Genomic DNA, 55406 nt, shown 5'->3' with positions numbered 1-55406 from the left:
AGCGCATCGGCCACCACCCGCCGCCCGACGGTGACCCGCTCGTCCCCGACCGGCAGCGTCATCGGCCGCGCGCGGGGGCGAGGCACGCGGACCCGCGCCACACCCTTGCGCCGCGCGACACCGGGAGGATCCTCCCGATCCGGCAGCCCGGCGAGCTCCCGCCGGGCCACCAGCTGGACACCGTGCTCGCCCAGCGCCGGCAGCACCCGCGAGATGTACTCGAGAAAGCGCCGATCCGGCCCGACGACCAGCACATTGCGCGCCGCGGCGGGAAACGCGAAGAGAACGTACGCCGCCCGGTGCAGCGCCACGACGGTCTTCCCGGTCCCGGGCCCGCCCTGCACGACCACCGTGCCCCGGTGCGGCGACCGGACGACGGCGTCCTGCTCGGCCTGCAACGTCGTCACGGCGGCGCCCATCCGCCCGGTGCGCGGCGCGCTCAGCACCTCCGCCAGCGGACCGTCGCCCGGCACATCACCCGGCCCGGCCGGGGACCCGTCGAGAATCTCGTCCGCCACGCCCACGACCACCCGGCCGTCCATGGCAACATGTCGCCGCCGCTGCAGCCCCATCGGATGCCCCGCCGTCGCCGCGTAGAACGGCCGGGCCGCCTCCGCCCGCCAGTCCACGATCAGCGGCTCACCATCCGCCCGGACCCCGCGCCGCCCGACATGAATCGTGCTCCCGTCCACCCGATCCAGCCGCCCGAAACACAGCCCCGCCGGCGCGTCCTCGAGCCCGAGCCGCTCGTACGCCGCCGTCACGTGCGCCTGCTCGGCGCGTACCTCGTCCGCTCTGCCCACTCCCCCCATTGTGGGCACGCCCGGCGGCAACGAAAGTCTTGACTTGCCCGCCCGGCTCAGCCGGACCGGAACGCCCGATCGAGCAGCAGGTCGGCGGCCGCCAGGAGGCGCACGCTCGCGGAGCCGAGCCCCGGCAGACCGTCGCGGGCCCGGGCGTCCCCGGCGGCGTGCGCCCCGGTCATGATCCCGGCCAGCTCCGTGGTCAGCCGGTCGAGACCGGCGGTCGACAGCGGCTCCCGGTGCGACGGCTCGCCGGCGATCGGCTCAGCCGGCCTGGGAGAGGGCGAAGGCGACGAGGAAGCCGGCGACCGTGATCAGGCCGATGAGCAGGTGGGCGTCCTCGAAGGCCTCCGGGATCATCGTGTCGGCGACCATGGCGAGGATTGCGCCGCCGGCCAGGGCGGTGATGGCGGCCAGCACGGCGGCGGGTGCGTCGCCGAGCACGGTGTAGCCGGCCACCGCGGCCAGGCCGCTGATCAGGGCGATGCCCGCCCACAGCGTGAAGACGTAGCGGCGGGAGCGGCCGGCGTGGCGCATGCCGGCCGCGCTGGACAGGCCCTCGGGGACGTTGCTGATGAAGACGGCCGCGACGGTCACCACGCTGATCGCGCCGCCGCCGAGCAGGCTCGTGCCGATGACGATCGATTCCGGTACGCCGTCGAGCAGCGCGCCCAGCGCCAGGGCCGTGCCCGAGCCGCCCTGCTCCGCCTCGGAGGGCTGCTGGCCGCCGGACCGCTTGCGGTGCCGGGCGCCGCGCCGGGCTAGCAGCACGTTGCAGCCGGTGTAGACGACGGCGCCGCCGACCGCGCCCAGCGCCGTGGGCAGCAGGCCGGCCTGCTCGTCGGCCTCGGCGAAGAGCTCGAAGGCGACCGCCGACAGCAGGACGCCGGCGCCGAAGGCCATGATCGAGGCGATGATCCGCTGCGGGATCCGGGCGAGGTAGCCGAGCGCGGCACCGACAAGCAGGGCGGAGCCGGCGAGGAGTCCCCAGCCGCCGGCTTGCAACCATCCAGGCATGCCGCCGCTTTGCCCCGCAGCGGCTGCATCAAACAGCTATCCGGCTCAGGCGGGGTCGCGCAGCGGGCCGTACGCCTCCCGGTACGAGCGGGGCCCCAGCGCCGGCAGCACGAAGTCGCGCAGCCATGTCGGGACCCGGGCCGCCTTGGCGAAGCGGTCGGTCGCGGCCTGGACGTGGTCCACCCGGGCGCGGCGCCGCTGCTCGAAGCGGGCGCCCACGGTGTCCCAGTCGCCGCCCGCCAGCAGCTCGGCCAGGACGACGGCGTCCTCGGCCGCCAGCGCGCACCCCTCGGCCCAGACCGGCGCGGTGGCGTGGGCGGCGTCGCCGACCAGCACGCACCGGCCCCGGCTCCACGCGGGCACGCGCACCTCCTCGACCGGCGAGTGGTAGAGCGACTCCACCGTGCCGAGCACCTTGCGCACCGGCTCGGGGAAGGCGCCGAACGTCTCGCTCAGCCAGGAGGCGTCGGCGCCGATCGGGCCGCCGCGGGTGGCGGACGCGTACCCGTACACCTGGTGGTCGCCGACCGGGATCAGCAGGATCGTGCCGGCGGCGCCCGACCACACGATCCAGCAGTCGACGCCCGGGTTGGGGGCCATGAACCGCCAGCTGGCCGCGCTGAGCAGGGCCTCGCGCACCCCCGAGCCGCCGAAGAGGGCCGTGCGGACGGCCGACCGTACGCCGTCCGCACCGGCCACGAAGCCGTAACCGGCCGTCTCTCCGGTGTGGAAGGTCACCTCGGCGCCCCCGGCGGTCGTGCGCACCGAGGTGACCTCCGCGGTCCGCGGCGTGACGTCGAGCCCGTCGCTGAGCAGGTCGTGCAGGTCCGAGCGGAGCACGCACCGCGGCTGCGCACCGGCGCCCCAGAAGGCGTCCTCGTCGACCAGGAAGAGCAGCCGCCCGCTCGCCGCCCTGTACTCCCGGCGGCCGGTGGGCCGGCCGATGCTGGCCAGCCCCTCCCCCACCCCGAGCGCCGCGAGCGCCGTCACCGCGTTGCCGGGCAGATTGATCGCCAGCCCGCCGCCCGCCCCCGGGTTCCGCTCAACCAGATCCACGGCGACGTCCCGCTGCCGCAGCGCCCGCGCGAGCGCCAGTCCCGCGATGCCGCCGCCGGCCACGAGCACCCTGTCGTTCGTCATGGCGCCCAGCATGCCCGAGCGGGCTCCCCGGCCGGAAGGCGACTGTCGTGGAACAGCCCGGGAACGGCGCCGGGACGGTGGTGGTCGCCGGCCTGGCGGAACGGCTGCATCAAACAGCTACCGGTCCCACGGGTGGTCGCGAAGGCGTCCGGGATCAGTTCTTGCAGTGCCTCCCGCCGTCGTTGTAGAAGCCGACGATGACCGGCAGGCGCGACGGGGTGAAGGCCGGCTTGGTGTACCTGATCCGCAGGCAGCCGTTGCCGTTGCGGGCCGACCGGGTGGCGTTGACGAACGCCGTGCCGTAGACGGCGGCGCCGCCGACGCAGGCCACGCCGGCCGCCCAGTGCATCTTGGCCACCGTGGCGCAGCCCTTGGCGACCGCCGCGGCTCCGCCGGCCCCGGCACCCGCCCCGATCGCACCGCCGTCGATCTCCCGGGCCACCCAGCGGGTTTCGCCGCGGGAGAGGTAGACGCTGCTCGTGACGATCCCGGAGTCCACCACGACGGCCTGCGCCGGCGTGGCGGAGACGGCGACGACACCCGCCGCGAGCAGTCCGGCGGACAGAATTCGTGTGAAACGCATGGTCGGGTGCTCTTCTCTGACGGCGACGGGAACCGCCACAGCATGGGCACCGGGCGCCGCCGGCCGCTACGGCCGGGCGGCGCCCCTCAGTCCTGGGAGTGATTTCGCAGGTGGTCCGGGGTCGGCCGGTCAGCCCTTCAATTCCGGCACGGGTGTCCCGCGGAAGAGGCGCAGCGGGACGGCGTCGGCCATGGCGCGCATGCCGGCGTCGTTGGGGTGCAGGTGGTCGCCGCTGTCGTAGGCGGGGAGCATGCGCACCGGCTGGGCCGGGTCGCGGACGGCGCGGTCGAAGTCGACGACGGCGTCGTACTCGCCGCTGGTGCGGATCCAGTGGTTGAGCGCCTGGCGTACGCTCTCGCGCTCGGCCGTGTAGTAGCCCGGGATCGTGGTGTCGCCGAACGGGGTCAGCGTGCCGCCGTAGATGCGCAGGCCGTGGTCGTGGGCGCGGGCGATCAGCTGCCGGTGGGCGAAGATCAGCTGGTCGAGGGTCACCGCCTCGGACGCCGGGGAGGTGGAGCCGGGCTGGCCGATGTCGTTGATGCCGAGCAGGACGATGACGTGGCGGACGCCGGCCGGGGCGAGGACGTCGCGGTCGAAGCGCCGCAGCGCGCTGTCGCCGAAGAGCGGGCCGATGCCGGAGAAGTCCGTGCCGGGCAGGGTGTTGCCGTCGTGCAGCAGGCGGTTGCCGCCGATGCCCTTGTTGAGCACGCCGAGGCCGGGCGCGCGGGCCGCCAGATAGTCGGGCCAGCGGTGGTTGGTGTCGGTCGTGGTGCTCGACCCGTCGGTGATGGAGTCGCCGAACGCCACGACCGCCCCGGTCCCGGCCGTCGTGGTGACGCTGACGTCGGACAGGAAGTACCAGGACGTCGTGGTGGCGGCGCCGGGCAGGTCGGCCGCCCGGGTGCGGTCGCCCGCGGCTACATAGCTGGTCTGGAAGGCCGAGTTGTGCAGGGTCGAGGCGACGGTCCGGCGCGGTAGGTGGAGGCTGATGGCGAGGTCGGTGCGGGCGGGCACGGCCAGCGGCACAGGGTCGCTGACGACGGGCGACCCGGGCGGCACGGTCACGGAGGTCCGGCCGCCGAAGGTGAGCGGGCGGTCCGTGCCGGCGACGATCCGGGCCGCGGTGTCCCGCCGGGCGACGCGGGCCGCGCCGATCTCGAGGGGTGCGCTGCCGTGCTCGTTGGACAGCCGCACGCGCAGGGTCCGGCCCGCGACGCTGGTGTGCACGATCTGGCGCAGCGTCTGGTCGGTGAAGACGGTCTCGGGGACCGGCGCGGTGGCGGCGCCGGTCACGCCGGTGGCCCAGGTGCCGGTCCAGGCCGCGGAGGTACGGCCACCGGCGCCGGCCGACCCGGTGAGCGTGAGCGCCGCGAGGACCCCGGCGGCGACGACTCCGGTGAGGTGACGCTTGACATGGGTAGACATGTCTTTCACCCCAGCCGCGCCGCGCCGCCACGTCAATACATCGACAAGCTCAAATCTTTACACGACGGTGATCAGCGCGCGGCCGGTCAGCCCGAGTCCCACGACGACGATCAACGCCGCGGTGACCGGCGGCGCCAGCGCGCTCCAGCGCACGAGCCGGCCCGAGAGCCTGTCCCGCACCCGGACCAGGAGGAGCCCGGCGGCGGTCAGGGTGGCGGCCATGCCCAGCCCGTACGCCAGGACGAGCAGCACCCCGAAGACGGTCCGCCCGAGCGCCACCGCCCCGAGCAGCACGACCAGCGCGGACGGGCTGGGCACGAGCCCCCCGGCGACGCCGAGCCCGGCCAGCCCCCACTTCCCCGGCCCGTGCTCGTGGTGCTCGTGATGCTCGTGGTGGTGATGCTGCCGGCGGTGCCGGACCGCCGCGTGCAGCGCCCCCACGCCGACCGCCGCGACCAGCACGCCGCTGACCAGGCCCAGCCACCCGAGCACCAGCTCACCGGCCACCCCGGCCGCGACCGTCAGCACGAGACCGAGCACCAGGACCGCGGCGGTGTGCGTGGCGGTGACCGTGACGCCGACCAGCACCGCGTCCCGGGGCCGGCCCCGGCTCCCGGCCAGATAGGCCGCCATCACCGTCTTGCCGTGCCCGGGCAGCGCCGCGTGCGCCGCACCCAGCGCCAGGGACAGCAGCACGGCGAGCAGCCCGACCAGCGGGGTGAGCCGGTCGCCGCCCACGAGCTCGTCCAGCCGGTGCGCCGCCGCGGCCAGCGGGCCGGGGGCCGCGGAGCCGGCGGGCGCGGCAGCCGGAGCCGTGCCGGAGCCGGGCGCCGCGGTGAAGCTCGCCGAGCGGACGTCGGCCGGGCCGGCCAGCGGGTCCTCCGGATAGCGGCGCAGCTCGTCGCTCACGCTGACGGCCGGCAGCGACGACCCGGTGAGACGCACCCCGGAGCCCGCCGCGACCAGCTCCCGCCAGCCGATCCGGTCGTCCCGGAACCGGAAGTCCACGGTGACGGGCACGGCCGACCGGATCACGGCCGGCGCCGACAGCCGGCAGTCCAGGCGGCTGGTCCGCAGCCCGCCCGCCCCCGCCGCGGAGGTCAGCGACTCGTCAGCCACCGTCCACGCCAGCCGCCTGCCGTCCACGGTGACGGTCAGCGCGGCGACAACCTCGGCGCAGGAGGCGGCCGGGTCCTGCAGGGTCGGCAGCTCGGCGAGGTCCACCGCCGCCACGGCCTCGACGCGGTCCTGGTGCAGGGTCAGCCCGGCGTAGCGGTTGACGGAGAAGTTCCCGAGCGGATGGGCCGCGGCCGGCCCGGCGGGTGACAGCACGCAGGCGACCAGGACGAGCGCCGCGACGACGAGGAGCCGCCGCACGGGCCGGCCGGTCGCGGCGTGCCACCGGATGACGTCGAGATGACTCATGATCGAGCCTCCAGGGCGGCCAGGGCGCGGGCCGCGGTCGGGCCCTCGACGGGCGAGAAGAACGGGTTCAGGTCGCGCACCCGGGACAGCTGGGCGCGGGCGGTGCCGCGGTCGCCGAGGGCCAGGGCGACCAGGGCGAGGTGGTAGGCGTACCCGGCGTTGCGGGGGCCGAGGGCGACGGCCTTGCGCGCGTGCGGGAGGGCCTCCCGGTCGCGTCCCGCGGCGTGCAGGGCCTGGGCCAGCACGTCGGCGACCTCGGCGAACGGCCGGCGGCGCCACTCGGCGGCGGCGGCTGCCACGGCCGCCCGGGCGTCACCCCGGGCGAGGGCCAGCTGCGCGGCGGTGAGGTCGTCGCGGCCGCCGTTGGCCACGAAGACGCGGTGCGCGGCGTCCGCCAGGGCGAGCTGCCGGTCGGCTTCGGCGGTACGCCCGGCCACGCGCAGCAGGCCGGCGTACTCCATCAGGGTGTCGGGGGTCGGAGTGCGGGCGGCGACCGCGGCGGCATCGGTCAACGCGGCGCCGAGGTTGCCCCGCGCCGCGGCGACGCGGGCCCGGCCACGCTGCAGCGGCTGGTACGACGGGTCGGCCGCCAGCCCCGCCGCGTACTCGGCCGCGGCGGTGGTCAGATCCCCGCCGAAGCGCGCGAGGTCGCCGAGCTGGGTGCGGCAGAACGCGATGTCGGCCGGATCCACCGCGGCGGCCAGGGCGCGGCGCATGAGGTCGGTGGCCTCGGCGAGGCGGCCGCGCTGTTCGAGGTCGTAGGAGGCCCGGGCGTACGCGGCGAGCCCCGGCCGCAGATCGAGCATGCGCTGGACGGCGGCGGTGGCGGCGGCCGCGTTGCCGAGCTGGGTCTCGGCGTCGGCCAGCACCGCGTACGCGTCGGCGTCATAGGGGTTGACCCGCACCGCGTCCCGGGCGAAGGCGCGCGCGGCGGCGAAGTCGTGGCGGGCGTTGGCCAGGGCGCCGAGTCCCACCGAGGCGTCCGGGTTGTCGGCGGGCCGGACCTTCAGGGAGCGGCGCAGGGCGGCCTCGGCGAGCGGATAGCGGCTGGGATCGCCGGTGACGCGGGCCTGCTCGACGTACGCGACGCCCAGCTCGGCCCACGTCCGGTAGTCGCCGGGCAGCTGCCGCAGCCGGTCCCGGGCCCGCGCGACGGTCGCGGCGAAGGGGTCGGCCGAGGCCGGGACCATGACGGTCCCGGCCCGCTCCGGCGTCGCCGCGTCGCGCAGTCCCACCACACCACCGACGGCGAGCATCGTGCCGGCCGCGACAGTGACCGTCACGACCATCCGGAGAGATCGACGCATGGTGTCAGCCCGCCGAGGTCCAGCGCCGGCGGAGCAGCCACCACCACGTCGTGACGATCAGCAGCAGCCCCGCGGCACCCACGCCACCGGCGATCAGCGCCGCGTCGAGATCGCTGAGCCCGGACCGGTCCGCGGCCGGCACGAGCTCCACCGGACCACCGAGCGGGGCCGAGCCGGCCCGCAGGTTGCCGGCGGTCGCGCCGGTGGACGAGTCGCCGCCCTGGTTCGGCAGGGCCACGTACGGGAAGGTGTCGCCGAAGTCGTTGTCGTTGACGTCCACCTTGTCGCCGGCCGCCAGCGCGTCGACCAGCTTGCCGCTCTGCGCGGCGCCCTCGACGGCCTGGATCGAGATGTCGACCGCGTCGTCGGACAGGCGCCGGCCGTTCGGGAAGCCCTGCAGGTCGCCCTTGAGCACGCCCAGCCGGTCGGGCTGATCGGTGACCGGCACGCCCAGGTTGAGCCGCAGCATCTCCGACGGGCGGAACCTGCCCGCGTCGACGTCCTGGTTGTTGAGCTGCGAGTTGAGGTCCACCTTGATCGGGCCCTTGGCCTTGGTCGTGATCCCGGTCAGGAAGATCTCGACGAGGTCGTTGCGCGGCGTCCTCGGCGCCTTGATCTTGTAGAACTTCTCGATCAGCCGGGCCAGCTCCGGATCGGTGACCCGCTGGACGACCTGCGGGATGCCCGCGTCCTTGTCGGGCGAGATCGAGTTGAAGGCGTCCTTCAGCCCGGCCGGCACGACCACCTCGTTGACCAGCGGGTTCCCGAGGCGCGACACCTGCACCCCGCTGCTCCTGCCGGGGGCGCCGTCGTTCTGCCCGGTCATGCGTACCCGGTTGCGCTCGGTCGTGGTCCACACCCCGATCACCGGGTTGCGCTTCGCGTCGCCCTTGAGCGCGACGTCGCCGAAGGGCACCTGCACGGCGAGCGTGTTGACGTTGTAGCCCGCGAGCGTGTCCCGGCCGGTCTCGCTCAGGTCGCCGCCGTAGAGCAGGTCGAAGACGCGCAGGTCCAGGAAGAACGGGTCGTCGGCCTGCCCGGCGAACAGCTTCCAGCCGCCGTCGAGGTCCACGGTCGCCTGGTCGCGCAGCTTCTGGTAGTCCGGGAACGACGCCGCCCCGACCCGCGACGGCGCGACCGGCGCGTCACTGATCCGGGTCCGCCACGGCCCGTCGCCGAACTTCGTCTCGAGCTTGTACGTCTGCTTGAACAGCAGGTTCTTGTCGTCGAACGATGTGACCGGGCCGTCGTTGTAGAGGAACGTCTTGGTCCCGCGCTTGTCGACGTTGGTGAACGTCCAGCGGAACACCGAGTCGGCCTTGGCGTCGCCGTCGCTGTCGACATTGATCAGGTACGCCGCATCGGTCGCGAACGGATAGAAGTTCGGCCCGCCGTCCGGATCCTCGAACGGGATCCAGTTGGCGAGCAGCGTCACGTAGCCCGGCCGGTCCGGGCTGACGAACGCGTACAGGTCGGTGTTGTCCACGGCGGGGTCGCTCGCGATGAGCGGCGCCTCCCGGTGACTCGAGGCCACCGACGTCGCGGGGCCGAGCCCGGCGACCGCCACGACGAGGGCGACCGCCCCCGCCGCGGCGAGTCTGGCTTTGTGCTCCATGGGAATCCTCCCCCTTCTTGTGGGAAGGACTTCGCTCCGGCGCCCCGGCCGGATGGTGGTCACCTCGGCTTTGGCACATCATGGGCCCGGCCGGGGCAGGTCGAGATCGCCCCCGATGCGGCGCGGGTCAGTCCGGCAGGTAGACCGGCGCCCTGTCGGGGTAGGGGAAATCGCCGGCGAGAACCGGCACCACCAGCTCGCGACTCAGCACGGCGGCCAGGAATGCGCTCAGGCAGCCGTCGAACACGAACCATTCGTCGAAGTCGCGGGCCGCGTTGACCGCGATGCGCCATTGGTCCGGGTCTTCCCGTGGGTCGCGCACCCAGTAGAGCGTGTCGCCGTTGTCGGTGAGGCCCACCGCCAGCAGCCGGTCGGCCGGTGCGGGCAGCGTCTCGCCGCTCGATTCGTACGCCTCCAGCAGCTCGGCGGTCTCCGTGACGGCGTTGAGCAGGTCCAGCCGGGGCACCTCATGGTGGGGCTGGAAGATCGCCAGGAAGTCGTCGAACCTGCCCGGGCCGTAGCGGTCGACGAGTTCCATGTAGTCAGCGGGCAACCCGAAGCCCAGGGCGCTTCTCACCTCGTCCCAGTCGGGCCGGACCTCCTGCCGTGGCGGAGGCCGAACCGCCCGGGTCAGCCGCTCGACGTGACCGTTCATCAGATGCCACCGGGGTTGATGATGCTGAGACTGAGGCTGTAGCCCTTGTTCCCGTACGCCGCGACCTCGAGCCCGAGCGGGGCTGTCTTGCCCGGCCCGTAGATGGCGGTGACGGTGTACTGGACGATCTCGTTGTTGTCGTTGACGTGGTCGTAGATCATCTTCTCGATCTTGTCGCGCATGTACGGGCTGTTCATCGGCTTCTGCTGGATCGTAGCGATGTTGTGGTACTTCGTGTGACCGTCGCCGAGGCCACCGAGCTTGTTGCCCAGCAGGTGACCGCGGGCCTCGTTGTACTTCGTGCCGTTGCCCGACCAGCCCGGCGGCTCCCAGTCCCGCGACGCCGCGGTTCCCCTCGGAATGGCGCCGGGCCGGAGCACGGTCGATGCGAAGGTTGCCCGGCCCTGATCGTCGAGGGCGCCGTACCGGGTCGATCCGTCGTGGTCGTAGAGGTCCTCGTTGCAGTTGTGGACGAGGACCGGGGTGCCGCCGGCGAGGACGTAATAGGTGTGCAGGTCGTCGACGGTGAGGTTGTAGGCGTACGCGTGGCGGGCCAGGGCACGGATGCCGGCGACCTTGACCAACCGGCCGTCGGCGGACTTCAGCCAGTCGCCGCGACGCAGGTCCTTGGCGTCGACCCAGCGCCCGCCCGGCGTCCCGGCATCGCCGTCGTCGTCGGCCCAGAACGGGTGGCCGTCGGTCGCGGTGACCGAGCCGCCGTCCGCCGTGGTGACGGTGACCAGGTCCTTGTCGCCGTGGCCGGTGATCGTCGCCGACACCCTCCGTGGCGTCCGGTCGCCGGTGATGGTGCCGGAGGACGCGTCGGCCGCGCCCGGGTCGGCGGCCATCACCGTGTCGCCGGGCTCGATCTTGTCGATGGCCTTGCTGCTGCCGTCAGCCATCAGGACCTGGGTGCCGGCCGTGAAGCTGTTGCAGCCCTCGGGGTTGAGGCCCATCGGGTCGGTCAGCGCCGTCGGCTGGTTCAGCACGTACGTGTACGGGTCGGTGCTGCCCCCGGCCAGCCCGAGCGGGTCCTTGCTGATGAACCGCTGCTGCGCCGTCGAGTAGTACCGGCTCCGGTAGTAGTACAGGCCGCTGCCGTCGTTCTCCCGCCCGGTGAACTGCGTCGGGTTCCCGCCGTCGTCACCGGTCACCGTCGAGGCGCCGAACGGGTCGTAGGTGTACTCGGCGCCCACCGACGAGGCGTCCGACAGCCCGATCGTGGACCCGAGGCCGTCGGTCAGCAGGGACTTCGATCCGGCGGGCGTCGTCCGGGAGAACACCTCGTCCCGCCCGCCGGACAGCAGCGTCGCCGCCACCGAGGAGCCGTTCTTCTCCTGGACGGCGTTCAGGCCGTCGTAGAGATATCCGGTGGTCGTCGAGCCCGAGGTCTTGGAGGAACGCCGTCCCAGGCCGTCGTAGCCGTAGCTCACCGACAGCCCGGCCCTCGACCAGCCCGTCAGCTGGTTACGGGCGTTCCACGCGTACGTCGTGATGCCGTCCGAGGCCAGGTTGCCGTCGTCGTCGTAGGTGAGCCCGGTGAGCTGGTCCGCCGCGTCATGGCCGACCGGCCCGTACTCGGCGGGCAGGTTCATCCGGCCGTAGGAGCCGTCCTGGTGGATCGGGCGGCCCAGCTCGTCCAGCGTGTACATCAGCGCGCCCAGCGTGCTCGTACCCCGGGCGTACGCGATGCTCGTCAGCCGGGAGGCGTCGTCGTACCCGTACGTCTGGGAGACGCCCGCGGGCAGCGTGACCGAGGCTCGCCGGCCCGCCGCGTCGTAACCGATGGCCGCCGTCTCCGAGCCCCGTGCGACGCCGGTGAGCTGATCGGCGTTGTTGTACGTGTAGACGGTGTCGGCCTGCCCCGCCACGGCCATCGTCGTGCGCCGGTCGGCTGCGTCGTACGTGTAGCCGACCGTGCCCGACGGGTCCGCGACCGAGACGGTGCGGTCGAAGATGTCCGGCGTGATCGTCGTCGTGCCCGCCGCCGAGTCGGCCACCGTGCGGATGCGGTTGCCCGCGTCGTACGTGAAGGTGACGGTGCTCTCCTGCGCCGTGTCGCTCGTGACGCCGTAGCGGATCACGTCGACCCGGCCGAGGTCGTCGTAGCGGTACGTGGTCTGTTTCCCGCGCGCGCTGGTGGCCGTGGCGAGGTTGCCGCCGGCGTCGTACCCGAACGATGTGATCCGGTTGAGCGGATCGGTGATCTTCGACAGCCGGTTGCTGGTGTCGTAGTCGTACGTCGTCGTGTGCTGTTTCGCGTCGGTGACCGTGTGCAGTTCGTCGCTGGCGTCGTAGGTGAACCCGGTGGTCCGGCCGATCGCGTCCCTGACGCTGCTGACCAGCCCCGTCGGGCCGTACTCGACGGTGGTGACGTTGCCCTGGGCGTCGGTCTGGCGACGCACGGCGCCCGCGGCGTCGGCGAAGCTCGCCGTGACGTTGCCGAGCGGGTCGGTCACGCTGACCGCGTCGCCCAGCACGTACCCGATCCTGGTGAACTTCGCCGCGGAGTCGGTGATCCGGGTGGGCCGGCCGCTCTCGTCGGTGTCGAGCGTCGTCACCCGGTTCAGCGGGTCGGTGACCGTGTGCAGCGCGCCGTCGGCCTGGTATCCGAGCAGCGTGGCATGCTGCAGCGGGTCGATGACCTTGGTGATCTGGTCGTACGGGCCGTTGCGCTCGATGGTGGTGGTGCGGGCGTCTGCCGTGCCGGCCAGCTCGGTGACCGTCCTGACGTTGCCGTAGTCGTCGTAGCCGAGCTCGGTGCGCCGGTTCAGCGCGTCCGTCACGGCGGTGACCCGGTTGTACGTCGTGTCCCGGGTGATCGTCGTGACCTGCGCCGACGACGTACCGTACGCGGAGGTGTCGCTGATGCTGTAACCGGCCGCGTTGAACACGACCCGGCGCACCTTGCCACGCGGATCGGTCAGGGTGGTGACCCTGTTCGCACCGTCGGTCGCGTAGTCGATCGTGTAGACCGCGTTGCCGGGCAGGGTCTGCTTGTGCACGCGTCCGGCGGTGTCGTACTCGTTGGACAGCAGCACGTTGTTGCGGGCGTTCGTGATCGTCTTCAGCCGGCCCGACTCGTACGCGTACGTCTTCGTGTGGTTGTTGAGGTCCGTGACCGTGGTCAGGTAGTCGCCGGTGTAGCCGTAGGTGATCGCGTTGCCGAGCGCGTCCTCCGCCTTGACCACGTGCCGGTGCTGCCAGGTGATGCCGGCGTCGGTGTCGCTGTTGTAGGTCAGCCGGATCCACCGGCCGTTCGGCGAGGTGATCTGGCGGATCGGGCCGTTGGCGTGCACGATGCCGTCACCGGTCGCGGGTGGTGCGACGTCCCGGGTGATCGTGATCGTGTTGCCGAAGTTGTCGCGGATCGCCTGCAGCGGCGCCTCGTCGCCGAAGACGTAGGTCAGCCCGCTGCGCAGCTTGAGGTCCCAGCCGTCGCCGTTCCACGCGAGCACGGAGCCGTTGAACGCCGTCGGCGTCGCGTCGGCGACGAGCACGGAGTTGAGGTAGCCGTTCGGTGGTGCACCTCCCGCGCTGATCCGGTGGAACCTGATCCGGCCGCCGTCCGGCAGGATCAGCCAGCAGTCGTAGAACCGGTTGGTGGAGTAGAGGTCCAGGCCGTAGGTGAAGTTCGTGCCGATGCCGAACGCCCGGTTGCCGGTGTCGCTCTGCTGATAGGTGCGGGTCAGGTCGATCGGCAGCACGTCGGCGGCGGCCAGGTCCGTCTCCTCGTCGACCAGCAGGCCGGAGGCCAGGTCGACGGGGTCCGCGCCGCGCTCGCCGCTGCCCTGCGGGTAGCTGGCGGGCGGCGCGAAGGTGTCCGGCGTGATCAGCATGGCGCCGGTGAACTGGTAGACCTCCGTGCCCTTGTCCGGCTCGACGCGCTTGCCGTCGCGGGTCACCTTGCCCGTGCCGTACACGAACCAGCCCTTGCCGGCCGGGTCGTAGTGCCAGAAGTTCATCCGTGCGCCGGGCGCGTCGTGGGTGAAGTTCGGGTAGATCACCCGCGCGCCTTCGGGGAAGACGTACGAGCTACCCGGCTGCACCGTGAAGTACGACGGGACCTGCGAGCGCGGCAGCGGGAACGGCGTGCGGTCCACCGGGATCGCCGTGATGCCCAGCTCCGTGACGACCTTCCCGTTCACGTCACGCACGACCGTGCCGGCCGGCAGCTTCACCTCGAGCCCCGGGATGTCCGGGGTGGCGATCGTGACTTCCTTCGCCGTCGGCGAGGCGAATCTCACGGTGTGCGCGGTGTCCAGCTTGGAAAGCCAGATGGTGTACGGGAGCACGGTCGTCCGCCCGGCTTCCACGTCCACGCCGATGTCGTGCAGGCCGAAAGTACGCCCGGCGGAGCTCGCCGTCGCGCCGTCCACCCGCAGCACCCGGTGTCCCGGCTTGAGGCCCTGCAGGAGGAACTGGCCGTTGGCGTCCGAGCGCCCGGTCACGCCCTCGACCGTGACGGTCACGTTCGCGAGCGGCTTGTCGTCGAGGGTCAGGATCCGGCCGCTCAGCGCGGTCACCCCGGCCGGTGCCCTCGGCGCGGCGGGTGCGTTCTCCGGGAAGGCGCGGCCGGTGTCCCAGCCCTGGCCGTCGAGGTTGCGCCGGGTCGGCGTCCAGGTCTCCGCGGAGGAGGCGGCGGGGGATTCGGCGTACGCGACCGGTGACTGCGGGGCCTTGCGCGGCGCGGGCCTGGTCAGCGTGCGGTGCCTGGTCGCCGGGATGATCTGCTTGATCGCGAGGGGAGCGGAGTCGGGCCTCGGCGGTGCCGCCGTCCCCCCGGTGGTGGCCGCGAGCGCGGTCCGGGTCCTCAGGGTGCCGGTGGCCGAACCGGATGCCGAATACGGCCCGACGACGAACTCGTAGGTGCCCGTGCTGGGCAGTGCCGGAATGGTCACCGTGGCCGCGGAGCCCGCGACGAACGCGACCTCCGTGCCGTTCAGGAAGATGTCGATGTACGGGTAGTACGTCATCGTCACCGACGACCAGGTCATGCTGAGCAGCTGACCCGCGGTGCCCGTGTAGGTGACGTAGGTGCTCTGCCCGATCCGGTCGGCGCTGAACACCTTGGCCGTGTTCAGCGTGAGCGTGCCGCCGTTCTTCTGGTTCGACAGCGTCAGCGTGACGGCTCCGGCGCCCCGGTCGCTCGCCAAGACGGTCAGCCGGTAGGTGCCGGTCGTCGCCAGGGGCCTGGTGTCGAGGCTGCCGGTCTTGCTCACCGTGGTGTAGATGACCCGGTTGCCGGACGGGTCGGTGAGCCGCACGATCAGCGTGCCGCTGGTGAACGTCCAGCCGCCGAAGCCCAGCGACAGCCGCTGGTTGGCGGTGGTCACCGTGATGGTCGTGTCGATGTAGCGCCCGGCGCTCGGTGCGGTCAGCGTCTTGTTCGCGCCGTCGATCGCGGTGGCTCCGCCGTCGACGCCCTCGAGGGGGTAGAACGCGAACGTCCCGGTCTCCGCCTGCGGCTCGATCGTCAGCGTGTAGGTGCCGGCGACGGGCAGCGGGGAGAAGGCCAGCCAGGTCCCGGTCACCCAGCCGCTGAACAGGGTGGTCCCGTCGGGCTTGGTGAGGGTCGCCCACACCACATAGGAGTACGTGTACGACGTCACGTACAGACTGAGCCGCTGGTTGGCGGTGCCGGTGAACGTCGTCGTGGTGGCCTGGCCCGGCCGCGTCGACGTGGTGGTCTTGAGCGTGTTGATCGCCAGCGCGCCCCCGCTCTGGACCGTCGACAGCGTCACGAGCACGGAGCCCGTGCTGGTGCCGGACGGCGCGAGCGAGACCCGGTAGGTGCCCGTCGTGGCGGGGGTGAACGTGAACGTGTCGAGGCTGGAGACCGGCCCGTCGATCTTCAGCGTGCCGGCGGGGTCACTGATCCGGACCCGCAGGGACGCGGTGGAGGGCAGGGTCCAGCTGCTGAACGCGAAGATCAGGGGCTGCGCGGCCGTGCCGGCGAAGCTCAGGTCGAGGGCGCGCACCGAGCTGGAGAACGTGGCCGTGGTGCCCGCGCCCGTGGTGCTGAGCGTGCCCCCGCCGGCCCGGGGGAGCACGGTGAGCGTGAACGAGCCGGTGCTGGAATACGGACTGATCGTCAGCGTGTAGGTGCCGGTGGCAGGCAGCGCCGGGAGGTCGACCCAGTTGTCGCTGATCACGCCCGAGCTGAGCACCGTGCCGTCGGGGCTGGTGACCATGAGATACGGCGCATACTGCGGGGTGTAGCTGTCGAAGGTCAGGCTGAGGGCCTGCCCCTGGGTGCCGGCGAACGTGGCGATCGCGTCCTGGCCCGGCCGGGCGATGGTGACGGCCTTACCGGTGCCGAGGGTCAGGGCGCCCACCGCGACCGGAGCCGACACAGTCACCGTGATCGAGCCGGTGGCCAGGTCGGCGGTGCCGAGGATCAGCGTGTACGCGCCGGCGAAGCTGGTGGTGAAGTCCAGGTTGCCCCCGGGAAGGCCGACCGCCGTGCGCGCGGATCCGCTGCCCCACAGGACCGGGGTGCCGTTGGGCTCGAAGACCGCGGCCGTGAGCCGGGACGACGTCATGGTGGCGGCGGTGAAACCGAGGCTGACGCGCTGATCGGCCGCCGCGGTGAAGGTCAGCTCGGCCTGCTTGCCGGCTCGGTCGAGCGCGACGGTCGTGCCCGTGCCCGTGAGGCTGAGCACGCCGGTCGCGCGGGTGGAAAGGGTCGCCGTGAACGAGCCGGTGACCGTCTTGGAAACGGGCTGCACCACGATCTGGTAGGTGCCGCTGGTCGGCAGCGGTGGCAGTGGGAGCCCTCCGGCGAGGCTGGAGGCGGCCCACGGCGAGTCGTACTCGTTGTGGGCGATGGAGCCGCCGTACGGCGTGTACCCGTAGATGTTGACATCGCCGAGCGTGGAGCCGGTGACGCCGAAACTGAGCCGCTGGCCCTTGGTGCCGGCGAAGCGCAGCACGGCCACCTTGCCGGCGGTGGCGACGTTGACGCTCGACGCCGTGCCGTCGAGGGCGAGTGCCGCCGCGGGGCCGATGTCGCCGGGTCCGAACGGGTTGGTGATCGCCACGAAGTCGCCGGAGCTGACGGCCGTCCCGCCCGGGGTGTTCACGGTGATCTTCCCGGAGACGGCCGCGTAGGGCACCTTGACGGTCAGCGAGGTGGCCGTCGCCGCGGAGACCTTCGCGCGGGTGCGCCCGAACGAGACGTTGTTCTCCGCGGGCACGGCCGAGAACCCGGTGCCCGTGACGGTCACCGTCGTGTCGGCCGCTCCGGCGGCCGGCGTGAACCCGGTGACGGCCGGAGCGGGCACCGACGCCAGCACCGTGAAGGTCTGCGAGCTGGTCGCCGTGCCCGAAGCGGTGGCGACGGTGACCGTGCCGGTCGTGGCACCGGACGGGACGGTCACCGTCAGCCGGGTCGCCGTGGCGGCGGTGACGGTCGCCGCGGTGCCGTTGAACTTGACCGTGTTGGCACCGGCCGTGGTCGCGAAGCCGGTGCCGCCGATCGTCACCTTCGCACCGGTCGCGGCCCGGCTCGGGTTCAGCGCGGCGACGGTCAGCGCGCCGGCCGCCGAGCGATTGACGTCGGTGATGTTGCCGGCGTCGTCATACGTGTATCTCGCGCCGGCGCCGCTGGGCACCTGGGCGATGCCACGCAACTGGCCGGCACCGTCGTAGGAGAGGTCGACGGGCTGCGCGGTGGCAGCCGCGGTCGGGACCGGCCCTTGCCGGACGCCCGCCGGCGCCGCCCGGGGAACGCGTGGCGGGACCTGCTCCGGCACGTCGGCGTGGGCCGGGGCGGAGAGCGTGAACTGGGCCGCGACCAGGATCGCGGCCGCGGCGGTGGTGAGGAAGGAACGCCGAGCGGGCATGACACACCTCCGGGAGGCCCCCGCCCCCGCGGGTGACCCATGCCCGTCGATTGTGGAGGATCCCACTGATGTTTTTCGATACCTTCCGCACACAGCGGGACAGACGTGGGACACGGGGCGAGTGGCTGCCCTAGGCTCGACCCGGGCAGTCTTCTCGCGGGGGTGAAGTCATGTCGACCGATGAAAGCCGTCCACCACAACTGGTTCTGGCAGCGGCGTTGCGGCTCGCCCGGGAACGATCCGGCCGCACGCTGCGCGAACTCCAAACCGTCACCTACGCCAGCGACTCCGCGTTGTCCCGCTACCTGTCGGGGCGCTCCGTGCCTCCGTGGATCGTGGTGTCCGCGCTGTGCGAAGCCGCCGGAACAGACCCGGGGCACCTGTTGCCGTTGTGGCAGCGAGCCAAGGCCGAGGCGAGTGCCCGCAAGCGATCGGGCAACGAGCAGGCGACACTGGCCCGCCGCGTCTCGGCCCTCGCGGCCGACGCCGCGGCGGTCATCCAGACCATCCGCGAGCGGGGCGAGGCCGTCCCGGAAAACCTGCTCACCGCGGCCCTGCGGCTGAGCGACGCGCAACGGCTGATCAGCCAGGAATGACCGTGGCCAGCGCCGTGACCGCCGGGGGCACGAACCAGTAACCACCGCCGAACGGCAGCACGTAATGATCCAGGGCCTCCCCCGCCAACCGGCGCTGGGCCGCCGCGAAGCCCAGCTCCGGATCGCGCTGGAAACAGACGAAGATCAGGCCCTGGTCCGCCTCGCTCCGGCGGTAGGAGTAGCTGCGGCGCAGAATGCGATGCTGCTCGCTCCCGGGGGTGCGAGGATTCGCCCGGCGGATGTGCGCGTCCACGGACGTGAGCGCACCGTCCGGGTCGGCGGCGTAGTCGAACTGGGCGTCTTCGCCTCCCCCCGCGAGCGGGGCGCCGTCCGCGCGGTGCCGTCCGATGATCTCCTCCTGGCGGGCCGGTGAATCCCTGTTCCACAGGCCGACCGCGAACCGGATCAGCCGCACGACCGCATAGGTGCCACCGGCGGCCCAGGACGGCTCGCCGTCCCCGGCCCACACCAGCCGCTCCATCAGGCCGGCGTCGGCCGGATCGGGATTTCCGGCCCCCTCCCGGAAGCCGAACAGATTGCGCGTGCTCGGCCGGCCCGCCGCGGTCGTGGTGTTCTCCTTGCGGAAGCCGGCCGAGTCCCAGCGCCGCCGCAGCCCCTTCCCGAGGTCGGCGAGCACGGCCGCCGCCGTCTCCGCCCGCGTCGCACCGATCTGCAGCAGCAGGTCGCCGTGGCACCGATCCGCCGAGAGCACGTCGTTGGGGAACACCGGCATGGCCGTCAGCAGCCGGGGCCTGGCATCCGCGAGCCCGAACCGCCCGTCGAAGAGGGACGCCCCAACCGCCACGGTGACCGTCGCCGTCCCCGCGCGGTGCACCGCCGTGATCCGCTCGTCGAGGCGCCTCAGCACTCCGGCCGGGTCCGTGTCGAGGTCGAAGGCCGCGAAGACCGCGAACTCCTCGGGCGCGGAGACCACACCCGGCTGATGCACATGCACCACGGGCGGCTCGTCAGACGCCTGGGAGGGCGCCGAGCACCCTGCGAGGGCGGCCACCGCCGTGCCGGCGAGCACCGTGCGTCTGCGAACTACCACTCCGCGAGCCTAGGGGCGGTGACGACCAGGCAGAAGCATCGACGGCGAACGCGGGACAAGAACGGGACCGCGCGCTGACGCAAGCCTATGACCTGCGAAGACGTTCCCCAAGGCGGGCGGACGGCGGCCCCTCGACCCCAGGCAGGTCGCCGGTGGGCACCGTCCGGGCCGCGCCCACCGGCAGCACTTCACTGTGTCAGTGCGCGCCCAGTCGCTGGAGGCGGGTGGTGACGGACGCTTCGGTGCGGGCCACCGCGGCCGGGACGGGCGCCGTCGCCGGCGTCACGGTCCAGTCGGGATGACCGGGCATGGCGGGCGTCTTGGTGCCGTAGAGCCAGTCGTTGAGGAAGGCTCGCAGGTCACGGTGGGCGACCTGCGAGGCGAGCGCCACGAACTGCGCGGTCGACGCCGACTTGCCCTCGTACCTCGCGACCCAGGCCCGCTCGATGCGCTCGAACGTCGCCGCCCCGACCTGCTGGCGCAGGGCGTAGAGGACCAGGGCGCCGCCGTCGTACACGTTGGGGTTGAAGACGTCCCAGATGGAGCCGGAGCGCAGCGGTGCGGCCACCGGGCCGTAGCGCGCCCGGTAGCGGTCGCCGGAGGCGTAGGCACCCTTGAAGTACGCGTCCAGGTCGGCTGCGCCCGCGTACTGCTGCAGGTAGCCCTTCTCCGCGGCGTAGACGAGCTCGTACCAGGTGGCGTGGCCCTCGTTCTGCCAGACGTCGCTCCACTGCCAGGGCGCGACGCTGTCGCCGAACCACTGGTGGGCCAGCTCGTGCGTCATGATCGGATCGAGGACGTACGCCGGCCGGGCGAACAGCCCCGTGTCGTACAGCGACAGGGTCTGGGTCTCGAGCGCGAAGCCGAGGTTCGCGTCGATGACCAGCGACCCGTAGTTCTCGAACGGGTACTTGCCGACCTTGCCCTGCATCCAGGTGACCTGCGACCGCTCGACGTCGGCCCTGGGCAGCAGCGTGCTCGCGAACCGGCGCGGCACGACGTCACGGATCGGCACCCCGCCCGCGGCCGGCCGCCGCTGCACGACGTAGTCCCCGGCCACGACCTGCACCAGCTCACTGGCCATCGGCGCCGATTCCCGGTACGTCGACGTGACGTACCCGTTCCTCGTGGTGGTCCGGGTGTTGCGGCCGCTCGCGACGGCCGTCCAGCCCTCCGGCACGGTCAGGGAGATGGTGTACGTCGCCTTGTCCCGCGGATGGTCGTTGCTCGGGAACAGCAGGTGCGACGTGTTCGGCTGACCGGCGAGCACCGTCCCGTCCGGGGTGGTCACGAACCCGACCGGCGAGTCGGCATCGGCCTGCACCGGCGTGGCGGTGAACCGGCTGACGGTGACCGTGAACCGCTCCCCCTTCCGCAGCGCCCGCCGGGGAGTGATCACCAGCTCGTCGCCGTCGCGGGCGAAGCGGGCGCTCCGGCCGTCGACGGTCACCGCCCCGACCGATCCGCCCCCGAAGTCCAGATCGAACCGCGACAGCGCCTGCGTCGCGACCGCCGACACCGTCACCGACCCGGTGATCGCCTGCGCCGGATCCTTCGCCGGGTACCGCAGGTCCAGCGCATAGTCCCGCACGTCGTACCCGCCGTTGCCCAGCAGCGGATAGAGCCGGTCCCCGAGCCCGGGCGCGCCGGGCGTCCCGTACCCCGCCGAGGCCGGCGCCGCCCCCGTGACCGTGACCAGCGCCGCCGCCCCCGCCGCCAGGACCGCGGATAGACGTTTGTTTCTCCATACAGTCATGCCGCGGACGCTACGCCCGCCCCGCACCGATCGACACCCACTTACGTCCCCTGTGGTCCATCCGAGCTGCCGGCCCGCCGTCCGGGCGACCGACCGTGACAGCCCCGCTGCCGGTGCACCACGACGGCTCAGGGGCGCGGAATATTGTCGTACCCGCAGTCTCATCTGCCGAGATGAGTGCGCATCTCTGCGCTTGAAGGGGTTATGACTTACTCGGTCGACGTGCTCCTTCAGTCGCGGTTTCGCGAAGGCTCGCGGCCAGAAATTCCGTGGCGATGCCGGGCGCGCTCTCATGCCGCGAGCCGAACACGGACGTCCCATGCTGTCGTGAGGTCGTTCTTGTGGTGGGCAGTCGGGGTCGTGGCCCGACTCGAACGGTGCCGCCATCGTTTGTTGCAGTGACGGGCGCTTTCTCAGCATCGCGCCTTGGGGCAGGCCTCGTCGTCAAGTACGGCTTGCGGCCACCTCGTCGAACGGCCGGAGACCCATCTGTTCGACGAGGTGGTCCATGGCGGGGTCCGGAGCCCAGGGTTCGTCAAGCTGGACCAGTACTGCGACCTTCGACGGCGCGTTGCTGACGACACCGATCCCTGTCCAGCTGGATGTGCGCGCCATGTACTTGCGCGCACGGCACAATGTGAGCAGTTTGGTTCGCAAGACCTCTATGTCGTCCCGAGGCGTGACTGACATTCCCGTGACGCCGAACGCTCCGGGCTGAGACTGGCCGAATAGGCGCATCTCGTCGTGCGGGAGCCCGTCGAGGCGACTTCTCCGGGCGAGACGGCGCATCATGGTGGCGATCTGGTTTCGGGCGCCCCGATCGCCTTCGTGCATGTTGAGGCAAGCGGTTGCCCATCCATCCGGCCGGTGTTGTTCCAAATGCTTGACGAGCTCCCGGAACGCCTTTGGCGACCAGACTTGGCTGGGCTTCTCGGCCACAGCCTTTCGCTGGCCCGTCTTGTGGAGATAGTAGGCGTCGAGGGTGTCCGTCATGGACAGGGTAAAGAACCCAATGGTCGGATTTCCGTCCGCGTCGAGGTAGTCACCGAAGTAGAGGCCTTGGTTGAGGTAGGTCATGAACAAGTCGAGTTCCTCGGATGCCGTCACCAGGCCGAGAGTGACGGTCTCCTCGTGCTGGCGCAGGTAGTGCATCAGCTGCGCCGGCCCCTCGACGATCTCGCAGATGACCCAGAGGTCCTGCAGGTTGACGATCCAGGGCAACCCCCGCCGTGACGGCAAAATACCGGCGTCCACGAATCCGGCGGCGCTGCCGGTGACGCTGGTGACGTCTTCGAGGGTCACTGCGATAGGGAACACCCGCCGCACGTCGGACAGGTCGATGTTGGCCTGGTCCTGTCCCCGCACTCTCAGGTGCCCGTCGCTGGTGATGGCATGACGGAGCCGATCTGCCTGGTGAACGGTGTCTGCCACGATGCGGCTCATGTCTCGTCGTACCCGTGCTCGGTCACCGGACCGGGCTCGTGGGCTTAAAGCGACGGCCTTAGCCTCGACGGCTATGGCGACCCGGTCACAGATCAGGAGCGCATCTGACTCGACGGCCTTGCCGTCGTCTGCCACGAACTCGATGTTCCGGTAGATCTGTTCCGGGCGGATCACTTCTTGCAGGGCGTCGGAGGCAGCGCGTTCCACCCAGTCGCCGCGGTGCTTCGCATACGAGTTGAACGCAGGGTGCGTCTTCAGTGCGTCTTCGATCATCTCGCGTAGGCCGAACAGCAAATTGCCGATGCTGACCGGGAAATATCCGTGGTCCGGGTCGTGCAGGACCGCTTGGAGGCGCAGGGCGTTGTCGCCGTGGAGGTACCGCTCGACAAGGTGGGCCGCCGCTGTGCCGCCGATGGGCCGAGACATGAGTTTCAGTACGGCCTCCACGGCGGTGTTCTCGACTCCGGTCGCTGAGGACAGCTCGTTGGCGGTCACGGCGATGCGTTGTCCTAGCCGGTCGGATACGATCGCGGCCGCGTCAGCCAGGTTCTGCGACTGTGCGCGGCGGTTGGCGGCCGTATTAGCTTTCCGTCTTCTAGTTGTCGCGTCCGCGACTGACTTGGGGTGGTCGTGTGAGGCCCTGAGGTGTTTATGGCCAGCAAGGATGCCGTTCCAATAGGCATTCTCGATCCTCTGCTGAAGCCCGGCGACGACCGCCAACGCGTCATCGATGGTGAAGCCCAGAGTGGCGGAGAGCGCGGAGACGATATCTGGAGCGCCGAACAGCCCACGAAGGAGCCGTTCCTGCATGTGTGGATAGCCGAGGTTGCGGAGTAGCATCTCACGCTCTGCTAGGTGGTAGCGCAGCTCCCAGCCGATGTCATCGCTCACGTGTCGGGCAAGGTTCAGCAATTGCCCGGCGGCGAGGATTTGTCTGAGCCCACTGTCGAGGCGGTGGCACAGCTCCGCTACCTCGACCGCGTCGATCCGTTCATCCGTTCCCGAAGGCGCGGCAGTCGGCTCGGCAGACGAGCGCTCCATCAGAATCAGGCCAGCGAGTTCTACGAGGGCTGAGAGGCCCTCATGAGTGCTTTCCTGATAGGTCTCTGCTGGGGCTGCGTTCGCCCGCTGCAACCACGCCAACACGTCGAATGCGTGCCACGGTGCCATCGCGTCGGTCAGCTCTGAAACGACCCGGCGGATGACGTCACCGGCCTTCGCGGCCGCGTCCTCCCACGACTCCGACGAGCCCACCAGCCCAGACACGGCCTCTGCCGTTCGAGTGGCACGCCGCTCGAACGATTCCAGCTGCGCCGCTACCGAAGGCGTCGACCCGGCGTCCTGCTGGCGCCTACTACTCCTACGTCTCTGACGGGGCGGCTGCTTCTTCATGCTCACGACGGAGAACTTAGCGACCGGGTACGACAGAAGCTCGCGCGTTTCACCCCTTTGGTAAACTTGCGCGAATGTCGATGTTGCTGGAAGCAATGTCAGTTGCAGGGTCTGAGTCCCCGGCTCGGAGGCGTCCAGCCCTGTCCAGGCGAGCCACCAGCATTGCTTGCGAATGGCACAGTAGAAGGTGCCACCATTAACTTTACTCGGTCAGACGCTTGATCCGTTCAGGTTTGAAATACTCAATATATAGGCGGCCGAGGTTCTTCCAGTCCTTGATGTCCGCCCGGTCGTCGGCATGGAGTTTGAGGCAGTCGTCGATCGTCCAACCATCTAGCATTACGTAGGGCTCGGCCCAACGGCCGTAGTTCCAGGCGGCGCGGGCTGCTCGCCGCCTTTCCGACTTGCCCACCCCGATCCAGAAAAGATTCCCGGGATCTGCGCCTCGGAAACTCGGAAAGTTCGATGCCTTCGCCCATCTCCTCCAGGCATGGTTGAACGCGAACTCGAATTCCATTTTCGCGCTGGTGACGGCTTTCACGCTCTGCGCGAGGACACCAATTGCTAGCCCTTCAACGACGTGCGCAATCTGCTGATCCTTCGTTGCCACGCAACGATTCTAGATGCACTCGGTACAGGAACGGCCCCGACCCAGGTTGCGACATCATGCTTCAGCGGCTGTAGCCGCAGGCAGCTGGCCGCCGCCACACTGATCTGCCGCGGTGAGAGCGCTGTCGTTGAAGGGTTTCGGCGCAGCGGGTGCTGAGGTGGGATTGTACTTCCTCTGGGAGCGTGTGGTCGCCAGGATGTACGGATGCCGCTGTTCGAGATGACCACCGATGAGTTAGTTCCAGTTCCGTCGACCACGTTCGCCGCCGAGCAGGTGTTGGAGCGCACCGACTTGCAGCGGCTGTTGCGAGCACGGCTGGACATGATTGTCGAGGACGTACTGGTGGTGTCGGAGGAGTTCGGGGCGTTCGCTGACGCGCGCCGCCGGATCGATCTGCTTGGCGTCGACCGCACCGGGCATCTCGTGGTCATCGAGTTGAAGCGCACCACCGATGGCGGTCACCTCGAACTACAAGCCCTGCGGTACGCGGCGATGGTATCGGTCATGACCTTCGAGGACCTCGTCGAGCACTACGAGCTTCACCTAGCGAAGGTTGAGCCCGACGCCGTCGAGGAAGCCCGCGCAAGACTCGCCGAGTTCCTGGAGGATGCCGGCGGCGAAGAGGCGGTACTCAGCCGCGAGGTACGCGTCGTGCTGGTCGCGGGTGGCTTCGACCGCGAAATCACCACGACGGTCCTGTGGCTCAATGACGTCTACGGCCTGGACGTGCGGTGCGTGCGTCTCACTCCGTACAAGGTCGACAGCCGTCTGCTCCTCGATGTCCAGCAGGTCATCCCATTACCCGAGGCCCGCGAGCTCACCGTCCAGCTGCGACGCCGGCAGACCCAAGCCCGCGCGGTCAGCACTGACACCAGGGACTGGACCCCGTACGAGATTGTCACCCCGACAGGCCGAACCGATCCACTGCGCAAGCGACGAGCCGTCCTCGCCTTGGTAACCGCACTTCACCAGGCCGGCGTCTCCGCCCAGAATCTAGCGACCGTCATCCCCCGATCCCGGTTCCTGCCCGTGGACGGAACCCTCACCGGTGAACGTCTCGCCGCGGCCTTCACGACCGCCTACCCCGGCTCACACAAGCGGCTCGGGCGATGGTTCGTCGAGGCACCCCTGCACGACGGAGATCAAACGTGGGTGCTGTCGAAGATGTGGGGCACCAACACCGAACCAGTTCTCGATCGACTCCTTACCCTCGCGCCCGCCGATGGCTACGGCTACGAAGCTGTCCCAGAGAACTGAGTCGAGCTAGCCGGGCAAGAACAAAGCAACATCGAGCGACCAGTCGCCAGCCCGCGCCTTGCCATGCCGAGAAGAGTGCGGACGCACGGCGGCGACATAGGCAGCGTCAGCAATATGACACCCGGCCTTCATTCAGGGATCTTCAACGGAGCGCCTCGACTGAAGCGGACATCTGGAGTCAACTCAAGTGATGGTCGGGAACGTGACATGGTTGACCCGACGAGGCTGCGCCTGCGTAACAGATTCCGCAAGAGATTGGATCGCAGTCAACGCTGAGGGTAAGCAGATTGAATCTTCAAAGCCTTGTCGACATGTATGGAAATTTCAGCATGACACTCGCCGGTTTCTGTTTCACTGGAACCATTCTCTAACTATCGATGCCCCTGCCGCAGAACGCCTCGACGGATTACTCGACAGGTAGCAGGCGAGAGGCGGTGCGGGCACTCTTCTACATTGTCGGGTCACACCTCGTCGTTGCCTACCTCTTCGCGAATTTGTCCGCACAGGATCTGGGCCGGCCAAGGCGCGAGGGTATTGCGGCACGCACTATCAGAGGTGGCGAACAAAAGGCGACCCACTGGCTCACACCGTCCGCGCGGACTCGTGCTCACTCGACGACTGCGGGAACAAGGTTTATGGGCACGGATTCTGTTCGAAGCACTACCAACGCTGGAAGCGCCACGGCGATCCTCTCACCGTGCTGAAGGCGGCGAACAACACGTATCGCGGGGCTGTCTGCCGGGCGCCTGAGTGCGCGTTGCCGGTCAGGATGTTCGGCTATTGCAACATGCATGCTCTCCGACTCAAGCGCAACGGCGACGCTTCCCACGCCGACCGCCAACGGCAAGTCAGGGCGAAGTGACGACTCTCGCGACACTGGAACCTGCGTGTACAGCGGTGGGATGCGCCTCAGGTCGGCGGCAGTTGCCGCCGGACCGCGTCGAGCCACAGGCGCTTGTCGAAACCGCCGCGCTCGGCGCGCTTCCGGGCGGCGGCTGCCACCTGCTCCTCGGTGAAGCCGGCCAGGGCCGTGAGCGCCGCCAGCACCTCGCGCACGTCGGCGAGCTCGCCCAGCAGATCGTCGGGGCCGGCGGAGGCCAGCTCGTCGGCTTCCTCGTGCAGCTTCGCCACGAGGGCGGGGAAGACCCGATCCGCCGCGAGCACCCGCACCTCCGGCACCTCCCCGTGCGCAGCGATGATCTCCGGGATGCGGTCGCGCACCAGCTTGTCGTGGATCGTCACCTCGTCGCCCCGAGCAGCCATCCCGGCACCCTAGATCATCGCTCGCGGGCCGGGGGAAGGGCCGGCCGCTCGGCGGGCCTGGTCTCTCACCAGGGTGAGGAAGGCGGCGAGCGCCGGCGGCGGCGGGGCGTCGCGGGTGACGAGCATCAGGCGGCGGCCGAGGACGGCGCCGGCCGGGTCGCGGACGGCGAGGGCCGGGTCGGCGGCGGGCAGGGCCAGCGGCGGGAGGAGGGCCACGGCCGCCCCGGCGCGGACGAGTTCGAGCTGCACGTCCGCGTCGCTGGAGCGGTGGCGCAGGTCGGGCTCGTAGCCGCCGAGCGCGCGGCAGGTGCCGACGACCATGGCGTGGTGGCCGGTGCCGGCGTCGGAGGCGGTCCAGACCTCGGGGCGCAGCTGCGCGATCGCGACCGGCCCGCCCGGCGCGGCGAGCGGGTGCGCGGCCGGCAGCACCACCTTGATCGGCTCGTTCAGCAGGGTGGCGAAGCGCAGGCCCGCGGGCCGGGGGCGGGGATGGCCGTCGTACTCGTCGCCGATGACCAGGTCCACCGCGCCCAGGCGCAGGCCGGGCAGGGCCTCCTCCAGCTCCAGCTCGGACAGCTCCAGGCGTACGCCGGGGTGGTCGGCCGCCATCCGCACGACGGCCGGGACCAGGATGCGCCGGGCCGCCGACTGCAGGCCGCCGGCGCGCACGGTGCCCCGGACGGCGCCGCCCAGCGCGGCCAGGTCGGCCTCCGCCGCCTCCGCGGCCGCCAGCAGGATCCGCGCGTGCCGGGCCAGCACCCGGCCGGCGTCGTTGAGGCGCAGGCCGCGGCCCGCCTTCTCGGTGAGCGGGGTGCCGGCGTCCTTCTCCAGCAGGGCCAGCTGCTGGGAGACCGTGGACGGGCTGTAGCCCAGCGCCGCCGCGACCGCGGCCAGGGTGCCGCGCTCCTCGAACTCGCGCAGGAGGCGGAGGCGGCGCAGGTCCAGGTCGACCATGCGGCGATCCTAACCAATACGGTACGGAATTCATCGCTGGTCCCGAACGGTTCGATGTCCCATGCTCGGCGTCATGGGTGCGGTCCTGTGTCTCGTCTCCGCCGCGTGCTTCGGCGCGATGGCGATCTTCGGCAAGCTGGCGTACGACGCCGGGGTCCCCACCGGCACGTTGCTGCTGGTGCGCTTCGCGCTGGCGGCCGCGCTGCTCGGCCTGGTCCTGCTGGCCCGCCCGGAGCTGCGCCGCCCGGGGGCGCGTGGCCGGATCCTGCTCACCGCGCTCGGCCTGGGTGCCGTCGGGTACGCCCTGCAGGCCGGCCTCTTCTTCGCCGCCCTGCAGCGGATGGACGCCTCGCTGCTGTCGCTGATCCTCTACACGTACCCGGTGCTCGTGACCGTCGCGGCCGTGGCGCTCGGCCGCGACCGGCTCACCCGGCGCCGGGTTGTCGCCCTGGTGGCCGCCTCGGCCGGAACGCTGCTGGTGCTGCTCGGCGCCGGCGGCATCACCTTCGACCCGGCCGGGGCGCTCCTCGCGTTCGGGGCAGCCGTGGTCTACACCGGCTACATCCTCGTGGCGGACACCGTCGTGCACCGGGTCGCCCCGGTCGTCCTGTCCGCGCTGGTCATGACCGGTGCGGCCGGCGCGTTCGGGGCTCGCGCCGCGCTCACCGGCGGCATCGGCACCGGCTTCGCGCCGCGCGGCTGGTTCTGGCTGGCCTGCATCGCCGTGGTCTCGACCGTCGTGGCGATGCTGACCTTCTTCGCCGGCCTGCAGCGCATCGGCCCCTCGGCGGCGGCGATCCTCTCCACCCTCGAACCGGTGGTCACCACCGCCCTGGCGGCACTGGTCCTCGGCGAGTCGCTCTCCGCCGCCCAGCTCGCCGGCGGCGTCCTCGTCCTCGGGTCCGTCGCGGTGATCCAGAGCCGCCCGCGGGAAGGTGAACGCCTGCGCCGCCGTGGCACCCGCCCTAGCCGGGCAGACGCGGCAGTGCCGGGCGGTCCAGCCACTCGGTGAAGAGCGCGTCCAGCGGTTCGCGGCTGAACCGCTGGGCGTGCGCCCGGAACTCGGCCGTCGTCACGAGGCCGTGCCGGTGCTCGGCCACCCAGGAGCGCAGCAGCGGGAAGAACTGCCCGCTGCCGATCTTGTGCCGCAGGGCGTGCAGCGTCAGCGCGCCGCGCTTGTAGACCAGCGGGTCGAACATGCGCGCGACACCCGGGTCGCTGACGGCGATGCCACCCGGCCGGGAGGCGACGATGCCGTGCCAGCGGGCGGCGAGGGCGTCCGCGGACAGCTCGCCCACCGATTCCGACCAGAGCCATTCCGCGTACGTGGCGAAGCCCTCGTTGAGCCAGATGTGCCGCCAGTCGGCGACCGTCAGGCTGTTGCCGAACCACTGGTGGGCCAGCTCGTGCACCACGAGTCGCTCGTGGGTGCGCATCCCGTCGACGTGGTTCGCCCCGAAGACGGCCATGCCCTGCGCCTCGACCGGGTCGTCGAGGTCGTCGTCGGTGACCACGACCACGTACTCGGAGAAGGGGTACGGGCCGAAGAAGCGTTCCAGGGCCGCCATGATCTCGGCGTGCCGCCCGAAGTCGTACGCGAAGGGGGTGCGCAACCGCGCGGGGATCGCGGCGCGCTGCACGACCGGCCCGGCAGCCAGCTCGCGCAGCTCGTAGCGGCCGATCTGCACGCTCATCAGGTACGGCGAGGTGGGCTCGCGGCGCTCGTGGACCCAGCGCGTCGAGCCGGCGCCGCGCCACTTGGAGACCAGGTCGCCGGTCACCACGACGGTGTACGGCGACGCGACGGTCAGCGCCACCCGGAAGGTGGCCTTGTCGGCGGGCTGGTCGTTGCACGGGAACCAGGACGGCGCGCCGTTCGGCTGGCTCGCGACGAGCACGCCGTCGGTCAGCTCGTCCCAGCCGATGTCGCCCCACCGGCCGGGGATCGGGCGCGGGCTGCCCGCGTAGCGTACGTCGATCCGGAACGTCTCCCCCGCGTCCAGCGGCCGCTGCGGCTTGATCGACAGCTTGTGGCCGTGCTGGGTGTGCTTCGCGGGCCAGCCGTCGACGCGCACGTCCTGGACCCGGAAGCCGCCGAGGTCGAGCGCGAACCGGGACAGCGCGTGGGTCGCCGTCGCGGTCAGCGACGCCTTGCCCGCGAGCCGGTTCGTGGCGATCCGGTAGTCCAGGTCGAGGTCGTAGTGCTGGACCGAGTAGCCGCCGTTGCCGTGGCCAGGCAGGTAGGAGTCGGCCGAGTGCTCGGCCCCGGGCTTGGCGCCGCGGGGCCCCGGAGCCTTCGGCGTCATGAGCGCCAGATCGCGATCGGGTTGCCCAGCCAGCGCGAGTCCGCGGGCACCGCGTCGCCCCGCGTGACCAGCGATCCGGGGCCGACCGTGGTGCGCGCGCCCAGGCTCGCGCCGGGCAGCACGATGCTGTGCGGGCCGAGCGCCGCGCCCGCGGAGAAGGTCACCTCGTCCATGCTCATCACACGATCATGGAACAAGTGGGTCTGGACCACGCAACCGCGGTTCACCGTGGCGCCGTCGCCCAGGCGCACCAGGTCGTACTCGGGCAGCCAGTAGGTCTCCAGCCACACCCCGCGGCCGATCCGCGCGCCGAGGGTGCGCAGCCAGGCCGCGAGCAGCGGCGTGCCGGTCGCGAAGCGGACCAGCCACGGCACGCCCAGCACCTCGACGAACGTGTCGGCGAGCTCGTTGCGCCACACGAACGACGTCCACAGCGCGCGGTCGCCGGCCCGGAACCGGCCGATGAGCAGCCACTTCGCCAGCGTCGCGGTCGCGGCGGCCACGAGCCCCGCGAGCAGCAGGACCGGCCCGGCCACGAGCGCCGCGACCCACGCCCCGGCGGTGGTCGCGGCCCACAACAGACTTGACACCACGAGTACGGCGAGAGCCGCGCTGCCCATCACGGGAACGATGCGGCACAGCTCGACCGCCGCCCGGGCCACCTTGAGGCGGACGGGCGGCGCGTACGTGCGGCTGGCGTCGGCCGACTCGACCGTGCGGCGCAGCGGCATCGGGGGCGAGCCGAGCCACGAGGAGCCCTTCTTCGCCTTGCGCGGCGCCGAGGACAGAACACCGACAAGACCCCGCTTGGGTACGGAACGCCCGGGCGCCGTCATCCCCGAATTGCCCAGGAACGCCTGCTTGCCGATGCGGGCCGGGGCGATGCGCAGCCAGCCGTGGCTCAGCTCGTACGTGGCGACCATCGTGTCGTCGGCCAGGAACGCCCCGTCGTGGACCGTCGTCATGGCGGGCACCGCGAGCACGGTCGACGCCTCGACGTTGCGCCCGACCCGCGCCCCGAGCAGGCGCAGCCAGACGGGGGTGAACAGGCTGGCGTACAGGGGGAAGAGGCCGATGCGGGCCATGGCCATCAGCCGCTCGGTGGCCCACACCTGCCACGCCACGCGCCCCTGGACGGGGTGGTGGCCGGCGCGCAGGCCGAGGCCGAGCAGCCGGACGCCGGCGAGGACCAGGAGGGCGTACGTGAGGAACCAGGCGACGGCGGCGGCGGGCGTGACGGCCAGGGCGGCGCCGAGGTCCGGCCCGTCCTGCTGCGCCGGGGCGAGCAGCGCGATGCCGGGCAGGGCGGCGACGGCCGGGATCAGGCTCAGCACCTGCCCGGTGAGCCCGTAGACCGTGGGCCAGACCCGCGAGCGGGCCGGACGCTCGGCGGGCCACTCCTCCTTGGGCCCACGGGTCGCGCGGACCGCCCCGGAGACCGTGGTCCCCGGGGCCACCCGGGCGCCCTTGGCGACCCGGGCGCCGGGCATGAGTGTGCTGCGGGCCCCGATCCGGGCCCCCGCGCCGATGCGGATGCGGCCGACGCGCACCACGTCGCCGTCGACCCAGTGGCCGGACAGGTCGGCCTCCGGCTCGACGGCCGCGCCGCGGCCCAGCTTGAGCATGCCGGTGACGGGCGGCGCCGCGTGCAGGTCGACGTCCGGGCCGAGCTGGGCGCCGAGCAGCCGGGCGTACGTGATCATCCAGGACGCCCCGGCGACGCCGGTCGCGCCGGTGAGCTCGGCGAACCGCTCGGCCGCCCAGAGCCGCAGGTGCACGCTGCCGCCGCGCGGGTGGTCGCCGGGGCGCACGCCGCGCAGCAGCAGCCGGGCCACGCCCGCCGCCAGGCCGATCCGCGCGGGCGGGCTGAACAGCAGCACCCAGCCCGCGGCGACCCACCACCACGACACGTGCGGCGCCCAGGGCAGGACGAGGTTGCTGACGGCCGCGAGCACGGTCGTCCAGCGCAGGCCCACGAAGACGAGCATGGGCAGCATCAGGAGGGCCTGGAACAGCCCGGCGCGGCGGGGTGTGGGGCGCACGTCCGGGCGTACGGCGGAGGTGGCCTCCATGCCGTCGAGGCGCGCGGCGAGGGCGCCCAGGCCGGGGTGCTGGTAGATGTCGGCGACCGAGGCCGCCGGGTGGGTGCGGCGGATGTACGCGACGAGCTGCGCCGCGGTCAGGCTGCCGCCGCCGCTGGTGAAGAAGTCGGCGTCGGGGGCGGCCGGGCGTACGCCGAGGATCTGCTCCCAGCCGGTGGCCAGCCAGTCCTCCGTGCCGGTGAGCTCCCCCGCGGTCTCGGCGGCCAGGGGCCACGGCAGGAGCGCCCGGTCGACCTTGCCCGACGTCTTGGTGGGCAGATCGTCGACGACGGCGAGCAGCGGGACCAGCGCGGCCGGCAGGTGCTCCCGCAGCTGCCCGGCCGCCGCGGTCTTGTCGAAGCCCTCCTGGGCCACCACGTAGCCGACCAGCAGCTGGTTGCCCGCGGCGGTCGTCTTGACGGCGGCGGCCGCGCCGGCGACCCCGGGCAGGGCCTGCAGCGCGGCGTCGACCTCGCCCAGCTCGATCCGGCGGCCGCCGAGCTTGATCTGCTCGTCGCCGCGCCCGAGGAAGAGCAGCCCCTCCGGCTCGGCGCGCACGATGTCGCCGCTGCGGTAGGCCCGGTCCCAGCCCAGCGCGGGCAGCGGCGCGAACTTCTCGGCGTCCTTGGCCGCGTCCAGGTAGCGGGCCAGGCCGACGCCGCCGATCACCAGCTCGCCGGTCTCGCCCATGGCGACGGGCAGCCCGTCCGGGCCGACGACGACGAGCTCCCAGCCGTGCAGCGGCAGGCCGATGCGCACCGGGCCCTCGCCGGTCAGCCGGGCGGCGCAGGCGACGACGGTCGCCTCGGTCGGCCCGTACGTGTTCCAGACCTCGCGCCCCTCGACGGCCAGCCGCTCGGCCAGCTCGGGCGGGCACGCCTCGCCGCCGAAGATCAGCAGCCGCACGTCGTCGAGCGCCTCGACCGGCCACAGCGAGGCCAGCGTCGGGACCGTGGACACGATCGTGATCCGCTGCCCGGCCAGCCACGGGCCGAGGTCGACGCCGCTGCGCACGAGCGAGCGCTGCGCCGGCACCAGGCAGGCGCCGTGCCGCCACGCCAGCCACATCTCCTCGCAGGAGGCGTCGAAGGCCACGGAGAGCCCGGCCAGCACCCTGTCCCCGGGGCCGATCGGCTCCCCCCGCAGGAACAACTCCGCCTCGGCGTCGACGAACGCGGCCGCCGAGCCGTGGGTGACCGCGACGCCCTTCGGCGTACCCGTGGAACCGGAGGTGAAGATGATCCAGGCGTCGTCGTCCGGGGCCGGCCGCCGCACGTCGCCGCCGGGGGTGCCGAGCATCGTGACGGTGAGGCCGTCGCCGAGCACCGCGCACACGCCCGCCTCGCCGAAGACCACCTGCGCGCGCTCGTCCGGATCGTCGGCGTCGACCGGGACATAGGCCGCGCCCGCCGCCAGCACGCCGAGAATCGCCAGATAGAGCTCCGCCGAGCCGGACGCGATGCGCACGCCGACCCGGTCCCCCGCGCCGATCCCGTGCCCGGCGAGCGTCCCCCGCAGCGCGTCGATCTCCTCCGCCAGCTGCCGGTAGGTCAGCACCCGCGACCCGTCGTCGATCGCCGCGGCCCCCGGATGCGTCCTCGCCGTCTCGTCGACGACGTCGAGCAACGTGCGGCGCACCGGAGCCGACTGCGCGCGGAACACCGCCGGCGCGAACGGCGCGACGGTGAGCTCGGGAAGGGTGATCAGCCGCAGGTCAGTCGTCACAGTCAACGGGCGCGTCCCACTTTCGCCTCACGGGTCGGCTACAGGCCCGCGGCGCGCACATCGACGAGCTGCCCAGGGCAGCGGTCCACGCTACGTGCTTTCGCCGCCCCATGACGGCACGACGAACTTTTCGTGTCCGAAGACACACAGCGCCTCGATCCCGCATGCGGCCCTTCTTCCTGGGTGCGGCACACCCCGGTTCCCACGGCCTTCCCCGCCGTCCGCAACGCCCGTCCACTGGTGGGGCGGCGCCACCGCGTCGCATCGCGAATCAGGAGTGTCATGACCACCACCTCGAAGGTTGTTCTCGTCACCGGCGCCAGCAGCGGCATCGGCGAGGCCACCGCCCGGCGCCTCGCCGCCGACGGCCACCGGGTCGTCGCCGGCGCCCGGCGCACCGATCGGCTGGAGCAGCTCGCCCGGGAGGTTCCGGGCCTCCACCGCCACCCGCTCGACGTCACCAGCCTCGACAGCGTCCGCGCCTTCGCCGGCGCGGCGCTGCGGGAGCACGGTCGCATCGACGTCCTCGTCAACAACGCCGGCGTGATGCCCCTGTCCCCCGTCGCCGACCTGCGCGTCGACGACTGGAACCGGATGATCGACGTGAACCTGCGCGGCGTGCTCCACGGCATCGCGGCGGTGCTGCCCACCATGCGGGCCCAGGGCGAGGGGCACATCGTCAACGTCTCGTCGGTGGCGGGCCTGCGCGTCGACGCCACGGCCGCCGTCTACAGCGCCACCAAGTTCGGTGTGCGGGCGCTGTCCGAGGGCTTCCGGCAGGAACACACCGACATTCGCATGACGGTGGTCTCCCCCGGCTTCACCGACACCGAGCTCACCCACACCGGCGGCGCCGCCGAGGTCCAGGCCGCCGCCCGCGCCGCGACCGAGCAGCTGGCCATCCCGCCGTCCGCCGTCGCCGACGCGATCGCCTACGCCCTCGCCCAGCCCGCGTCGGTCGACGTCAACGAGCTCGTCATCCGGCCCACCGCCCAGAGGTGAGCGACGGTCAGGCCGGTGCCGCCACGCCGGCCAGGCACGCGACGGCCCGCGCGCTCGCCGAGCCCGGCTCCGGCGTCCCCACCAGCAGCTGCTGCCCGGGGGCGTCGACCACGTCGAACGTCTGGTAGGTCAGCTCCACCCGGCCGGCCCCGGGATGGACGAACACCTTGGCCATCCGGGCCAGCGGGGCGACCCGCTGGTCCCGCCACCACGTGCGGAACTGCGCCGACGCGGCGTCGAGCTCCGCCACCAGCCCCGAGATCTCCGCGTCATCCGGGAAGAGGCCGGCGTTGAGGCGCAGCGCGTGCACCACGTTGCGCGCCAGCTCCGGCCACTCCGCGAACACCGTGGCGGCCTCGGGGTGGGTGAACACGACGCGAGCCATGTTGCGCTCGGCGCCGAACGGCGACAGCAGCGCCCCGGCCACCCGGTTGGCGGCCAGCACGTCGAAGGCCGGCCCGAGGACGTACGCCGCGGCGAGCGGGAAAGCCTCCAGCAGCCGCAGCAGCTCGGGGTGCACCCGGTCGCGCGCCGGCTCCGGCTCCCGGCCCGGATGCAGCCCGGCCAGCCGGTAGAGGTGGGCGCGCGCCTCCGGGGCCAGCCGGAAGCACCGCCCGATCGCGTCGACCACCTGCGCGGACGGGTTGCGCTCGCGCCCCTGCTCCAGCCGCGCGTAGTAGTCGGCGCTCACCCCGGCGAGCACGGCGACCTCCTCGCGGCGCAGGCCCGCCACCCGCCTCCCCAGGGCGCCGCCGGGCAGCCCGACGTCGCCGGGCTCGATCCGGGAACGGGCGGCCCGCAGGAAGTCGCCCAGTGCGTTGTCGCCGGTCATGGCCGCGAGCGTAGCTGCCGTGGAGCCGTAGTGACGCCTCTCACTGTCCAGAGGGGAAGATCCACCGGGCCGCGAAGCTTCCTGTGGTCGCGAACTACACAGGGAGGCACGACATGAGCAACGCTTTCGAACCCGTGCAGGTGGGCCGTTACCGCGCGAGCACAGCGATCGTGATGGCGCCGATGACCCGCAGCCGCGCGTACGGGGAGGGCGGCAGCCCCACCGACCTGATGGCGACCTACTACGGCCAGCGCGCCGGGGCGGGCCTGATCGTCACCGAGGGCATCCAGCCGTCCGCCGTCGGCCAGGGCTACATGAACACGCCCGGCCTGCACACCGCCGCCCAGGTCGCCGCCTGGCAGAAGGTCACCGGCGCGGTCCACGAGCGCGGCGGCCTCATTTTCGCCCAGCTCATGCACACCGGCCGCATCGGCCACCCCAGCCTCTACGCCGGCGACACCGACCTGAGCCCGGTCGGCGCCTCCCCGGTGCGCGCCGCGGGCCAGGCCTTCACGCCGGACGGTCCCCAGGACCACGTCGTGCCCCGCGAACTCGCCTCCGACGAGATCCACGCCACCGTCGAGGAGTTCGCCGAGGCGGCCCGCAACGCGATCGCCGCCGGCTTCGACGGCGTCGAGATCCACGGCGCCAACGGCTACCTGCTCCACCAGTTCCTGTCCACCAACGCCAACGTCCGCACCGACGAGTGGGGCGGCGACAACCGCATCCGCCTGGTGGTCGAGGTGGCCCGCGCGGTGGCTGGGGCGATCGGCGCCGACCGCACCGGCCTGCGCCTCTCCCCCGCCAACGGCCTCGGCGACCTCGTCGAGGACGGGCACCGCGAGCGCTACCTGGCCCTGCTCGACGAGCTGAACCCGCTCGGCCTCGCCTACCTGCACGTCATGGAGGGCCCGGACACCGAGTTCACCCCGCAGCTGCGCGAGCGCTGGACCGGCACGCTCATCCTGAACCCGTACACCCCGGGGGCCTGGACCGGCCCGGAGGCCCTCCAGCTGGTCGAGACCGGCGCGGCCGACCTGGTCTCCTACGGCGCCCTCTTCCTCGCCAACCCGGACCTCGTCGACCGGCTCCGCGCGGGCGGCCCCTTCAACACCCCCGACTACACCAAGGCCTACGGCGGCGACCACGAGGGCTACACGGACTACCCCGTCCTCGCCTGACAACGCGCAGGCCGGGCGTTCGATGCGCCCGGCTTCCGCGCCGGCGTCCGAAGCTCACGGCACCCGGCCCGGGGCGAAGAGCCAGGACAGCGCTGTCAGGCTGTTGGCCGCGTACGCATCCACGCCGTAGGCGAGGTCTTCCAGCAGCAGGCAGCGGGCCAGGAAGAGCGCCCGCTCGTCCCGCGCCGGGTCGCGGTATGCCGGGCCCAGGTCGCGCAGCAGGCGGGCGTGGTCGACGGCCGGGTCGGCGAGGGCCGCGTCGGTCCAGTCGATGATGCCGGTCACCGTGCCGGCCGCGTCGACGAGGATGTGTTCGGCGCCCAGGTCGTTGTGGGCGAGGACCCGGTGCGGGGTGTCCGGCGGCGGGTCGGCGCGCAGGAAGTCCTCGACCGCCCGCCGGTGCCGGTCCGGGATCAGCTCGCGGACGGCGGCGTGGTCGTCGCGGGCCTGCGCCAACCAGTCGCGCAACGGCGTGTCGTCGCGCTGGATGTCCGGCGCGGGCTGGGCGTGCAGCCAGGCAACGAAATCGCGGAGCTGCGGCACGGCGCGAGCCCGGCCGGCCGGCGCCAGCACCAGCGGGGTGCCGGGCAGCAGGGGGTACGCCAGGCAGGCCGCCTGCTCGTCATGAAACAGCGGCACCGGTACGGGCACCGGCGCGCGCGGCGCCAGGAAGGCCAGCAGTCGCGCCTCTCGCGCCACGGCCGCCCCGTCCCGGCCGAAGCGCAGCACCACGTCGTCGCCCACCAGCATCGCGGAGTTGTCCAGTCCCGCGCCGAGCGGCGTGACCCGCGCGCCCGTGAGCCCGTGCGCGGCCAGCACGGACTCCAGCGGGGTCATGACAGGAAGGTGTCGAGGACCGGCGCCAGCTCCGCCGCGAACTCGTCGAAGAAGCCGTGCCGGCCGCCCTCGGTCCAGTGCAGGGCCGCGCCCGGGATGCGGCCGGCGATCAGGGGCGCGTTGGCGGACGGCACCATCAGGTCCTCGGTGCCGTGCAGGACGAGGGTCGGCGCCTGGATCAGGGGCAGGGCGTCCCAGGCGTCGTGGCGGTTGCTCGCGCGCAGGTGCGCCCGGCCCTCCTCGGGGGTCATGGTGGGGTCGCCGAAGAGGTGGCTGTCGCCCGTCCAGGCGTCGGTGTAGAACAGCTCGCGCAGCGTCCGGGCGTTGGTGGCGGGGTCGGCGAGCCGCCGCCGCACCTCGGGGGTGCGCTCCCGGGCGTGCGGGCCGCCCGGGGAGGTGCAGGCCAGGACCAGCCGGTCGACCAGGTGGGGGTGCCGCGCCGCCAGGTGTTGCGCGACGCGGCCGCCCATCGACGTGCCGTAGACCGCCGCCGGTGCGCCGGTCACCGACCGCAGCACCGCGGCGGCGTCCTCGGCGAACAGGACCGTGGACCAGTCACCGACCGGGCCGCGGCTGCCGCCCGTACCCCGGTAGTCGAAGGTGACCACCCGGAAGCGGTCCTCGAAGGCCTCCCGCAGGCCGGTCCACCACACGTGCGAGTTGGCCTGCCCGGCGAGCAGGAGCAGCACCGGGCCGTCGGCAAGGCCGCTCTCCTGCACCGCGACGGGAAGGTCCACCTCCCGATGATGTCACTCAGCGCGCGAGCCACTCCCGCAAGGTGGTCTTCGCGAGCACGGCGTCGTCGCCCGCGATGATGGCGTTGCCCGGCACGGCCGCGAACAGGCCGGCAGCCGGGTCGGTGACGACCGGCCGGGTGTCACCGTGTGCCGCGAGGACGATCCGCCCCAGCTCGTCGAGCGGGAAGACCTCGGGGCCCGCCACGTCGCGGATGCCGTTGAGCGGCGCGCCCGTGCTGACGTCGGCCACCGCCCGGGCCACGTCGGCGGCCGCCATGGGCTGGACCGGCGTGGCGGGCAGGCGGACGGCCGCCGGGCCGGGGTCCGAGGTCACCACCGCGTCGAGGAACTCGAAGAACTGCGTGGCGCGGACGATCGACCACGGTACGGGCCCGGCCGTCAGGAGCTGCTCCTGCAGCACCTTCGCCTCGTAGTAGGTGAAGCCCGGGACCCGGTCGACGCCCACGATCGACAGGACGACCACGTGGGACGCACTCTTCGCAGCCGGCAACAGGTTCTCCATGGTGGTGCGGAAGAATGCGGGCGACGCGTCGTCGAAGGTCGGCGAGTTCGTCAGGTTGACGACCACGTCCGCGCCCGCGAGGGCCTCGGCCAGTCCCGCGCCGGTGAGCAGGTCGAGCCCGGTGGACGGGGAGTGCGGGACGGCCTCGTGCCCGTCGGCCCGCAGCATCGCGACGACCTGGGAGCCGATGAGCCCGGTGCCACCGATGACGGCGATCTTCATGGGATGGTGTTCCTTCCAGGAGAGGGTGTCCTTCGCTCACCTGGACGAGGCGGCCCCGCCGGATGTGACAGCTCAGGCGCCGGCGCCGCCGTCGACCGGGACGATCGCGCCGGTGACCATCGAGGCACGGTCGCTGAGCAGCCACGCCGCGACCTCGGCGACCTCCCGGGGCTGCGCCATGCGGCCCAGCGGCGACGAGGCGTTGATCCGGTTCTTGATGCCCGGGGTCGCCGCCTCCCACTGCTCGATCATCTCCGTGGCGGTGCCGCCGGGCGTGATGCCGTTCACGCGGATGCCCTCGCGGGCCCAGGTCACGGCGGCGGTCTCGGTGATGCTGTTCAACGCGCGCTTCATGGCCCCGTACGCCGGCAGTGCGGGGTTGGCCCTGCGGCTGCCGATGCTCGACGTGTTGACGATCGCCCCGCCCCCGTGCGACCGCATGAGCTGCGCCTCGGCGGTCATCGCGGTCCAGTGGGCGCGGAAGTTCACCGCGAACTGGTGGTCGATGTCCTCCTCGCTCGTGGTGTCGAGCGGCCCGGGCTGCTGGATGGCCGCGCCGTTGTTGAACGCCCCGTCGAGGCGCCCGTGCAGCTGGCCGGCCCGGTCGACGGCGGCGCGGATGCTCGTCCGGTCGGCGAGGTCTAGGGCGACGGCGTCCGCGACCCCGCCGGCGGCCCGGATGTCCTTGACGATGCGATCGAGGACGCCGGTGTCGCGGGAGGCGAGCACGACGGCCGCGCCCTCCTCGGCGAAGAGCGTGGCCGCGGCGGCCCCGATGCCGCGGCTGGCGCCGGTGATGAGGATGACCTTGTCGGTGAGCATGTCTGTCATGCCTTCGAGGCTCGCGGTTGCCGCGCGGCGGAGGCAGGCACAACCGGTACCAGGATGCGGGCCGGCCGCCGGGGCACACTGGGGGCATGGACAAGCAGGAGCTCGGGTCGTTCCTCACCAGCCGCCGGCAGCGGCTGCGGCCGGAGGACGCGGGCCTCCCCTCGGGCCCGCGCCGCCGCACGCCGGGCCTGCGCCGCGAGGAGGTCGCCGTCCTCGCCCACATCTCCACCGAGTACTACGTCCGGCTGGAGCAGGGCCGCGCGCCCCGCCCGTCGGGCGAGGTCCTCGCCGGGATCGCGGCCGCGCTGCGGCTCACCGGCGCGGAGTCCGACCACCTGCACGTGCTGGCCGGCACCGCGCCGATCCGCAACGGCCTGCACACCCGAGAGGTACGCCCGAGCATCCTCGCCCTCCTCGACCGCCTCCCGCAGACGGCCGGCTTCGTGACCTCCGCGGCGTTCGAGGTGCTCGCATGGAACGACCTCGCCGCCGCGCTCATGGAGGACTTCGCCGAGCTGGCCCCGCAGGAGCGCAACCTCGCGCGCCGCGCGTTCCTCGGCCCGCCCGGCATGTACGGAGTCTCCGACGTCACCGAGTTCCGCCAGCACGTCGTCATGGACCTCCGCGCCACCCTCGCCCGCTACCCGGCGGACCCCGCGATCACGGGGCTCGTCGAGGAGCTGCGCACCGGGAGCGCCGACTTCGCCCGCCTCTGGGAGCGCCACGACGTCCAGGCGGCCGCGATGCTCACGAAGACCTTCCACCACCCGGTCGTCGGCCCGGTCACGGTCGACTGCGACACCATGGCCCTCACCGACCGCGACCAGCACCTGATCCTCTACTCCGCCGCGCCCGGCTCCCGCGACGCCGAGGCGCTGGCCCTGCTCGCCGTCCTGGGCACCGAGCGCCTCACCGCCCCCTGACCGCGCCGTCGGCGCGCCCGCGGACGCCCCGCTGCTGGGCGAGGCGGCCGGCGACCCCCGGATCCGGCTGGCCGCGATCGAGGCGCTCGAACCCGGCACGGGGTTCGCGGTGTTCGTCCGTGCCCTGCACGACCCGGACGAGAAGGTGCGCATCGCCGCCGTGGGCCGGCTCGGCGACGACCGTGCACAAGCTGGGCGCGCTTCGCGACGAGCGCGCCGTGCCCCCTCTCATGCGGTGGGCCGGCGGCCGCGACGCCGAGGTCCGCAAGCGCTGCACGGTCGCCGTGCGGCACGTGGCCCCGGAGGCGGCGCGCGAGGTGCTCGACCGGCTCCGCACCGACCCCGGCCCGACCGTCCGCTGGGCCGCCGAGCTGCAGCACAAGCGCCTGCCGCCCGAGTGACCTCAGCCGGCGTGCAGCGCGGCGGCGGGCGGGCCGGCCTGGAGCGCGGCGGCGGGCGGGCCGGCCTGGAGCGCGGCGGCGGGCGGGCCGGGCTGGAGCGCGGCGGCGAGGCCGGACAGGTGGGCGGCGAAGCCGGCCGGGGCGCGGCCGACGGCCCGGGAGCTGGTGCGCACCGGGCAGGAGGGATCGGTCACCACGCGGGCGCCGGCGGCCCGGGCGCGGCTGACGAAGGCCCGGTCCTCGGCCACCGGCACCGGCGGGAACCCGCCCGCCGCCAGGTAGGCGTGCGCCGAGAAGCCGAGGTTCGCGCCGTGCACGTGCCCGTGGGCGGTGCCGGTCACCTTCAGCCGGTAGCGGGCCTCGTAGAGCGCGGGAAAGCCCGCCGGCCACCGGCTCCAGTCGTCCACCTCGACCGTGCCCACCAGGACGTCGGCGCCGGCGTGGCTGAGCTGCCAGTCCAGCCAGTGCGCCGGGACGCGGGTGTCGGCGTCGGTGCACGCGATCCACAAGCCGGCCGGCCCGTGCCGCAACGCGTGCGCCACGCCCGCCGCCCGGGCCTGCCCCACGTTGCGGAAACTGCCCTCGACGACCGTCGCCCCGGCCGCCGCGGCCCGCGCCGCGGTGTCGTCCCGGCAGGCGTCCGCCACCACGATGATCTCCGGGGCGCCGGACAGGGCGGCCAGGCACTCCCCGATCAGGTCCTGCTCGTCGTGGGCGGGGACGACGACCGCGACCCGGTTCACGCCAGGCCTTCCCGCTGAGCCACCGACCGCGCGGGCGCCGGCGTCCGCGTCCACACCTCGAGCAGGAAGTCCGCCTCCTCGTGCCGCGCCAGCCGGGCCAGCGAGGGCACCGCGTTCAGCACGGCGTGGACGTCGTCGCCGGTGAGTGTGTGTTCCTCGACCGGCCACCGCCAGTGCACGGCGACCAGGTCACCGCCCGGCTCCAGCGATCGCACCGCGCTGCCGGCGAGGCTGCCCAGCGTCTCGTGGTCGAAGTAGTAGCCCAGCTCCGACAGCACCACGAGGTCGAACGGGCCCTCCGGCCAGTCGTCCGGCATCCGGGCGGTGCCGACCGTCACGTTGCCCAGGTCCCCGACTCGCGAGGCCGCTGTCGCCGCGGCGGCCGGCACGGCGTCCACGGCCAGCAGCCGGTCGCAGCGCTCGGCGAGGCGCGCGGTGAGCATGCCGGTGGAGCAGCCGGGCTCGAAGCCGGACCGGTAGCGGCGCCTGGGGAGCGCGGCGGCGGTGAGGGCATGCTTGCGGGCGTCGTACCAGCGGTGCTCGAAGTCCCACGGGTCGGCGCTGGCGGCGTACATCCGCTCGAAGTAGCTGATGGGTGTGCTCATGCGAGGACCACCTCGTAGGGGCGGGCGAACCGGGCCAGGACGTGCGGCGGCAGGATGGCCGCGTCGGCCTCGGCGGGCCCGAGCGGCTCGATCTGGCTGACGAAGGCGGCGATCGCGGCCGCCTTGGCCGCCCGGTGCGCGGGGGTGAGGGGCACCCGGCGGGCCCGCGCCCACGGCACCCGCGCGTCGGCGGGAGTGGCCCAGTGCCAGGTCCAGATGGGATATTCGAGCAGCCGTGCGCCGGTCTCCGTGCAGGCGCGGGCCGCGGCCCGGCCGACCGCCTCGTGGTCGGGATGCCCGTCGCCGCGCCAGGTGGCCAGGCACCAGCGGCCGGGGGTCAGCAGCGGGACGAGCGAGGCCACCAGCGCCTCCTCGTCGATGCCGCCGTCGGGCTGGCCCAGCCGGTGCACCGGGGCGCCGGCGAGCCCGAGCCGGGTGAGCGCCTCCGCGGTCTCGCCCCGGCGCCGCTCGGCCAGCTCGAGCGGGGTGTGCACGGTCGAGCCCGTGTGCGAGGCCTCGCCGTCGGTCACCGCGACCAGTTCGGCCGCGCCGGCACGGGCCATCAGCCCCGCCACGCCGAGCACCTCGTCGTCGGGGTGGGCGGCGACGACGAGCGGCGGTCCCGGCGGGTCGACGGGCAGTTCCGGCAGCGCCGCCAGCCCGGGCCAGGCCCGCCAGACGGCCTCGGGCGTGCCCGTGCCCTCGATCGGCGTCACCATGCCGGGCCCCGCTCCGCCGCGAGCTTGCCGAGCTGTTCGAGGTCGGCCTCGGCGTGGCTCTGCCGCAGGTACACGGTGAGGTCGGCGACGCGCCGGGCGTGCCGCTCGTCACGGCACAGCGGACCGGCGCCGAGCGCGCGGCCCACCCGGTCGAGGACCTCGGTCGCGGCCCGCTCCACGGTTGCCCGCACGCGCAGGGCCAGGGCGAAGGCGTCGCGCTCGGGGTCGGCGTCGATCTCGTCGGCGGCGGCGTCCAGCACGGCCCGGGCGGCGCCCAGCGCCACGTCGACCGCTCCCAGGTGGGCCAGGACGTGCGGGGAGGTGCGGGTCGCGGCGTACAGGGTGTCGGCCACGCCCAGCGCCCCGCCGTACCAGCAGGCCGCCACGCCGACGCCGCCGTGCCAGAAGCCCGGCCGGCCGACGTAGTCGCCGGGGCCGCCGACCGGCTCGGCCGGGGCGGCGGTGAAGCGTACGGTCCGGCTGTCGCTGCCCGCCATGCCGACGGCCGGCCAGGTGCCGTCCCGCGGGGTGCCGGCGTCGGCCCGGACCGCGAACAGCCGGGGCCCGTCGTCGGCGACCGCGGTGACCAGCGCGTGGGTGCACCACGCCGCGCCCGAGCACCACGGGCGGTCGCCGTCCAGCTGCCAGCCGTCCGCGGTGCGAGAGGCCTTGACGGAGTCGGGCGCCGCCGCCCAGACACCCCAGCGCTGCCCGGCGGCGACGGGCGGGGCGCCGAGCTCGGCGCGGATGGCGACCGCGTCGGCGTGGCCCTCCGCGAGCCGCGCGTGCACCAGGTCCACGCGGGCGATGTCGATGAGAGTCTGCAACCGCCGCCGGGTCTCACCGTGCCCGGGGAGGGGCAGATCAGGGAGTTCGATCATGAGCACGGGCCGGTGGTACCCAGGGTTCCGCGTTCGTATCACCCGCTAGCCTGGCTTCGATGATCGAGCTCGCACGCTATCTCCGGGACGAAGTGCCCTTGGCGGACACAGTGGCAGCTTTCGCCGGGGACGAGGACCGGCTCTGGCCCGCGTGGCAGGCCGTCGTCGCGGCGGCCGTGGCGGGCGGCGACACAGATCGGGACCGGCTGGTCGCGCTGCTGGTGGCGCTCGGCGAGAGCGGGCGCGCCTGGTTCGGGGCGGTGCTGCGGGAGAGCTGGGACGTGTACTGCCCGCCCGAGGGCAGCGCCGCGGACTGGGCGCGGCTCAACGACTTCGCGGCGCGGCTCACGGCGGCGGGGATCGACTTCCTGACGTACGCGGTCTGGACCCTGCGCGACGCCCTCGAGTCCACCGGGACAGTGCCGCCGGACCTCCGCCCCGCGGTCGCACCCTGGTTCGAGCACTGTGGACGGATGCTGCACGACGCGTGTGCGGCCGGCGAGCAACGGCCCTACACCGCCGTCGGCGCCTTCGCGGCCCGGGAGGGCGTGCCCGGCCCGGGGTTCAGCGTCGCGCGATGGGACTTCTGGCAACGCCGTAGGGCATGATCGGGCCATGAGGTGCCGGCTGATCGGGACTGCCGTGGTGCTGCTGGCCGCCGGGTGCGCGCCGGCGGGGCCGTCGCAGGCCGGGCCGCCGCCGCCCGGGCCGCCGCAGGCCGGGCCGCCGCAGGCCGGGCCGTCGCAGGCCGGGCCGTCGCAGGCCGGGCCGTCGCCGGTGCAGCCGGCCCGGTGCCCGGCCGATGGTGCGCGCATCGAGATCGGCACGCAGGACGCGGCGATGGGCCTGCGTGTGCTCGGCTTCTTCCTGGTCAACTGCGGCACGACGGCGTACCGGGTCGAGGGCTTTCCGGAGCTGCGGCTGCTGGACGAGGACCATGAGCCCCAGGACGTCCGCGTGCTGCACGACGTCCGCGAGATCACCATCTCGGTGCCCGCGCTGGAGGGCGAGCCGCGGCCGGTGGTGCTGCAGCCCGGCGAGCGGGCGTCCGCCGGAGTGGTGTGGCGCAACACGTACGACGACATCACCCACCCGCCCGTGACCGCCGCCCTCCTCGACATGGCGCCGCAGCCGGGCCGGCCGGCGCGGACCGTGGTCCCGCCGAGCCCGCTCGACCTGGGCAGCACCGGCCGGATCGGCGTCAGCCCCTGGGTGTTCGTGCCCGAGCCGGCGCAGGTGCCGATCCCCGGTCAGGAGCCGCCGCCCGCCTCCGAGGACCCGGCGATCCTGGCCATGTGACCGGCGGTCAGATGCTCATGCCGCCGTCCGCGGTGAGGGTGGCGCCGGTGACGAAGGAGGCGTCGTCGCTGGCCAGGAAGGCGATCACCCGGGCGATCTCGTCGGGGGACGCGTGCCGGCCCAGCGGGATCATGCCGTCGAAGACCGCCGCGGCCGCGGCCGGGTCCCGCCCGGTGGCCGCGGTCTCGATCGCGGTCTGGAAGGCGGTGCTCGTGGGCCCGGGATGGACGGTGTTGACGCGGATGCCACGCGCCGCGCCCTCCATGGCCGCCACGCGCATGAGGCCGACCTGGGCGTGCTTGGCGGTCGCGTAGCCGGCGATGCCCGGATCCGCCGTCAGCCCCACCACGCTGGAGTTGATGATGACGCTGCCGCCGTCGCGCAGGGCCGGCAACCCGTACTTGAGCAGGTGGAACGCCCCGAGCACGTGGACCCGCAGCACCTGCTCGAAGGCGTCGTCGGGATAGTCGGTGAGCGCGGCGATCGGCCCGCTGATCCCGGCGTTGCTGACCAGGACGTCGAGCGGGCCGCCGGCCTCGACCGCGGCCCGCACGGCCGCGCGGACGGCGGCCGGATCGGTGACGTCGGCGACGGACCAGGTGGCCGGCGGGCCCAGCTCGGCGGCCGCGTCGCGCAGGGCGGCGGCTTCCAGGCCCGACAGGTGTACGCGCGCCCCGGCCGCCGCCAGCACCCGCGCCGTCGCGAGCCCGATCCCGCTCCCGGCGCCCGTGATCAGCGCGGACCGCCCGGCGAGCGTGGTCATGACGGCGCGTTCATGGCCGTGCTCAGCCCCGCGGAGGTCAGCTCCGCGCCGGTGAGCGTGGTGACCACCCGGCCCCGCCGCAGCACGACCACGCGGTGGCACAGTTCGGTGAGCTCGGCGAGGTCGGTGGAGGCGAGCAGCACGACCCGTCCCGAGGCGGCGAGGTCGCGGACGATGGCGTGCATCTCGCCGCGCGCGGCCACGTCGACGCCGCGGGTCGGATCGTCGAGGACCAGCACGTGCGAGCCCGCGTCGAGCCACTTGGCGAAGACGACCTTCTGCTGGTTGCCGCCGGACAGGGCGCCGGCCGGGCCGTGCACGTCGCCGCGGAAGCGCAGCCGGGCCAGCGCCTCCTCGGCCCGGGCCACCAGGTCCCGGCGGCGGCTCCGCAGGGCCAGGGCGCGGACCGCGGTGGCGTTCTCCCAGACCGGGCGGTCGAGCATGAGGCCGTACCTCTTGCGGTCGCCGGGCACGAACGCCACCCCGCGCCGGACCGCGTCGCGGAAGGAGCGCGGGCTGCCGCCGCCGGGCAGCCGGACCTCGCCGGACGCGGGCCGGGCCAGGCCGCAGACCAGGTCGAGCACGGTCAGGTGGCCCGCGCCCTCCAGCCCGGCCACCCCGGTGATCTCGCCCGGTGCGACGGTCAGCGACACCCCGGCGAGACGCCCGGGAACGGTCACCTCCCGCAGCTGCAGCGCGTCGCCTCCCGGGGTCGTGACGGCCGTGGGCGCCCGCGCCGGAGGAGCCGCACCGACCACGGCGTGGATCAGACCCGGCAGATCAAGATCCTTCACCGGTACGCCCCGCAGCACCGGCCGCCCGTCGCGCAGCACGCTGACCCGGTCGGCCATCCGGCGTACCTCGTCGAGGAAGTGCGAGATGTAGAGCACGGCGATCCCGCGCCCCGCCACGTGCCGCAGCACCGTCTCGAGCCGGTCGACGGCGGCTGCCGGCAGCGCGGACGTGGGCTCGTCGAGGATCAGCACCCGCGGGCCGCCCAGCAGCGCGCGGCTGATCTCCAGCAGCTGACGGTCGGCGAGGGTGAGCCGGGCGACCGGGGTGCGCAGGCGCAGGCCCCCGAGACCCAGGCCGGCCAGCACCGGGGCGGCGCGGCGGCGCATGACGGCCGGGTCCACGAGGCCGAGGCGGCACGGCAGGTCGCGGACGAACAGGTTCTCCGCGACGGTCAGGTCGGGGAAGAGCGCCAGCTCCTGGGAGACGATCTCGATGCCGCAGCCGGCGGCGTCGCGCGGGCCGGCGAAGCGTACGGGGACGTCGCCGAGGTGGATCGTGCCGGTGTCCGGCGCCACGACACCCGACAGGATCTTCACGAGGGTGGACTTGCCGGCGCCGTTCTCGCCGACCAGGGCGTGGATCTCGCCCGGCCGCAACGCGATCTCGGCGCCGTCCAGGGCGGTCACACCCCCGTACCGTTTGGTCAGGCCGCTCGCGCGCAGCATCAGCGCGCCTGGTCGAGGGGCTTGACGTTGCCGGCGACATCGCCCAGCAGCTTGTCGATCTGCGCCTGGTAGCCGGCCTTGGCCGCCGCGGCGCTGCTGCCACGCTCGATGACCTCCGCCACGTTGCCGGCGGTGACGACCTGCCCGGGGCTCACGAACCAGCCGGCCGGCAGCGGCTCGCCGCGGGCCGAGCGGATGAGCAGGGCACTCGACAGGTACCCCTTGAGGTAATGCTCGGGGTCGAGGGTCATGAAGTTGGTGCCGTCCTGGACCGCCTGCAGCGTCTTGTCGTCGACGTCGAAGCCGGCGGTCAGCCACGCCGCCTTCTTCTCCTGCTTGAGCCGGGCCAGGTCGTAGCTGTCCGCGTCGCCGACGCCGAGGAATGCCAGCGCGTCCGCGTGCGCGGCGACCAGCGACGACCAGGCGCTGTAGTTCTTCGTCGGCTCGCTGTAGGTCTGGAAGGGCCCCAGCACCGTGAGGCCGGGCGCCGCCTCGGCGAGCGTCTCCTTGATGCCCGCCGCCCGGTTGTCCAGGACCGGCGTCCCGGGGTTGGGCACGCCGACCACGACCGTGCCCGACGGGTCGGCGGGCAGATGCTTGAGCAGCTCGGTGGCCATCTGCGCGCCGAGGTCGTAGTTGTCGTTGCCGACGTAGAAGGTGATCTTGCTGCCGTCGGTCGGCGAGGTGTCCAGCGCGATCACCGGCACCCCCGAGTCGATCGCCTCCGCGGCCGGGCGCGTGAAGATCGGCGGGTCGAGGTTCTCGAGGATGACGCCGTCGCGGGCGGTCGTCACGAGGTTCTGGAAAAGTTGCACCTCGGCCGGCCCGTCGGTGTCGGGCGGCCCGACGACCTGGAAGTCGACCCCGCCCGCGTCGGCCGCGGCCTGCTCGGCGCCGCCGGCCATCTCGATGGCGAAGTTGAGGCTGATGTTGGCGACGGCGATGCCCATGCTCAGCTGCTTCGCACCGCCCGACCCCTGATCACTGCCGCAGGCGGCAAGGACTCCACACAGAACGATGACGGGGACGCGCTTCATGGGTGACCTCCTCGGACGCGCGTTCGGTACCGCCGGACCGCGGCGTCGGCGCCCACCGCCGCGAGGATGACCGCTCCGGTCGCGAAGCTGGTCCAGTTGATCGGGATGCGGAAGAACACCAGCGCCGACGTCACCGCGGCCAGGATCAGCGCCCCCACGACCGCGCCCGGCACCGACCCGCGGCCGCCCGCGAGCGGGGTGCCGCCGATGATCGCGGCGGCGATGGCGGTGAGCTCGAAGCCCTCCCCCAGGGTCGGGTCGCCGGACATGAAGAACGCCAGCGCGAGCACCCCGGCCGCGGCGGCGGTCAGACCGGACAGCGCCAGCGCCTGGATGCGAACGCGGTCGACCGGCAGCCCGGTCAGCACCGCCGCGTCCGGATTGGAGCCGATCGCCCGCACCCGGGCCCCGAACCGGGTGCGGGCCAGCACGACGGTCAGCAGGGTCACCAGCCCCACGAGCACGAGCAACGACACCGGTACGCCGCCGGCCCGCCCGCCCAGCACGGTGAAGAACGAGCTGTCCCGCGGCACGTCGAAGATCTGCCGCCCGGCCGCGAACGCCAGCGCCACGCCGCGATAGAGCAGCGCGGTCGCCAGGGTGACGATGAAGGACGGAATTCCCGCGTACGTGGTGACGACCCCGTTGATCGCGCCCAGCCCCGCCCCGAGCAGCAAGATCAGCGGCACCGCGGCCCACGGCGGCACCCCGTCCCGCATCAGCACGGCGCCGGCGACCATGCACAGGGCGAAGGTGCCACCGACGGAGAGGTCGACCTCGCGCATCGCCAGCGGGAAGACCATGCCGGCCGCGAGCAGTCCGACGTAGACGGCGTTGCGGCCGGTCGACAGCAGGTTGTCCGGGTCGAGGAAGCCGGGCCGGAACGCGCCGACCACCAGCACCAGCACGACGAGTACCCCGACGACCCCGGTCTCGTCGCGCACCAGCCGCGCCCACCCCCGGGGCCGGCCCGGCGGCCGGGGGCCGGCGCCGTCCGCGTCGATCGTCAGCGGTTGAGCCATGCCCGCCTCCCGGGTGCGGCCGCTCCGGTGTGCGCTCTGCGAACACTCGGTTGCCATTCGCACAAGCAGCACAGGCCAGCACCGCCGGGCATGTCAAGCCCGCCGGGACCGAAGACGCATCGATCGACACTTGTCTCCGCCCCTCCACAGCCCTGCCACCCCCCGGCCGGCGCCGTCGAGCCGGACGTGGTGCCCCCCGCCCCCGATCCCGCTCACCTCCCGCCTGCGGCCGGGCCGGCAACACGCGATCGCCTGCCCGCCGGAGACCGCCTCGGCGTGGTGCGCCGCGCCGCCGCGCCACGCCGAGTGCGCCGAAGCATCGGGCCACGCGGATGAGGTGACGCATCGGGCCGCGCGGATGAGGTGGCGCATCGGCCGGGCGGACGAGCCGGAGCGCCGGCCCCCGGATGATCGGGGCATTGACTCGGCTGGATGGACCGGACGAGGCTGTGGGAACGCTCCCACACTCAAGGAGTCCGACGTGTCCTTGTTCTCTCTCCGGCGGGCAGCCACCGCGCTCGCCGTCTGTGCCACAGCCTCGTTGCTCGGGGCGGCACCCGCGGCCGCCGTCATCCCCGACGGCACCCGATTCTTCACCCCGGCGCCCGACCCGGGCGCCGTCCAGCAGATCGCCGATCTCAAGGCCGCCGGCCAGTACGGCCTGGCGCGCCAGATCCGCACCATGGTCAGCACGCCGCAGGCCGTCTGGTTCACCGGCGGTTCCGGCAGCTCGCTGACCCGTTCGGTCGCGGCGCAGGCACGCCGGGCGGCCGCGACCCGGACGATGCCGGTCTTCGTCGCGTACAACATCCCGTTCCGCGACTGCTCGCAGTACTCCGCGGGCGGCGCCACCTCGGTGGCCGAGTACCGGGCCTGGATCGACGCCTTCGCCGCCGGCATCGGCAGCCGGCCCGCGGCGGTCATGCTCGAGCCCGACGGCCTCGGGATCATCCCCTGGTACACCACGATCAACGGCAACCAGGAGTGGTGCCAACCGGCCGAGGCGGACGCCGCCACCGCCGCCGCGGACCGGTTCGCGATGCTCAACTACGCGGTGGACCGCCTGGCCGCCCTGCCGCGGACGAGCGTCTATCTCGACGGCACGCACAGCGCCTGGCTCGGCGTCGGGGACATCGCCGACCGCCTGGTCAAGGCCGGCGTCGCCAAGGCGGACGGCTTCTTCCTCAACGTGTCGAACTACGAGACGACCGAGCGCCAGCTCAAGTTCGGCACGTGGATCTCCCGGTGCGTCTGGTACGGCACCGAGGGCCCGGCCGAGGCCCGCGGCCACTTCGAGCAGTGCGCCAGCCAGTACTACCCGGCCAGCCCCGGCGACTTCAGCACGTGGCCGCTGACCGACGCCTGGTACGCCACCAACGTCGGCACCGTCCCCCCGCGCGACCTCGCCCACTTCGTCGTGGACACCAGCCGCAACGGCCAGGGCCCGTGGACGGCGCCCGCCGGGGTCACCTGGCCCGATCCGCAGACCTGGTGCAACCCGCCGGACCGGGGCCTGGGCCTGCGCCCGACCACGCGGACCGGCGAGCCGCTGGCCGACGCGTTCCTCTGGATCAAGACCCCCGGCCAGTCCGACGGCCAGTGCGACCGCGGCACCGGGACGGGCACCGACCCGGCACGCGGCGGCAGCGCCGATCCGGCGGCCGGCGCCTGGTTCCCGCAGCAGGCGATCGAGCTCGTCCGGCTGGCGAACCCGCCCCTGCGCTGATCACCCCTGCGCTGATCAACGGCCGGCCGCTGCCGGGCAGCGGCCGGCCGCGCCGAGAAGGGCCGGCGACGCAGATGGTCAGGACCGCGAGGTGGTCAGGACCGCGAGGTGGTCAGGGCCGGGAGGTGGTCAGGGCCGGGAGGTGGTCAGACCCGCCGCGAGGATGCCCAGCGCGTCGTCGACGGCCGCCTCCCGCTGCGCCACGGTGAGCTGCGGCAGCAGGTCCAGGAACATGGCGGACAGCCCGTGCACGGTCGCCCAGCTGGCCATCACCGCCCGGCCCCTGTCCGCCGCCCGCAGCACACCGGCGTCGACGAGCCGGTCCAGCGCCCCGAGCAGCAGGGCGTCCGGCTTGGGGCGGCCCTGGTCGTCGGTCTCCGGCGCGGCGGGCTCCCCGGGCACGGAGACGCCGGACGGATCGCCGCCCATGGCGGTGCGGAACAGGCCCGGCTCGGCGACGGCATAGTGCACATAGGCCCGGCCGACCTCCCGCAGGTACGCCGTCGCGGCCGCCCGGGCGTCACCGGGCATGGCGGGCGTGACGGCGTCGAGGTGGGCCCGCATCGCCTCGGCCATGTCGCCCAGTGCCCGCTGCGCGACCGCCCTGCGCAGCGCGTCCAGCGTCGCGAAGTGCCCGTACGCCGAGTTCGGCGCCACTCCCACGGCCCGGGTCACCTCACGCAGCACGATGGCCTGCGGGCCGCCCTGCCGCGCCAGGGCCAGGCCGGCCGCGATCAACGCCGCGCGCAGGTCACCGTGGTGATAGGTGGCCCGGGTCCGCGGGCGTCTCTCGGCCATGCGCCAATTCTGGCATTCGGCGCCGGACGCCCTCCCGGCCGCGGCGGCGGCACCCCGTCGCAGCGACCGGGGTTTCCCGCCGCTCCCCCGCGTGCTGCACTGGCCGGGTGGTTGTCGTGGTCGGAGTGGACGGTGCCGGGCGTACGCATCGGCTGCGCGAGCTCGCCGCCGCGGCCGCCGCGCCCGTCTGGTGGCCCGCCGCACCGACCGGGACGCCCGGCCGGCTGCTCGTCGTGGACGACGCGCACCGCCTCGACGCCGCGGCGCTGCGGACCCTGAGCCGCGCCGCGCGGGGCGGCGTGCCGATGGTCATCGCGCGGCGGCCGACGATCGGGCGGCCGGAGCTGGCGGAGCTCGACGGCATCGTCGCGGCGGGCGGGGTGGAGATCCTGACCCCGCTCGATCACGACGGCGTGGCCCGGCTCGTCGCCACGCTCACCGGGCGGCCGGTGTCCCCCGATGTGGCCGCCGCCGTGCTGGCGGCCTCGGCGGGCCTGCCTGCGGTGGCCGCCGCGATCGCCACCGCGCCGCCCGGGGTGCCGGCGCCGGCGCTGCTGGCCCGCGTCCAGCGGCGCTTCGCCGCCCTGGGCCGGCCCGTCGTCACGGTGGCCCGCGTCCTGGCGCTGGAGCTGGACCTGCCCGACCACGTGCTCGCCGGCGCGGCCGGCACGGAGGCGACCGGGGCGCTGCGGATCCTGCGCGACGAAGGCCTGCTGGTGCCGGACGGCGACCGGATGATCCCGGCGGTGGCCGTGGCGGTGCTCGCCGAGCTGCCCGCCGCCGAGCGCCGGCGCCTGCACGACGCGGTCGCCGGGGCGCTCCTGGCCGCCCGGGCGGACCCCGTCGCCGCGGCCGGTCAGCTGCGGGCGGCCCGGGCCGTCACGCCGGTCGCCGCGACGGTCTACCGGGAGGCGGGCGAGCGGCTGCGCTTCGACGACCCGGCGGGGGCGCTCGGCTGGTTCGACGACGCCGTGGACGCCGGGGCCGATCCGGCGGCCGTGGCGCCGGGGCGCGCGGAGGCAAGTGCCCTGCTGGGCCTTCCGGTCGACGCGGACCACGGCGACGGCCGGCTGGCCTTGGTCGCCGGTGCGGTCGCCGCCCACCAGGGCCGCACCGCGCGGGCCGCCGAGCTGCTGGTGGGTGCCGCCGGCCCGGGCGCCGTGCTGGCCGTGCCGGCGCAGGTGGGCCTCGGACAGGCGCCCGCGACCGTCGGGCCGGCGCCGACGGCCCTGGTCCGGCTGGCGGAGGGGGCCCTCGCGGCCGCGGATCCGGAGGCCGCGCTGCCGCTGCTGATCGAGGCGGCCGAGGAGTGCGAGCGCCGGCCGCCCGCGGTCGTCCTGCCGGACACCCCGCACGCGCTCGCCGCCGTGGTCGCCGTGACCGCCGGGGACGTGGCCACGGCGGAGCACCTGCTGGCGCCGCGCGGCCGGGATGTCGGCGGGCCGGTCTTCGCCGAGCGGCACCGGCTGCTGCTGGCCTGGGCCCGGATGCGGGCCGGCCGCTACGACACCGCCCTGATCGAGCTCGGCCGCCGGCCCGGGGCCGAGCAGCCGGGGCGTGAGCGGCTGCTGCGGGCGGCCCTCGCGGCGGGGATGGCCCGGCGGCGCGGGGACATCGCCGGGCTGCGCGAGGCCTGGACCGGCGCCGAGCCGCTGCTGGCCCGCCGGACCGCCGACCTGTGGCAGCTGGAGATGCTCGAGGAGCTCGCCGTGGCCGCGGCCCGCCTGCGCCGGCCCGGGCGCGCCGAGCCGGTGCTCGGGCTCCTCGACGCGATCGTGACCCGGCTGGGCCGGCCGGTCGCCTGGTCCGTGGCGCTCGGCTGGATCCGGCTGCACATGGCGATCGTGACCGAGGACGCGGAGGCGGCGGCGGGGGTGGCGGGACAGCTGTCCGCCGTGGTGACCGGGGCCGCCCGGCCGCGTGCCCAGTGCGCTGCCGCCGCGCTCTGGGCCCGGGTGCTGGCCGGGCACGTCGACCCCGAGGCGACGGTGGCCGTGACCGAGGACCTGCACGCCGCGGAGCTGCCGTGGGAGGCATCCCGGCTGGCGGGTCAGGCCGCCGTCCGGACGAGTGACCCGGTGGCCGCCCGGCACCTGCTGGAGCGGGCCCGCGAGCTGGCCGAGCCGGACCGGGCCGCCGCGGCGACCGGGGGCGCCGGGCTCTCCGAGCGGGAGCTCGCCGTCGCCCGCCTGGTGCTGGCCGGCAGCACGCACCGCGAGATCGGCGCCCAGCTCTACATCGCGCCGAAGACCGTCGAGCACCACGTCGCCCGCATCCGGGCGAAGCTCGGCACCACCACCCGGGCGGAGATGATGGCCGTCCTGCGCGAGATCCTCACCCGTTGAGCTGGACTGCGAGGCGGATCTACGACACGAGGCTGTGACTCCCCCCATCACGCCTTCTACACCAGGGGGGACACCCCGATGCCCGGAACGGGCCGCGGGTCGCACGCTGGTGCCGTGTCCGGGCGACCCTGACGCACACCGAGCGAGGAGTAACCATGACCGTGGATGCCACCGAAGTCCTGAGAGAGTTCATCTCGAACCTGCTGACCGACCGCGACTTCGCCGCCAAGTACGCCGAGGACCCGGCCGGCACGCTGACCGCCGAGGG

44 protein-coding genes are annotated in these 55406 nt (G+C 73.2%); 11 read left to right on the top strand and 33 right to left on the bottom strand.

From position 1 onward, the window contains the following. From RBH18_RS17175 to RBH18_RS17125, 11 genes are all read right to left on the bottom strand, one after another. Positions 1-803: UvrD-helicase domain-containing protein (locus RBH18_RS17175; RefSeq protein ID WP_306208859.1), on the bottom strand; the 803-nt coding region annotated here is incomplete at its 3' end. A 56-nt stretch (positions 804-859) separates the two neighbouring features. Next, a complete protein-coding gene (locus RBH18_RS17170; RefSeq protein ID WP_306208857.1) occupies positions 860-985 on the bottom strand; it encodes a hypothetical protein in 126 nt (41 codons plus the stop codon). Positions 986-1067: 82 nt separating this feature from the next. Beyond that, positions 1068-1820 carry a ZIP family metal transporter gene (locus tag RBH18_RS17165; protein ID WP_306208855.1) on the bottom strand — a complete coding sequence of 251 codons (753 nt, stop codon included), beginning with the start codon at positions 1818-1820 and terminating at the stop codon, positions 1068-1070. 45 nt (positions 1821-1865) lie between these two features. After that, entirely contained in the window at positions 1866-2960 is a 1095-nt protein-coding gene (locus tag RBH18_RS17160; RefSeq protein ID WP_306208854.1) for an FAD-dependent monooxygenase, read from the bottom strand. A gap of 154 nt (positions 2961-3114) precedes the next feature. Beyond that, on the bottom strand, positions 3115-3543 hold the full coding sequence (locus RBH18_RS17155; protein WP_306208852.1) for a hypothetical protein: 429 nt from the start codon (positions 3541-3543) through the stop codon (positions 3115-3117). A gap of 129 nt (positions 3544-3672) precedes the next feature. Beyond that, a complete protein-coding gene (locus RBH18_RS17150; RefSeq protein ID WP_306208850.1) occupies positions 3673-4968 on the bottom strand; it encodes an SGNH/GDSL hydrolase family protein in 1296 nt (431 codons plus the stop codon). 57 nt (positions 4969-5025) lie between these two features. Further along, positions 5026-6393 (bottom strand): urease accessory protein UreH domain-containing protein, encoded by a 1368-nt coding sequence (locus tag RBH18_RS17145; protein ID WP_306208848.1) that lies wholly within the window; start codon positions 6391-6393, stop codon positions 5026-5028. Beyond that, on the bottom strand, positions 6390-7700 hold the full coding sequence (locus RBH18_RS17140) for a tetratricopeptide repeat protein (protein WP_306208847.1): 1311 nt from the start codon (positions 7698-7700) through the stop codon (positions 6390-6392). The genes RBH18_RS17145 and RBH18_RS17140 overlap by 4 nt, the downstream gene beginning before the upstream one ends. 4 nt (positions 7701-7704) lie before the next feature. Next, a complete protein-coding gene (locus RBH18_RS17135; protein ID WP_306208845.1) occupies positions 7705-9315 on the bottom strand; it encodes a DUF4331 domain-containing protein in 1611 nt (536 codons plus the stop codon). A gap of 127 nt (positions 9316-9442) precedes the next feature. Beyond that, the gene (locus RBH18_RS17130) at positions 9443-9970 is read right to left on the bottom strand and encodes a hypothetical protein (protein ID WP_306208844.1); all 528 of its coding nucleotides are present in this window, start codon (positions 9968-9970) and stop codon (positions 9443-9445) included. Beyond that, complete coding sequence (locus RBH18_RS17125) at positions 9970-17817, bottom strand: RHS repeat-associated core domain-containing protein (protein ID WP_306208841.1); 7848 nt, start codon at positions 17815-17817, stop codon at positions 9970-9972. Before RBH18_RS17125 ends, RBH18_RS17130 begins: the two co-directional genes overlap by 1 nt. A gap of 170 nt (positions 17818-17987) precedes the next feature. Here RBH18_RS17125 and RBH18_RS17120 point away from each other — a divergent pair, with 170 nt between their 5' ends. Next, positions 17988-18413 (top strand): helix-turn-helix domain-containing protein, encoded by a 426-nt coding sequence (locus tag RBH18_RS17120; protein ID WP_306208839.1) that lies wholly within the window; start codon positions 17988-17990, stop codon positions 18411-18413. On the opposite strand, the gene RBH18_RS17115 is transcribed toward RBH18_RS17120, so the two are convergent. The 4 genes from RBH18_RS17115 to RBH18_RS17100 all read right to left on the bottom strand — a co-directional run bounded on the left by RBH18_RS17115 (position 18400) and on the right by RBH18_RS17100 (position 24665). Next, a complete protein-coding gene (locus tag RBH18_RS17115) occupies positions 18400-19464 on the bottom strand; it encodes a Dyp-type peroxidase (RefSeq protein WP_306208837.1) in 1065 nt (354 codons plus the stop codon). The two genes, RBH18_RS17120 and RBH18_RS17115, sit on opposite strands and share 14 nt — an antisense overlap. A 196-nt stretch (positions 19465-19660) precedes the next feature. After that, positions 19661-21220 (bottom strand): M1 family metallopeptidase, encoded by a 1560-nt coding sequence (locus tag RBH18_RS17110; RefSeq protein ID WP_306208835.1) that lies wholly within the window; start codon positions 21218-21220, stop codon positions 19661-19663. 444 nt (positions 21221-21664) lie between these two features. Next, complete coding sequence (locus RBH18_RS17105) at positions 21665-23929, bottom strand: hypothetical protein (RefSeq protein WP_306208833.1); 2265 nt, start codon at positions 23927-23929, stop codon at positions 21665-21667. A 328-nt stretch (positions 23930-24257) separates the two neighbouring features. Continuing rightward, positions 24258-24665: a hypothetical protein gene (locus tag RBH18_RS17100; RefSeq protein ID WP_306208831.1), complete on the bottom strand. Its 408-nt coding sequence runs from the start codon at positions 24663-24665 to the stop codon at positions 24258-24260. A 204-nt stretch (positions 24666-24869) separates the two neighbouring features. Here RBH18_RS17100 and RBH18_RS17095 point away from each other — a divergent pair, with 204 nt between their 5' ends. After that, a complete protein-coding gene (locus RBH18_RS17095) occupies positions 24870-25922 on the top strand; it encodes a PDDEXK family nuclease (protein ID WP_306208829.1) in 1053 nt (350 codons plus the stop codon). A gap of 909 nt (positions 25923-26831) precedes the next feature. Here the strand turns inward: RBH18_RS17095 and RBH18_RS17090 are convergent. Together RBH18_RS17090 and RBH18_RS17085 are read right to left on the bottom strand one after the other, a co-directional pair. Continuing rightward, on the bottom strand, positions 26832-27185 hold the full coding sequence (locus tag RBH18_RS17090; RefSeq protein WP_306208827.1) for a nucleoside triphosphate pyrophosphohydrolase: 354 nt from the start codon (positions 27183-27185) through the stop codon (positions 26832-26834). Between the two features lie 9 nt (positions 27186-27194). After that, complete coding sequence (locus RBH18_RS17085; RefSeq protein ID WP_306208825.1) at positions 27195-28139, bottom strand: LysR family transcriptional regulator; 945 nt, start codon at positions 28137-28139, stop codon at positions 27195-27197. Between the two features lie 73 nt (positions 28140-28212). Here RBH18_RS17085 and RBH18_RS17080 point away from each other — a divergent pair, with 73 nt between their 5' ends. Then, positions 28213-29151, top strand: a complete 939-nt coding sequence (locus RBH18_RS17080) for a DMT family transporter (RefSeq protein ID WP_306208823.1) — start codon at positions 28213-28215, stop codon at positions 29149-29151. On the opposite strand, the gene RBH18_RS17075 is transcribed toward RBH18_RS17080, so the two are convergent. Both RBH18_RS17075 and RBH18_RS17070 read right to left on the bottom strand, forming a co-directional pair. Then, positions 29105-30445, bottom strand: coding sequence for a M1 family metallopeptidase (locus RBH18_RS17075; protein WP_306208821.1), 1341 nt, complete (start codon positions 30443-30445; stop codon positions 29105-29107). The two genes, RBH18_RS17080 and RBH18_RS17075, sit on opposite strands and share 47 nt — an antisense overlap. After that, positions 30442-34257: a Pls/PosA family non-ribosomal peptide synthetase gene (locus RBH18_RS17070; RefSeq protein ID WP_306208819.1), complete on the bottom strand. Its 3816-nt coding sequence runs from the start codon at positions 34255-34257 to the stop codon at positions 30442-30444. The genes RBH18_RS17075 and RBH18_RS17070 overlap by 4 nt, the downstream gene beginning before the upstream one ends. Before the next feature lie 276 nt (positions 34258-34533). Here RBH18_RS17070 and RBH18_RS17065 point away from each other — a divergent pair, with 276 nt between their 5' ends. Beyond that, on the top strand, positions 34534-35253 hold the full coding sequence (locus RBH18_RS17065; RefSeq protein WP_306208817.1) for an SDR family oxidoreductase: 720 nt from the start codon (positions 34534-34536) through the stop codon (positions 35251-35253). A gap of 7 nt (positions 35254-35260) precedes the next feature. On the opposite strand, the gene RBH18_RS17060 is transcribed toward RBH18_RS17065, so the two are convergent. Next, positions 35261-36085: a helix-turn-helix transcriptional regulator gene (locus RBH18_RS17060; protein WP_306208815.1), complete on the bottom strand. Its 825-nt coding sequence runs from the start codon at positions 36083-36085 to the stop codon at positions 35261-35263. 113 nt (positions 36086-36198) lie between these two features. Here RBH18_RS17060 and RBH18_RS17055 point away from each other — a divergent pair, with 113 nt between their 5' ends. Further along, a complete protein-coding gene (locus tag RBH18_RS17055; RefSeq protein ID WP_306208813.1) occupies positions 36199-37266 on the top strand; it encodes an alkene reductase in 1068 nt (355 codons plus the stop codon). Positions 37267-37320: 54 nt separating this feature from the next. On the opposite strand, the gene RBH18_RS17050 is transcribed toward RBH18_RS17055, so the two are convergent. The 4 genes from RBH18_RS17050 to RBH18_RS17035 all read right to left on the bottom strand — a co-directional run bounded on the left by RBH18_RS17050 (position 37321) and on the right by RBH18_RS17035 (position 40416). After that, positions 37321-38103, bottom strand: coding sequence for a phosphotransferase family protein (locus RBH18_RS17050; protein WP_306208811.1), 783 nt, complete (start codon positions 38101-38103; stop codon positions 37321-37323). Next, positions 38100-38840, bottom strand: a complete 741-nt coding sequence (locus RBH18_RS17045) for an alpha/beta fold hydrolase (RefSeq protein WP_306208809.1) — start codon at positions 38838-38840, stop codon at positions 38100-38102. Before RBH18_RS17045 ends, RBH18_RS17050 begins: the two co-directional genes overlap by 4 nt. 16 nt (positions 38841-38856) lie before the next feature. Further along, a complete protein-coding gene (locus RBH18_RS17040; RefSeq protein ID WP_306208806.1) occupies positions 38857-39585 on the bottom strand; it encodes an SDR family oxidoreductase in 729 nt (242 codons plus the stop codon). A gap of 72 nt (positions 39586-39657) precedes the next feature. After that, entirely contained in the window at positions 39658-40416 is a 759-nt protein-coding gene (locus RBH18_RS17035) for an SDR family NAD(P)-dependent oxidoreductase (RefSeq protein ID WP_306208804.1), read from the bottom strand. An 86-nt stretch (positions 40417-40502) separates the two neighbouring features. Between RBH18_RS17035 and RBH18_RS17030 the strand changes: the two genes are divergently transcribed. Continuing rightward, positions 40503-41339, top strand: a complete 837-nt coding sequence (locus RBH18_RS17030) for a helix-turn-helix transcriptional regulator (protein ID WP_306208802.1) — start codon at positions 40503-40505, stop codon at positions 41337-41339. Between the two features lie 218 nt (positions 41340-41557). Beyond that, positions 41558-41740 carry a hypothetical protein gene (locus tag RBH18_RS17025; RefSeq protein WP_306208801.1) on the top strand — a complete coding sequence of 61 codons (183 nt, stop codon included), beginning with the start codon at positions 41558-41560 and terminating at the stop codon, positions 41738-41740. A gap of 2 nt (positions 41741-41742) precedes the next feature. Here the strand turns inward: RBH18_RS17025 and RBH18_RS17020 are convergent, their stop codons facing one another. The 4 genes from RBH18_RS17020 to RBH18_RS17005 are packed head-to-tail and all read right to left on the bottom strand — an operon-like array spanning position 41743 to position 44688. Then, positions 41743-42483: a glycosyltransferase gene (locus RBH18_RS17020; RefSeq protein ID WP_306208799.1), complete on the bottom strand. Its 741-nt coding sequence runs from the start codon at positions 42481-42483 to the stop codon at positions 41743-41745. Continuing rightward, positions 42480-43088, bottom strand: coding sequence for an SAM-dependent methyltransferase (locus tag RBH18_RS17015; RefSeq protein WP_306208798.1), 609 nt, complete (start codon positions 43086-43088; stop codon positions 42480-42482). The genes RBH18_RS17020 and RBH18_RS17015 overlap by 4 nt, the downstream gene beginning before the upstream one ends. Then, positions 43085-43807, bottom strand: a complete 723-nt coding sequence (locus tag RBH18_RS17010) for a PIG-L deacetylase family protein (protein ID WP_306208797.1) — start codon at positions 43805-43807, stop codon at positions 43085-43087. Before RBH18_RS17010 ends, RBH18_RS17015 begins: the two co-directional genes overlap by 4 nt. Continuing rightward, positions 43801-44688, bottom strand: a complete 888-nt coding sequence (locus RBH18_RS17005; RefSeq protein ID WP_306208861.1) for an acyl-CoA dehydrogenase — start codon at positions 44686-44688, stop codon at positions 43801-43803. The genes RBH18_RS17010 and RBH18_RS17005 overlap by 7 nt, the downstream gene beginning before the upstream one ends. 59 nt (positions 44689-44747) lie before the next feature. On the opposite strand from RBH18_RS17005, the gene RBH18_RS17000 reads away from it, so the two are divergent. Both RBH18_RS17000 and RBH18_RS16995 read left to right on the top strand, forming a co-directional pair. Next, entirely contained in the window at positions 44748-45296 is a 549-nt protein-coding gene (locus RBH18_RS17000) for a DUF3632 domain-containing protein (RefSeq protein WP_306208795.1), read from the top strand. Positions 45297-45303: 7 nt separating this feature from the next. Beyond that, on the top strand, positions 45304-45987 hold the full coding sequence (locus RBH18_RS16995; protein WP_306208793.1) for a DUF4232 domain-containing protein: 684 nt from the start codon (positions 45304-45306) through the stop codon (positions 45985-45987). 7 nt (positions 45988-45994) lie between these two features. Here the strand turns inward: RBH18_RS16995 and RBH18_RS16990 are convergent, their stop codons facing one another. From RBH18_RS16990 to RBH18_RS16975, 4 genes are all read right to left on the bottom strand, one after another. Further along, on the bottom strand, positions 45995-46750 hold the full coding sequence (locus tag RBH18_RS16990) for an SDR family NAD(P)-dependent oxidoreductase (RefSeq protein WP_306208791.1): 756 nt from the start codon (positions 46748-46750) through the stop codon (positions 45995-45997). Next, positions 46747-48210, bottom strand: coding sequence for a sugar ABC transporter ATP-binding protein (locus RBH18_RS16985; protein WP_306208789.1), 1464 nt, complete (start codon positions 48208-48210; stop codon positions 46747-46749). The genes RBH18_RS16990 and RBH18_RS16985 overlap by 4 nt, the downstream gene beginning before the upstream one ends. Continuing rightward, positions 48210-49160 (bottom strand): sugar ABC transporter substrate-binding protein, encoded by a 951-nt coding sequence (locus RBH18_RS16980; RefSeq protein WP_306208787.1) that lies wholly within the window; start codon positions 49158-49160, stop codon positions 48210-48212. Before RBH18_RS16980 ends, RBH18_RS16985 begins: the two co-directional genes overlap by 1 nt. A gap of 83 nt (positions 49161-49243) precedes the next feature. Beyond that, complete coding sequence (locus RBH18_RS16975) at positions 49244-50269, bottom strand: ABC transporter permease (RefSeq protein WP_306208786.1); 1026 nt, start codon at positions 50267-50269, stop codon at positions 49244-49246. A 481-nt stretch (positions 50270-50750) separates the two neighbouring features. Between RBH18_RS16975 and RBH18_RS16970 the strand changes: the two genes are divergently transcribed. Next, positions 50751-51995, top strand: a complete 1245-nt coding sequence (locus RBH18_RS16970; protein ID WP_306208784.1) for a glycoside hydrolase family 6 protein — start codon at positions 50751-50753, stop codon at positions 51993-51995. Between the two features lie 129 nt (positions 51996-52124). Here the strand turns inward: RBH18_RS16970 and RBH18_RS16965 are convergent, their stop codons facing one another. Continuing rightward, complete coding sequence (locus RBH18_RS16965) at positions 52125-52793, bottom strand: TetR/AcrR family transcriptional regulator (RefSeq protein ID WP_306208782.1); 669 nt, start codon at positions 52791-52793, stop codon at positions 52125-52127. Between the two features lie 107 nt (positions 52794-52900). Between RBH18_RS16965 and RBH18_RS16960 the strand changes: the two genes are divergently transcribed. After that, positions 52901-55138 carry a helix-turn-helix transcriptional regulator gene (locus RBH18_RS16960; protein ID WP_306208779.1) on the top strand — a complete coding sequence of 746 codons (2238 nt, stop codon included), beginning with the start codon at positions 52901-52903 and terminating at the stop codon, positions 55136-55138. Positions 55139-55406: the final 268 nt, after the last annotated feature.

This window comes from Actinoplanes oryzae (genome assembly GCF_030757795.1).
Classification (GTDB): domain Bacteria; phylum Actinomycetota; class Actinomycetes; order Mycobacteriales; family Micromonosporaceae; genus Actinoplanes.
This window is presented reverse-complemented; position numbering and strand designations above follow the sequence as displayed.

Bases quoted from the DNA above. Each gene is read 5' to 3' on its own strand.
- RBH18_RS17150 (WP_306208850.1), bottom strand. From the start codon at position 4,968: ATGTCTACCCATGTCAAGCGTCACCTCACCGGAGTCGTCGCCGCCGGG.
- RBH18_RS16990 (WP_306208791.1), bottom strand. From the start codon at position 46,750: ATGACCACGCTCGCCGGGCGGTCCGCGCTGATCACGGGCGCCGGGAGC.
- RBH18_RS16995 (WP_306208793.1), top strand. From the start codon at position 45,304: ATGAGGTGCCGGCTGATCGGGACTGCCGTGGTGCTGCTGGCCGCCGGG.
- RBH18_RS17060 (WP_306208815.1), bottom strand. From the start codon at position 36,085: ATGACCGGCGACAACGCACTGGGCGACTTCCTGCGGGCCGCCCGTTCC.
- RBH18_RS17040 (WP_306208806.1), bottom strand. From the start codon at position 39,585: ATGAAGATCGCCGTCATCGGTGGCACCGGGCTCATCGGCTCCCAGGTC.
- RBH18_RS17035 (WP_306208804.1), bottom strand. From the start codon at position 40,416: ATGACAGACATGCTCACCGACAAGGTCATCCTCATCACCGGCGCCAGC.
- RBH18_RS17140 (WP_306208847.1), bottom strand. From the start codon at position 7,700: ATGCGTCGATCTCTCCGGATGGTCGTGACGGTCACTGTCGCGGCCGGC.
- RBH18_RS17155 (WP_306208852.1), bottom strand. From the start codon at position 3,543: ATGCGTTTCACACGAATTCTGTCCGCCGGACTGCTCGCGGCGGGTGTC.
- RBH18_RS17065 (WP_306208817.1), top strand. From the start codon at position 34,534: ATGACCACCACCTCGAAGGTTGTTCTCGTCACCGGCGCCAGCAGCGGC.
- RBH18_RS17130 (WP_306208844.1), bottom strand. From the start codon at position 9,970: ATGAACGGTCACGTCGAGCGGCTGACCCGGGCGGTTCGGCCTCCGCCA.
- RBH18_RS17005 (WP_306208861.1), bottom strand. From the start codon at position 44,688: ATGATCGAACTCCCTGATCTGCCCCTCCCCGGGCACGGTGAGACCCGG.
- RBH18_RS17015 (WP_306208798.1), bottom strand. From the start codon at position 43,088: ATGAGCACACCCATCAGCTACTTCGAGCGGATGTACGCCGCCAGCGCC.
- RBH18_RS17000 (WP_306208795.1), top strand. From the start codon at position 44,748: ATGATCGAGCTCGCACGCTATCTCCGGGACGAAGTGCCCTTGGCGGAC.
- RBH18_RS17085 (WP_306208825.1), bottom strand. From the start codon at position 28,139: ATGGTCGACCTGGACCTGCGCCGCCTCCGCCTCCTGCGCGAGTTCGAG.
- RBH18_RS17125 (WP_306208841.1), bottom strand. From the start codon at position 17,817: ATGCCCGCTCGGCGTTCCTTCCTCACCACCGCCGCGGCCGCGATCCTG.
- RBH18_RS16975 (WP_306208786.1), bottom strand. From the start codon at position 50,269: ATGGCTCAACCGCTGACGATCGACGCGGACGGCGCCGGCCCCCGGCCG.
- RBH18_RS17080 (WP_306208823.1), top strand. From the start codon at position 28,213: ATGGGTGCGGTCCTGTGTCTCGTCTCCGCCGCGTGCTTCGGCGCGATG.
- RBH18_RS17055 (WP_306208813.1), top strand. From the start codon at position 36,199: ATGAGCAACGCTTTCGAACCCGTGCAGGTGGGCCGTTACCGCGCGAGC.
- RBH18_RS17110 (WP_306208835.1), bottom strand. From the start codon at position 21,220: ATGACTGTATGGAGAAACAAACGTCTATCCGCGGTCCTGGCGGCGGGG.
- RBH18_RS17095 (WP_306208829.1), top strand. From the start codon at position 24,870: ATGCCGCTGTTCGAGATGACCACCGATGAGTTAGTTCCAGTTCCGTCG.
- RBH18_RS17120 (WP_306208839.1), top strand. From the start codon at position 17,988: ATGTCGACCGATGAAAGCCGTCCACCACAACTGGTTCTGGCAGCGGCG.
- RBH18_RS17165 (WP_306208855.1), bottom strand. From the start codon at position 1,820: ATGCCTGGATGGTTGCAAGCCGGCGGCTGGGGACTCCTCGCCGGCTCC.
- RBH18_RS16985 (WP_306208789.1), bottom strand. From the start codon at position 48,210: ATGCTGCGCGCGAGCGGCCTGACCAAACGGTACGGGGGTGTGACCGCC.
- RBH18_RS17145 (WP_306208848.1), bottom strand. From the start codon at position 6,393: ATGAGTCATCTCGACGTCATCCGGTGGCACGCCGCGACCGGCCGGCCC.
- RBH18_RS17160 (WP_306208854.1), bottom strand. From the start codon at position 2,960: ATGACGAACGACAGGGTGCTCGTGGCCGGCGGCGGCATCGCGGGACTG.
- RBH18_RS17090 (WP_306208827.1), bottom strand. From the start codon at position 27,185: ATGGCTGCTCGGGGCGACGAGGTGACGATCCACGACAAGCTGGTGCGC.
- RBH18_RS17135 (WP_306208845.1), bottom strand. From the start codon at position 9,315: ATGGAGCACAAAGCCAGACTCGCCGCGGCGGGGGCGGTCGCCCTCGTC.
- RBH18_RS17170 (WP_306208857.1), bottom strand. From the start codon at position 985: ATGACCGGGGCGCACGCCGCCGGGGACGCCCGGGCCCGCGACGGTCTG.
- RBH18_RS16980 (WP_306208787.1), bottom strand. From the start codon at position 49,160: ATGGGCATCGCCGTCGCCAACATCAGCCTCAACTTCGCCATCGAGATG.
- RBH18_RS17010 (WP_306208797.1), bottom strand. From the start codon at position 43,807: ATGGTGACGCCGATCGAGGGCACGGGCACGCCCGAGGCCGTCTGGCGG.
- RBH18_RS17050 (WP_306208811.1), bottom strand. From the start codon at position 38,103: ATGACCCCGCTGGAGTCCGTGCTGGCCGCGCACGGGCTCACGGGCGCG.
- RBH18_RS17075 (WP_306208821.1), bottom strand. From the start codon at position 30,445: ATGACGCCGAAGGCTCCGGGGCCCCGCGGCGCCAAGCCCGGGGCCGAG.
- RBH18_RS16965 (WP_306208782.1), bottom strand. From the start codon at position 52,793: ATGGCCGAGAGACGCCCGCGGACCCGGGCCACCTATCACCACGGTGAC.
- RBH18_RS17030 (WP_306208802.1), top strand. From the start codon at position 40,503: ATGGACAAGCAGGAGCTCGGGTCGTTCCTCACCAGCCGCCGGCAGCGG.